The 57671-nt window shown below is 43.9% G+C and carries 46 protein-coding genes and 1 tRNA gene (1 of these 47 only partly in view); 23 read left to right on the forward strand and 24 right to left on the reverse strand.

Translation table 11 applies throughout. The features are described 5' to 3' along the window. Both BSHG_RS16110 and BSHG_RS16105 read left to right on the forward strand, forming a co-directional pair. A protein-coding gene (locus BSHG_RS16110; protein WP_005796762.1) for a sodium-translocating pyrophosphatase crosses the window boundary here: on the forward strand, positions 1–1202 show its 3' portion. Its footprint begins 1003 nt before the window's first position; 1202 of the gene's 2205 nt are visible here — the last part of the coding sequence; its start codon lies beyond the left edge, outside the window; its stop codon occupies positions 1200–1202. A 215-nt stretch (positions 1203–1417) separates the two neighbouring features. After that, positions 1418–2023 (forward strand): ribonuclease HII, encoded by a 606-nt coding sequence (locus BSHG_RS16105; RefSeq protein ID WP_005783970.1) that lies wholly within the window; start codon positions 1418–1420, stop codon positions 2021–2023. Positions 2024–2030: 7 nt separating this feature from the next. On the opposite strand, the gene BSHG_RS16100 is transcribed toward BSHG_RS16105, so the two are convergent. Next, complete coding sequence (locus BSHG_RS16100; RefSeq protein WP_005783972.1) at positions 2031–2957, reverse strand: magnesium transporter CorA family protein; 927 nt, start codon at positions 2955–2957, stop codon at positions 2031–2033. A gap of 285 nt (positions 2958–3242) precedes the next feature. Here BSHG_RS16100 and gpmI point away from each other — a divergent pair, with 285 nt between their 5' ends. From gpmI to BSHG_RS16075, 5 genes are all read left to right on the forward strand, one after another. Next, a complete protein-coding gene (gene gpmI, locus BSHG_RS16095; RefSeq protein WP_008658023.1) occupies positions 3243–4757 on the forward strand; it encodes a 2,3-bisphosphoglycerate-independent phosphoglycerate mutase in 1515 nt (504 codons plus the stop codon). A 148-nt stretch (positions 4758–4905) separates the two neighbouring features. Continuing rightward, positions 4906–6000, forward strand: coding sequence for a sensor histidine kinase (locus BSHG_RS16090; protein WP_008658026.1), 1095 nt, complete (start codon positions 4906–4908; stop codon positions 5998–6000). Then, positions 5997–7940, forward strand: coding sequence for a histidine kinase dimerization/phospho-acceptor domain-containing protein (locus BSHG_RS16085; RefSeq protein ID WP_008658029.1), 1944 nt, complete (start codon positions 5997–5999; stop codon positions 7938–7940). The genes BSHG_RS16090 and BSHG_RS16085 overlap by 4 nt, the downstream gene beginning before the upstream one ends. Before the next feature lie 354 nt (positions 7941–8294). Further along, positions 8295–8876, forward strand: a complete 582-nt coding sequence (locus BSHG_RS16080; protein ID WP_008658034.1) for a DUF3109 family protein — start codon at positions 8295–8297, stop codon at positions 8874–8876. After that, positions 8873–11839: an AsmA family protein gene (locus tag BSHG_RS16075; RefSeq protein ID WP_008658035.1), complete on the forward strand. Its 2967-nt coding sequence runs from the start codon at positions 8873–8875 to the stop codon at positions 11837–11839. The genes BSHG_RS16080 and BSHG_RS16075 overlap by 4 nt, the downstream gene beginning before the upstream one ends. Before the next feature lie 100 nt (positions 11840–11939). Here BSHG_RS16075 and gyrB read toward each other — a convergent pair whose 3' ends face one another. The 3 genes from gyrB to BSHG_RS16060 all read right to left on the reverse strand — a co-directional run bounded on the left by gyrB (position 11940) and on the right by BSHG_RS16060 (position 14444). Further along, positions 11940–13898, reverse strand: coding sequence for a DNA topoisomerase (ATP-hydrolyzing) subunit B (gene gyrB / locus BSHG_RS16070; protein WP_005783987.1), 1959 nt, complete (start codon positions 13896–13898; stop codon positions 11940–11942). A 180-nt stretch (positions 13899–14078) separates the two neighbouring features. After that, on the reverse strand, positions 14079–14333 hold the full coding sequence (gene rpsT / locus BSHG_RS16065) for a 30S ribosomal protein S20 (RefSeq protein ID WP_005783989.1): 255 nt from the start codon (positions 14331–14333) through the stop codon (positions 14079–14081). A 39-nt stretch (positions 14334–14372) separates the two neighbouring features. Then, a tRNA-Glu gene (locus BSHG_RS16060) sits at positions 14373–14444 on the reverse strand. Positions 14445–14742: 298 nt separating this feature from the next. On the opposite strand from BSHG_RS16060, the gene recO reads away from it, so the two are divergent. Continuing rightward, positions 14743–15471: a DNA repair protein RecO gene (gene recO, locus BSHG_RS16055; protein WP_005783992.1), complete on the forward strand. Its 729-nt coding sequence runs from the start codon at positions 14743–14745 to the stop codon at positions 15469–15471. A gap of 109 nt (positions 15472–15580) precedes the next feature. Here the strand turns inward: recO and BSHG_RS16050 are convergent, their stop codons facing one another. The 15 genes from BSHG_RS16050 to BSHG_RS15980 form a co-directional block, all read right to left on the reverse strand. Continuing rightward, positions 15581–16030 (reverse strand): GatB/YqeY domain-containing protein, encoded by a 450-nt coding sequence (locus tag BSHG_RS16050; RefSeq protein ID WP_005783995.1) that lies wholly within the window; start codon positions 16028–16030, stop codon positions 15581–15583. Positions 16031–16104: 74 nt separating this feature from the next. Then, positions 16105–17415, reverse strand: a complete 1311-nt coding sequence (gene ftsZ / locus BSHG_RS16045; protein WP_005783997.1) for a cell division protein FtsZ — start codon at positions 17413–17415, stop codon at positions 16105–16107. Positions 17416–17441: 26 nt separating this feature from the next. Continuing rightward, complete coding sequence (gene ftsA, locus BSHG_RS16040; protein ID WP_005783999.1) at positions 17442–18872, reverse strand: cell division protein FtsA; 1431 nt, start codon at positions 18870–18872, stop codon at positions 17442–17444. Positions 18873–18948: 76 nt separating this feature from the next. Beyond that, entirely contained in the window at positions 18949–19689 is a 741-nt protein-coding gene (locus BSHG_RS16035; RefSeq protein WP_005784001.1) for a cell division protein FtsQ/DivIB, read from the reverse strand. A gap of 31 nt (positions 19690–19720) precedes the next feature. Beyond that, positions 19721–21115, reverse strand: a complete 1395-nt coding sequence (gene murC, locus BSHG_RS16030; RefSeq protein WP_008658036.1) for a UDP-N-acetylmuramate--L-alanine ligase — start codon at positions 21113–21115, stop codon at positions 19721–19723. Beyond that, positions 21112–22254, reverse strand: a complete 1143-nt coding sequence (gene murG, locus BSHG_RS16025) for an undecaprenyldiphospho-muramoylpentapeptide beta-N-acetylglucosaminyltransferase (RefSeq protein ID WP_005784003.1) — start codon at positions 22252–22254, stop codon at positions 21112–21114. The genes murC and murG overlap by 4 nt, the downstream gene beginning before the upstream one ends. Position 22255: 1 nt before the next feature. Further along, positions 22256–23551, reverse strand: coding sequence for an FtsW/RodA/SpoVE family cell cycle protein (locus tag BSHG_RS16020; protein ID WP_005784004.1), 1296 nt, complete (start codon positions 23549–23551; stop codon positions 22256–22258). A gap of 58 nt (positions 23552–23609) precedes the next feature. Next, positions 23610–24944, reverse strand: coding sequence for a UDP-N-acetylmuramoyl-L-alanine--D-glutamate ligase (gene murD, locus BSHG_RS16015; protein ID WP_005784006.1), 1335 nt, complete (start codon positions 24942–24944; stop codon positions 23610–23612). 139 nt (positions 24945–25083) lie between these two features. Further along, complete coding sequence (gene mraY / locus BSHG_RS16010; protein WP_005784008.1) at positions 25084–26352, reverse strand: phospho-N-acetylmuramoyl-pentapeptide-transferase; 1269 nt, start codon at positions 26350–26352, stop codon at positions 25084–25086. A gap of 85 nt (positions 26353–26437) precedes the next feature. Next, on the reverse strand, positions 26438–27895 hold the full coding sequence (locus tag BSHG_RS16005; protein WP_005813784.1) for a UDP-N-acetylmuramoyl-L-alanyl-D-glutamate--2,6-diaminopimelate ligase: 1458 nt from the start codon (positions 27893–27895) through the stop codon (positions 26438–26440). Between the two features lie 17 nt (positions 27896–27912). Continuing rightward, positions 27913–30012 (reverse strand): penicillin-binding protein, encoded by a 2100-nt coding sequence (locus BSHG_RS16000; RefSeq protein ID WP_008658040.1) that lies wholly within the window; start codon positions 30010–30012, stop codon positions 27913–27915. Between the two features lie 27 nt (positions 30013–30039). Continuing rightward, positions 30040–30381: an FtsL-like putative cell division protein gene (locus BSHG_RS15995; RefSeq protein WP_005784014.1), complete on the reverse strand. Its 342-nt coding sequence runs from the start codon at positions 30379–30381 to the stop codon at positions 30040–30042. A gap of 28 nt (positions 30382–30409) precedes the next feature. Beyond that, the gene (rsmH, locus tag BSHG_RS15990; RefSeq protein WP_005784016.1) at positions 30410–31324 is read right to left on the reverse strand and encodes a 16S rRNA (cytosine(1402)-N(4))-methyltransferase RsmH; all 915 of its coding nucleotides are present in this window, start codon (positions 31322–31324) and stop codon (positions 30410–30412) included. Then, complete coding sequence (gene mraZ / locus BSHG_RS15985; RefSeq protein WP_005801871.1) at positions 31321–31797, reverse strand: division/cell wall cluster transcriptional repressor MraZ; 477 nt, start codon at positions 31795–31797, stop codon at positions 31321–31323. Before mraZ ends, rsmH begins: the two co-directional genes overlap by 4 nt. Before the next feature lie 106 nt (positions 31798–31903). Further along, on the reverse strand, positions 31904–32404 hold the full coding sequence (locus BSHG_RS15980) for an HU family DNA-binding protein (RefSeq protein ID WP_005796726.1): 501 nt from the start codon (positions 32402–32404) through the stop codon (positions 31904–31906). A 445-nt stretch (positions 32405–32849) separates the two neighbouring features. Here BSHG_RS15980 and BSHG_RS15975 point away from each other — a divergent pair, with 445 nt between their 5' ends. From BSHG_RS15975 to BSHG_RS15955, 5 genes are all read left to right on the forward strand, one after another. Then, positions 32850–33194 carry a hypothetical protein gene (locus BSHG_RS15975; protein ID WP_008658043.1) on the forward strand — a complete coding sequence of 115 codons (345 nt, stop codon included), beginning with the start codon at positions 32850–32852 and terminating at the stop codon, positions 33192–33194. Positions 33195–33196: 2 nt separating this feature from the next. Further along, the gene (locus BSHG_RS15970; RefSeq protein ID WP_225550342.1) at positions 33197–34237 is read left to right on the forward strand and encodes a 6-bladed beta-propeller; all 1041 of its coding nucleotides are present in this window, start codon (positions 33197–33199) and stop codon (positions 34235–34237) included. After that, on the forward strand, positions 34197–34745 hold the full coding sequence (locus BSHG_RS15965) for a hypothetical protein (protein WP_008658047.1): 549 nt from the start codon (positions 34197–34199) through the stop codon (positions 34743–34745). The genes BSHG_RS15970 and BSHG_RS15965 overlap by 41 nt, the downstream gene beginning before the upstream one ends. A gap of 221 nt (positions 34746–34966) precedes the next feature. Next, positions 34967–36139 (forward strand): 6-bladed beta-propeller, encoded by a 1173-nt coding sequence (locus BSHG_RS15960; RefSeq protein WP_225550666.1) that lies wholly within the window; start codon positions 34967–34969, stop codon positions 36137–36139. Further along, positions 36136–36762 carry a hypothetical protein gene (locus tag BSHG_RS15955; RefSeq protein WP_008658051.1) on the forward strand — a complete coding sequence of 209 codons (627 nt, stop codon included), beginning with the start codon at positions 36136–36138 and terminating at the stop codon, positions 36760–36762. The genes BSHG_RS15960 and BSHG_RS15955 overlap by 4 nt, the downstream gene beginning before the upstream one ends. A gap of 98 nt (positions 36763–36860) precedes the next feature. Here the strand turns inward: BSHG_RS15955 and BSHG_RS15950 are convergent, their stop codons facing one another. Then, complete coding sequence (locus tag BSHG_RS15950; RefSeq protein ID WP_005784022.1) at positions 36861–37367, reverse strand: RNA polymerase sigma factor; 507 nt, start codon at positions 37365–37367, stop codon at positions 36861–36863. 197 nt (positions 37368–37564) lie between these two features. Here BSHG_RS15950 and BSHG_RS21295 point away from each other — a divergent pair, with 197 nt between their 5' ends. The 5 genes from BSHG_RS21295 to BSHG_RS15930 all read left to right on the forward strand — a co-directional run bounded on the left by BSHG_RS21295 (position 37565) and on the right by BSHG_RS15930 (position 42768). Next, a complete protein-coding gene (locus BSHG_RS21295) occupies positions 37565–37906 on the forward strand; it encodes a hypothetical protein (RefSeq protein WP_005784025.1) in 342 nt (113 codons plus the stop codon). Between the two features lie 74 nt (positions 37907–37980). Beyond that, positions 37981–40140 carry a TonB-dependent receptor gene (locus tag BSHG_RS15945; RefSeq protein WP_008658053.1) on the forward strand — a complete coding sequence of 720 codons (2160 nt, stop codon included), beginning with the start codon at positions 37981–37983 and terminating at the stop codon, positions 40138–40140. Then, positions 40137–40640, forward strand: a complete 504-nt coding sequence (locus BSHG_RS15940; RefSeq protein WP_008658054.1) for a DUF4625 domain-containing protein — start codon at positions 40137–40139, stop codon at positions 40638–40640. Before BSHG_RS15945 ends, BSHG_RS15940 begins: the two co-directional genes overlap by 4 nt. A gap of 265 nt (positions 40641–40905) precedes the next feature. Further along, positions 40906–41724, forward strand: coding sequence for a 1-acyl-sn-glycerol-3-phosphate acyltransferase (locus tag BSHG_RS15935; protein WP_005784029.1), 819 nt, complete (start codon positions 40906–40908; stop codon positions 41722–41724). Between the two features lie 30 nt (positions 41725–41754). Further along, complete coding sequence (locus BSHG_RS15930; protein ID WP_005784031.1) at positions 41755–42768, forward strand: GNAT family N-acetyltransferase; 1014 nt, start codon at positions 41755–41757, stop codon at positions 42766–42768. Here BSHG_RS15930 and BSHG_RS15925 read toward each other — a convergent pair. Further along, on the reverse strand, positions 42740–44068 hold the full coding sequence (locus BSHG_RS15925) for a deoxyguanosinetriphosphate triphosphohydrolase (protein WP_008658056.1): 1329 nt from the start codon (positions 44066–44068) through the stop codon (positions 42740–42742). The genes BSHG_RS15930 and BSHG_RS15925 overlap by 29 nt on opposite strands. Before the next feature lie 101 nt (positions 44069–44169). Between BSHG_RS15925 and dut the strand changes: the two genes are divergently transcribed. From dut to BSHG_RS15900, 5 genes are all read left to right on the forward strand, one after another. Beyond that, a complete protein-coding gene (dut, locus tag BSHG_RS15920; RefSeq protein ID WP_005784036.1) occupies positions 44170–44604 on the forward strand; it encodes a dUTP diphosphatase in 435 nt (144 codons plus the stop codon). Positions 44605–44634: 30 nt separating this feature from the next. After that, positions 44635–46392 (forward strand): tetratricopeptide repeat protein, encoded by a 1758-nt coding sequence (locus BSHG_RS15915; protein WP_014298184.1) that lies wholly within the window; start codon positions 44635–44637, stop codon positions 46390–46392. After that, entirely contained in the window at positions 46389–46976 is a 588-nt protein-coding gene (locus BSHG_RS15910) for a DUF4292 domain-containing protein (protein ID WP_005784040.1), read from the forward strand. Before BSHG_RS15915 ends, BSHG_RS15910 begins: the two co-directional genes overlap by 4 nt. Continuing rightward, positions 46973–48286, forward strand: coding sequence for a murein hydrolase activator EnvC family protein (locus BSHG_RS15905; protein WP_008658058.1), 1314 nt, complete (start codon positions 46973–46975; stop codon positions 48284–48286). Before BSHG_RS15910 ends, BSHG_RS15905 begins: the two co-directional genes overlap by 4 nt. A gap of 69 nt (positions 48287–48355) precedes the next feature. Beyond that, the gene (locus BSHG_RS15900; protein ID WP_008658059.1) at positions 48356–52345 is read left to right on the forward strand and encodes a two-component regulator propeller domain-containing protein; all 3990 of its coding nucleotides are present in this window, start codon (positions 48356–48358) and stop codon (positions 52343–52345) included. Positions 52346–52525: 180 nt separating this feature from the next. Here the strand turns inward: BSHG_RS15900 and BSHG_RS15895 are convergent, their stop codons facing one another. The 3 genes from BSHG_RS15895 to BSHG_RS15885 form a co-directional block, all read right to left on the reverse strand. After that, positions 52526–53602: a family 43 glycosylhydrolase gene (locus BSHG_RS15895; protein WP_005801860.1), complete on the reverse strand. Its 1077-nt coding sequence runs from the start codon at positions 53600–53602 to the stop codon at positions 52526–52528. 81 nt (positions 53603–53683) lie between these two features. Next, a complete protein-coding gene (locus tag BSHG_RS15890; RefSeq protein WP_008658060.1) occupies positions 53684–56182 on the reverse strand; it encodes a glycoside hydrolase family 3 C-terminal domain-containing protein in 2499 nt (832 codons plus the stop codon). 142 nt (positions 56183–56324) lie between these two features. After that, positions 56325–57491 (reverse strand): glycoside hydrolase family 76 protein, encoded by a 1167-nt coding sequence (locus BSHG_RS15885; RefSeq protein ID WP_008658061.1) that lies wholly within the window; start codon positions 57489–57491, stop codon positions 56325–56327. Between the last annotated feature and the right edge of the window lie 180 nt (positions 57492–57671).

Here is a 57671-nt window from a genome sequence, read left to right on the forward strand (position 1 = left end):
AATTGGACAATTGGATGTGGATTTCTTGTGCGGTAGTTGTAGGATTGGTTGTGGGTATTGTTATCGGCCGTTCGACGGAATATTATACTTCCCAATCTTACCGGCCTACTCAGAAATTGAGTGAAAGTGGCAAAACGGGTCCTGCCACAGTCATCATTTCGGGTATAGGACTCGGCATGTTGTCCACAGCTATTCCTGTGGTGGCGGTGGTAATCGGTATTATTGCTTCCTATCTGTTGGCTTCCGGTTTTGATTTCAATAATGTGGGAATGGGACTTTACGGCATCGGTATTGCTGCTGTCGGTATGCTTTCTACATTGGGCATTACGCTTGCTACGGATGCTTATGGTCCGATAGCCGACAATGCCGGTGGCAATGCGGAGATGTCCTCTTTGGGTAAAGAGGTGCGTAAACGCACCGATGCGCTCGATTCGTTGGGAAATACAACGGCAGCTACCGGAAAAGGTTTTGCCATTGGCTCGGCTGCTCTTACGGGGCTGGCATTGCTGGCTTCTTATATTGAGGAGATCCGCATTGGGTTGACTCGTCTTGGTAATTTGGAACTTACTTTTCCAAATGGAGACACGATCAGTACGGCCAATGCTACCTTTGTGGATTTTATGAACTATTATGAGGTAAATTTGATGAATCCGAAGGTACTTTCCGGTATGTTTCTCGGTTCGATGATGGCATTCCTGTTCTGTGGTCTGACTATGAATGCAGTCGGACGTGCTGCCGGACATATGGTAGATGAAGTACGTCGCCAGTTCCGTGAAATGAAAGGTATCCTGACCGGGGAAACCGAACCGGACTACGAACGTTGCGTTGCTATTTCTACAAAAGGAGCACAGCGGGAAATGGTAGTGCCTTCTCTGATTGCCATCATTGCTCCAATCCTTACCGGACTGATATTTGGTGTTCCCGGTGTATTGGGACTGTTGATTGGCGGACTGAGTAGTGGTTTTGTACTTGCTATCTTCATGGCCAATGCCGGTGGAGCATGGGACAATGCGAAGAAGTATGTGGAAGAAGGCAATTTTGGAGGTAAAGGTAGCGAGGTGCACAAGGCTACTGTGGTAGGTGATACGGTAGGGGATCCATTTAAAGATACGTCCGGCCCGAGCCTGAATATCCTGATTAAACTGATGAGCATGGTTGCTATTGTTATGGCAGGATTAACTGTTGCCTGGAGCCTGTTCTGAGAAGGGACATCATTCACCACAGAGTAACATGGAGTTTCATCGAACGAGCTTAATCTATTGATAGCTGGCGATATTCATCCGTGTGGATCTGTGGCGAATATGAGTTCTGATTCAATGCAAAACGGCTGATGGCATAACGGATGCTTGCTTTCTTTTTCATCTTTTGTTCATTTCCGTTTAATTGATTACATTTGCCGTGTTAAATAAAAGAAGCGATGCTCTTACCCTGGTTAAACGAAGAACTGATAGAAGCCGGTTGTGATGAAGCCGGACGCGGTTGTCTGGCAGGTGCGGTTTATGCTGCTGCCGTTATCTTACCGAAAGATTTTGAGAATGAATTGTTGAATGACTCCAAGCAGTTGTCGGAGAAGCAGCGATATGCTTTGCGCGAAGTGATTGAGCGGGATGCGGTTGCCTGGGCCGTCGGCATTGTTTCGCCCGAAGAGATTGATAAGATAAACATCCTGAATGCGTCGTTTCTCGCCATGCACCGGGCGGTAGACCGGCTGAAAACCCGTCCTCAGCATCTGCTGATCGATGGAAACCGTTTCAAGAAGTACCCTGACATACCTCATACTACTGTTATAAAGGGAGATGGCAAATATCTTTCGATAGCTGCTGCTTCTATCCTTGCCAAAACTTATCGTGATGACTACATGAACAAACTGCATCAGGAATTCCCATGTTATGACTGGGAGCATAACAAAGGTTATCCTACGAAAAAGCACCGTGCGGCTATTGCCGGGCACGGTACTACTCCGTATCATCGCATGACTTTCAATCTGTTGGGCGACGGACAGTTGGAATTGTTCTCAAAATAAACTTTCCTTAAAACCACTTTATCTTCCTGAAGATCACAAAGGAGAGGGCAGACAAGAATACGGATACCAGGATGATCAACAGGAAGGCATGAGGCATCTCCTCAAGATGTATGTCTACGTTCATGCCATAGAAACTGGCTATTAACGTGGGGATCATCAATGTAATGGAAAGACTTGTCATACGTTTCATGATCGCATTCACATTATTGGAGATGATGGATGCAAAGGCGTCCATGGTTCCGGTGAGAATGTCACTGTAGATGTTGACCGTATTGAATGCCTGCTTCAGTTCAATGATCACGTCCTCCACTAACTCTTCATCCAGATAATCGGTATCCTGGAAGATGGTTTTCAACTTGCCGATCATCACTTCATTGCCACGAATGGAAGTATTAAAATAGACCAGTGTCTTCTGTAACTTCATCAATCGCAGCAGGTCCTCGTTTCGGATGCTTCGCTCCAGTTCCTTCTCGGCAGCGGTGATGTCTATATTTATCTGTTTCAGATACTTCAGGAACCAGACAGCCGAAGAGTAGATCAGTCGGAAAATCAAGTCGAGCTTATTGCGTACTTCGATGCCTTTCCGGCGGGTATGTTCGATGAAATCGGGAATCATATCCGTCTGATGGTAGCACACAGAAACAATGATTTCATTGTTGGTGATGATGCCGATGGGTACGGTGGTATAAGGGATACTGCTTTGAGCGTTCTGGACCGGTATACGCAGTATGGTCAGCAACCAGTTGCCTTCCGTTTCCGTACGCGGACGTTCGTCGGTATCGGCAATGTCATTTAAAAAAGATTCAGGAACTTTCAGGGTTTCGGTCAGGAATTTGAAATCACTGCTGTCCGGGCATACTACATTGACCCAGCTGTTAGGAAGCCATTGTGCTTTTTCCACAAAGCCGGCCTCACAATAAAGATATGTTCTCATCTTATTGCCTCCTTTCGTTTGTTAATGTCCGAGCAGAGGCATTACCGCAGAATGACTCTGTTCGTGTTAGTTAATACTGTTGTACGTTCGCGGGTTTGAATCGTCCATATTCTGTTTTATTTTTAAAGCAGCGCAAAAATAAGGAAATCATTTCAAATCTGCGGCATTTTTTCTTCCTTTTTGTCCGGCGGGGAGATTGCTTAACATAGATTAAACGTGTTCGTAATTAACTTTTTTGTACCTTTGCACCCGAAAAATAGAACGACAATTTAATTTTAGAATATTATGAGTAAGAAAGCCCTTTTAATGATTCTTGATGGTTGGGGATTAGGCGACCACGGGAAAGATGACGTAATCTTCAACACTGCTACTCCTTACTGGGATTATCTGATGGAGACCTATCCTCACTCTCAGTTACAGGCCAGCGGTGAAAACGTAGGTTTGCCCGACGGACAGATGGGTAACTCGGAAGTGGGTCACCTCAATATCGGCGCAGGACGCGTAGTTTATCAGGATTTGGTGAAAATCAACCTCTCTTGTCGTGACAACAGCATCCTGAAGAACCCGGAGATCGTTTCAGCTTTCTCTTACGCAAAAGAAAACGGAAAGAATGTTCATTTTATGGGACTGACTTCGGATGGTGGCGTACATAGCTCTCTGGACCATCTGTTCAAACTTTGCGATATTGCTAAAGAATATAATATTGAGAACACTTTCGTTCATTGCTTTATGGATGGACGTGACACAGACCCGAAGAGCGGTAAAGGCTTTATCGAACAACTGGAAGCGCATTGCGCCAAGTCTGCCGGTAAAGTGGCTTCCATCATTGGCCGTTATTATGCTATGGACCGTGACAAACGCTGGGAACGTGTGAAAGAAGCGTATGACCTGCTGGTAAACGGCATTGGTAAGAAAGCTACCGACATGGTGCAGGCTATGCAGGAATCTTATGATGAAGGGGTAACAGACGAGTTTATCAAACCGATTGTGAATGCCGGTGTAGACGGTACTATCAGAGAAGGTGACGTGGTGATCTTCTTCAACTACCGTAACGACCGTGCCAAAGAGCTGACTGTAGTTTTGACCCAACAGGATATGCCGGAAGCAGGCATGCACACAATACCGGGATTGCAGTACTACTGTATGACTCCGTACGATGCTTCGTTCAAGGGTGTGCATATCTTGTTCGATAAGGAAAACGTGGCTAATACGTTGGGCGAGTATCTGGCTGCTAACGGAAAGAAACAGCTTCATATTGCCGAAACAGAGAAATATGCTCACGTAACATTCTTCTTTAACGGTGGTCGTGAAACTCCGTATGATAACGAAGACCGCATCCTGGTTCCGTCTCCGAAAGTTGCAACTTACGATTTGAAACCGGAGATGAGTGCCTATGAAGTGAAAGATAAACTGGTGGCTGCCATCAACGAGAATAAATATGACTTTATCGTGGTGAACTATGCCAATGGTGATATGGTAGGTCATACCGGTATTTACGAAGCTATCGAGAAAGCGGTAGTTGCCGTAGACGCGTGTGTGAAAGATACCATTGAAGCAGCCAAAGCTCAAGGTTACGAAGCTATCATCATTGCCGATCATGGTAACGCTGACCATGCTTTGAATGAAGACGGTACCCCGAATACGGCTCACTCTTTGAATCCTGTACCTTGTGTATACGTGACAGAGAATAAAGAAGCGAAAGTGGCAGACGGACGTTTGGCAGATGTGGCGCCTACCATCCTGCATATTTTGGATATGGTTCAACCGGCTGAGATGACAGGTTGCAATTTGATTAAATAATTAATAGCTTTTTACTACAATAGCTATCAGCATAAAATGAAGTGTTTTCGGGAGGCTTATACCTCTTGAAGACACTTCTTTTTTATCTAAATGCTTGTTGCTTCATATTTAATGAGTTATCTTTGCTAACCTTACACAAAATATAAAGATGAAACAGCTTATATTGTCAGGGATGTTCGTTGTATGTGGATTGTCCGTATCCCTTGCTTCTGAAAAGTGGGCTGTGGATAGCATAAACTGGCATCGTGCAGAGCAGAAAATGCAAGAGAAGGATTTTCAGGATGCAGCACTGACATATAAGGAATTGATTACGAAAGGAGATTCTTTGTTTGTGGATTATGCCGGCCGGCATGTTGAGGATATGCGTGAACAATATTCCATCGACGAGTTGGATTTACAAAACGGAATGCAGCAGAAGAAAATATGGAAATTGGTGTTTATCACCATTCTATGTCTGGTCGTTTTGTTATTCGTAGGACTTCTCTATTTGAGGAGAGCGGAGAGAAAACTTCTATTTTCCAGAGAAGAGTTGCAAAAGGCAAAAAGGCTGGCCGAAGAGTCTGTCCGTAATAAGAGCGTATTTCTTTCCAATATGAGCCATGAGATAAAAACTCCCTTAAATGCGTTGGCAGGTTTCTCTGAAATTTTGATTACTCCGGGAATTGACGATGAAGTTCGTGCGCAGTGTAATGATGTGATTAGGTTAAACTCCGATTTATTGTTGCATTTGGTAAATGACGTAGTCGATGTTTCGTGTCTGGATGTGGCAAATATGAGATTCTCCGTGGCTCCGCATGAGGTGGTGGCTTTATGCCGGAATGTGGTGGAGATGCTGAGAAATATCAAACAGACTTCTGCGGAGATGATTTTTGAGACAGAATTGTCTGCTTTGGAAATGGAAACTGATCCGTGCAGGCTCCAGCAAGTATTGATCAACCTACTGGTCAATGCCACAAAATTTACGAAGGAGGGATATATCACATTGACACTGCGGATAAATGAAGTCGGGGTACCTGAGTTTATGCTAACGGATACCGGGTGTGGAATTCCCCTTGAAAATCAAGAGGCTGTATTCGGTCGGTTCGAAAAACTCAATGAAGGCATCCAGGGTACAGGGCTGGGGCTGTCTATCTGTAAGCTGATCATTAATCGTATGGGAGGAGACATCCGGGTTGACTCCACTTATAGCAAAGGGGCCCGTTTTATTTTTACTCACCCTTTGAAACAGGAGGAAAACCGATGAAGAGACTGGTTGTTCTATTGTTTGGTTTGGTCGGTGCCGCCTTGTTTATGTCGGCTGCCAATTCGGGTTATCGTGTACTGCGTGACAGTATCTTTCATGTCTATCGGTCGATGCCTGCCGACACCACTCGGACCGTTTTTGCGAAAGAGGCTGCAATGGGACACGTTAAAGAAAGCTGGGCGTTGGAGTTACTGGATTCGGCATTGGTGTTTGCCCGGGAGATAAAAGATGTGGAGGGTGAGTTGGAACTCCAATACGGGATTTTTCGTTACTATACGTTCAGGATGGACGGTGAGAATATGGAAAAGACGTGTGCCACCCTGAGGGAAGCGTGTTATCGTTATAAGAAATATGACAACTATTTTCTGGCTTTGCATTATGTGCTCCAGTTGAAGGGATCGGAGGGGGACACGGAGTATGCCATTCTTGAATCGAGAAAGATGCGTGAAGAAGCTGTGCGTTTGCATGCCGACCGTGGAGTGTTTTTGTCATATATCACGGAGGGAAAGTCGTATGTTTTCGCGCGAAATACGGAAAAAGCAATCGAACAGTATCTGAAGGCACTTGAGATTGAAGGAACGACTTTCGGGGACAAACTCATGGTACATGGATATCTGGCGAGTTCCTATTACCTGAAAGATAAATATAAGGAGGCTCTTGGAGAATTGAAAGCACAACGGCAATTGATTGACGGAGTAATTAAGAAAAAGCCGTCTATGCTTGGAGTGTACAGATCTACTCTGTTGACCATCGAGTTGATGTATTGCAAGATTTATCTGGGCATGGTCGACGCAGATCCTTTGTGGATACATCTCAATGAAGCTGCCAAATTTTATGATGATGACTGTTTTTCGGCTACAGCAGTCAATTATCACTTTTCTTGGGCGGGATATTATTATTTAAGACAGGACTGGGAACGATGTTTTCCTGAATTTGAACGTACATTGGCTGCTTTTAAGGGTACTCAGCCTATGTATGAGATCGAGATTCGGAGAATAATGGGAGATGCCTATGTGGATGCCGGCCGATATGAAGAGGCTGCCCGGACTTATAAAACAGCGGCTGTGATGTGCGATTCTGTAAATAAAGCTACTTTGCGGATGAATGAAGAGACGGTGGAGGCCAACTATCGTATCCGGAAAGCTTTGCTTGACAAAGAATTGGGAGAGAAGCGCTTTTTGCAAGTGGCGGTAGTAGGATTGTCTCTGTTTGTTGTTTTGTTGGTGTGGGGAGTGATACGCTTGATCCGGATTCGGGGAGAGTTGGTGAAATCTCAGAAGGAAATGGCGGAATCGTATGCCGTGGTCGTAGCAACCGATAAGATGAAAGAGGTTTTTTTGCGGAACATTACAGATGAAATACGGATTCCTCTGGATACTGTGGTGGAATTGTCTGACCGCCTGTGCCGGGAGACGAATTTGAAACAGGAAAAACAGCAGGAGTATTCTGCAACAATCAAGAAGTGTGCTTCAAAACTGATTGGCCTGATATTCAATGTGCTGGACCTTGCCCGATTAGAATCGGGAATGATGAAGTTTGTGGTAGAGGAGTATGATGTGGTTCAGTTATGTACCGATGCCAGGCTGATGGTGGAGATGCAAACCGAAAATAGAACGAAAGTTGATTTCCACACGGAACCGGATATGCTACTGATCGATGTGGATACCAACCGGTTTATGAAAATGCTTGCTTCTGTGCTAAAATATCCCGAAGAAAGTGAGGGGCTTTTCAGGGTGAAATTCATCTTGTCCTGCCCAAGCGAGGATTATTTGCAAATTAAAGTTGTAAACAGCCCCATTTTTATGACTGCCGAAAGTGAAAAGGAGTTTGATGTTTTGCATACCATCAATCGGCTGTACTTAGAAACTTTCCAAGGTAGCTATCAGTTACTCGAAGAGAGTGGTGAGCGGATGATTATCATTACATATCCTGTGTCATGATTGCAGATGATTCGTATCCGGCATGAGAAAGCGTAATTGTTTTTGTCTTTTAGGATACGTTTTATCTTCTTGTTATGCAAATTCCCGGCGAAAACGATCTGTCGAACCATATATTTCTGTAACTTTGTCTTTAATAAACGTAGTGATAATAGATGATCTGTTATGCAATTAGCCACTATAAGATTATAAATTTTATCGCTAATTATTTGTTTGTCAATATTCTAATTTACATGATAATCTATCAAACTCAGGTGGCTTTACTATCAGATCTGAATATCTCTTTAAGAGTATGAAAAACTTGAGAGATTCCTTCTATTTACACTTAGGTAACTTGTATAATATAAACCGATAATTATGATTCAAATAGACAACGTTGTTGTGAGCCTGGATGTGCTTCGCGAGAAGTTTGTGTGCAACTTGGAGGCCTGTAAAGGTGAGTGTTGCATTGAAGGTGATGCTGGGGCTCCGGTAGAACTGGAAGAGGTGGAGAAATTGGAAGAGGTGCTTCCGGTTGTTTGGGATGAACTGTCGCCCGAAGCTCGTGCGGTAATAGATAAGCAAGGCGTGGTATATACCGATCGGGATGGTGATCTGGTGACCTCCATTGTGAATGGCAAAGACTGTGTATTTACTTGTTACGATGAAAAGGGGTATTGTTATTGCGCCATCGAGAAAGCATATCGGGGAGGAAAAACAGACTTTTATAAACCGGTGTCTTGCCATCTGTATCCTATACGGGTAGGCAATTACGGACCTTATCAGGCAGTGAATTACCATCGTTGGGATGTATGTAAGGCTGCTGTATTGTTGGGTAAAAAGGAGAATGTCCCGGTCTATCGCTTCCTGAAGGAGCCGTTGATTCGTAAATTCGGTAAGGAGTGGTATGATGAACTGGAGATTGCGGTAAAAGAATTGCAGGATAGAGGGATGATATGAACAGACAGGTAAAGAAAACACTTAAGATCAGCGGCATCACGTTGGGAACAGTTCTTTTGGTGCTGCTTGTTGCCATTGCTTTTGTGATTAATTTCATCGTAACTCCGAAGAAGCTGACTCCGGTGGTGCTGGATGCTGCCAATCAGACTCTGAATGCACACCTGGATATGGAGAGCGTAGAGTTGACTTTCTTTTCAACTTTCCCACAGTTCGGATTGAAGGTGAAGAACGGTAGTTTGGTGTCTAAAGCCTTGAATGATAGTAGCTGGTGCAAAACCGATTCGTTACTGTCTTTCAAGGAATGTGTGCTGACCGTCAACCCGATAGCATATTTGACGGAAAATCGCATTGTTGTTCACAATCTTTCGTTGGAAGAGGTAGCTGTATATGCCTACCGGAATAAAACCGGGAAAGCCAATTGGGAGGTAACCCGTGCGTCGGTCGATACGATACCGGCCGATACTGCATCGACCGATTTTAATAGTGAGATTGATATCCGGAATATAGAACTCAAACATGCCAATCTTGTTTTCGATGATCGGAATACGGATATTTACTCACGCATCGATGATGCCAATCTGAAGTTGAGGCTTTCGCTGACAAAGGGTATTTCTACTTTAGGGTTGAAATTTGACAACAAGAATATTCTTTTCTGGCAGCAGGGAGAACTGTTGGTCAATAAGATAGCTACTTCTTTACGGACAGATATTATGGTGGACAGGCAGACCGCCGTCTGGAAACTGAAGGATACGGAACTCGATGTGAATGGTATCCGGCTGGATGTAAACGGAGCTTTCCGGCGGGATACCGTGGCGAAGACAATCGGTATGGATCTGGAATATGGTTTGCATGCCCCTTCGATGGAGACGGTGTTGCGGATGATTCCGAAATCGTATGTGAAGGACAGTAAAGTCTCGGCTAAAGGTGAAGTTACCGTTAGCGGTAGGGTGAGGGGTGTGTATGGTGACAAAAAGTTGCCTGCCGTTTCACTCAAGATCGGTATCAAAGAGGCTTCGGCACAATATAAGGGTTTACCATACGGTATTGATGAGGTAACGGCAGATTTTGATGCGTATGTCGACTTGATGCGTCATCAGCCTTCGTATCTAAACCTGAAAATATTCCATTTTAAAGGGGCACATACTGAAGTTTTGGCCGATGCGAAGGTAGACGATTTGCTGGATGATCCGTTGATTACTTTCCATACCAAGTCGACTGTCGACCTGGATGCACTGGCTAAAACCTTTCCATTGCAGGAAAGCGTGACAATCACGGGAAAACTGGATGCGGATATGGGGATGAAGTGCCGCCTTTCTGCTTTGAAGAAGCAGGATATCGGGCGCATGAAGTTGGGAGGCAAACTTGAATTGAAAGATTTTGAATTGAAGGATACTGCCAAGGATTTCGATTTTCTAGGTAATGCTACTTTCCGTTTCCGTGATAACGAAACCTTGCAGGCGCAGATGGATGTCCGTAAACTGGTGTTGAGAAGCCGTTTTCTCTCTTCTGACATCGAACGGTTGGTTGCCAATGTTTCTTCGACTAATCCGCAGGATACCAACCGCATTGTCTCTTTGCAGTGCGATATGGAGGTCAGTAAGCTCCGTGCTTCGATGGGCGATTCTATAAAGTTATACAGTGCCCGTGCAAAAGCACAAGCTGCACTGGGGCCTCAGGAGGTGGATGTAACGAAGCCGGCGATTGATTTTTCACTTCGTGCCGATTCGCTTTTCTTCAGTGCGGCAGGAACTCGCATGGCTATGAATGTGGCGGGCATCAAGATGAAGGCTGATAAGCTGAATGACTCCCTGTGGATGCCTAAAGGGATTGTTGGGTTCAATCGCTTACGCTTCCGTACGCCGGAATTCGGCTTGCCTATTCGCATGTCAAAAACAGCGGTGACAGTGGATGGCCCGAAGATTACTTTAAAGAATGCTTCTGTCCGTATCGGACGCTCCAATATGACGGCTACAGGCGATATGATGGGTGTTTACAGGGCAATGACGAAAGGAGAGAAGTTGACGGCACATTTGTCTCTTACGTCTGATCTGATCGATTGTAATCAGTTGATTAATTCTCTTTCTTTCCCCGAGGATACTACGGAAGTGCTTACCGACAGCGTACCTTCGGAGATGAAATTGTTTGTAATTCCCCGAAATATAGATTTTGAATTACAAACAGATCTGAAGAAGGTCATTTTTGAGAAAATGCTGTTTGAGAATGTACATGGAGCGGTAGATATTAAGAATCAGGCCATACATCTGGAAGATCTTTCAATGCGTGCCCTCGATGCCGATATGAAGGCTGTGATGGTCTATAAGGCCGGTAGTCCCCGCGGCGGATATGCCGGTTTTGATTTTAAGATCCGAAACATCAATATTGCGAAGCTGGTCGACTTTGTTCCTGCACTCGATACGATAGTGCCTATGCTTCGTTCTTTCAAGGGCCGGGTTATGTTTGATGTTGCTGCCGATGCCCGTTTGGATTCGGCAATGAATATCCGTATCCCCACTTTGCGTTCGGCCATTCACATCAAAGGAGACAGTCTGGTTCTGATGGATGGTGAAACCTTTGCTGAGATCTCAAAGATGTTGATGTTTAAGAATAAAAAAGAGAATGTATTCGATAGTATCTCTGTCAATGTGACGGTACACGACGGTAATGTGACCGTCTATCCTTTCCTGGTAGAGATAGACCGTTATAAAGCTGCTGTTGGAGGTGAGCAAGGATTAGATATGAACTTTAACTATCACATCTCCATCTTGAAGTCTCCGTTGCCGTTTAAAGCGGGAGTGAATATTTCGGGCAATCTGGACAAAATGAAGTTCCGTATAGGTAAGGCCAAATATAAGGATGCGGTTACCCCTGCTGCGGTACATCGGGTGGATAGTACCCGCATGAATATGGGCAATGAGATTGTTAATCGTTTCCGACGAGTAGTATTGGGACGACAACCTCGATAAGCCTGGGAGGAATTCAAAGAAAAGCGCCGGTCCGAAGGATTTTCCTTCAGCGCCGGCGCTTCTTCGTTGTAAGATGTGAGGTTGGTGTTTATATTACGAATTATGCATCGATATTTGCATACGTTGCATTCTCTTCAATGAACTCGCGGCGTGGACCTACGTCTTCACCCATCAACATGGAGAAGATATAGTCGGCTTCTGCTGCGTTGTCGATATTAACCTGTTTCAGCATACGGTTTTCCGGATCCATAGTCGTTTCCCACAACTGCTGGGCATTCATCTCACCCAAACCTTTGTAGCGCTGTGTATGGATTGCATTTTCCGAACCGCCACCATAAGTGTCGATAAACTTCTGGCGTTGCGCATCTGTCCAGCAATACTCTTCTATTTTTCCCTTTTTGCAAAGGTAGAGCGGGGGAGTGGCAATGTACAGATAGCCATTCTGGATGATCTGTGGCATATAGCGGAAGAAGAAAGTCATGATCAGTGTGTCGATGTGTGATCCATCGACGTCGGCATCGGTCATGATAATGATTTTATGATAGCGCAACTTATCGATATTGGCAGCTTTGCTGTCTTCTTCCGTTCCGATAGTGACACCCAGTGCCGTGTATATATTGCGTATTTCTTCGCTTTCAAGCGCTTTGTGATACATGGCTTTCTCTACGTTCAGAATCTTACCGCGTAGTGGAAGAATAGCCTGAAATGCACGGTTACGGCCTTGCTTAGCTGTACCGCCGGCAGAGTCTCCCTCGACGAGGAACAACTCACACTTCTGTGGATCTTTGTCCGAGCAGTCGGCCAGTTTACCCGGAAGACCGCCACCTGACATAGGAGATTTACGCTGTACCATCTCACGCGCTTTGCGGGCGGCGTGGCGTGCAGTAGCAGCCAAAATCACTTTGTCTACAATTGCTTTAGCCTCTTTCGGGTGTTCTTCCAGATAATAGTTTAGTACTTCGCCTACCGCCTGATCGACAGCACCCATTACTTCGTTGTTTCCCAACTTAGTTTTAGTCTGTCCTTCAAATTGGGGTTCAGCTACTTTTACAGAGATCACAGCTGTCAGACCTTCACGGAAGTCATCGCCGGAGATTTCTACTTTAACTTTCTCCAGCATTTTGCTGTCTTCTGCATATTTCTTCAGTGTACGGGTCAGGGCGCGGCGGAAACCTGCCAGATGCGTACCACCTTCTATAGTATTAATGTTATTGACGTACGAATGGATATTTTCTGAAAATCCGGTATTGTACATGATAGCCACCTCGATGGGGATGTTTTGTTTCTCTGTGTTTAGATAAATCACATCGTTAATCAAGTGTTCGCGTGACGATTCGATGAAGCGTACAAATTCTCTTAAACCCTCTTCCGAATAGAAAGTTTCGTGTTTGAAACTGCCGTCCTCATTCACTACGCGACGATCTGTCAGCGAGATGCGCAGACCGGCATTCAGATAAGCCAATTCGCGTAAACGTGAAGCCAGAATCTTATAATCATAAATGGTTTCGGTAAAGATACTGTCATCGGGCCAGAATTGCTGTTTGGTTCCTGTGTGGTCCGCTATTCCTACTTCTTTAACGGGATAAAGCGGTTTACCGATTTCATATTCCTGCTGATAGATTTTACCGTTGCGGAATACCTGGGTAGTCATGTGTGTAGACAATGCATTCACACAGGACATACCTACACCGTGAAGACCTCCGGATACTTTGTACGAACCTTTATCGAACTTACCTCCGGCATGCAGTACGGTCATGGCAACTTCGAGGGCAGATTTCTGCTCTTTTTCGTGGAAATCTACCGGAATACCACGTCCATTATCCTGTACGGTGATAGAGTTGTCTTCGTTGATAGTTACTTCGATATGGTCGCAATAACCGGCCAATGCTTCGTCGATAGAGTTGTCGACAATTTCATATACCAAGTGATGAAGTCCCTTTACGCTGATGTCACCAATGTACATCGCAGGGCGTTTTCTAACTGCTTCAAGTCCTTCCAATACTTGGATACTATCTGCTGAATAAGACCCGTTATTGGTGGGATTCTGTTCTTCGCTCATAATTTGATTCCTAATTATAATAACAGAGCAAATATAGTGAAAATATCTGAGTTAGAGAAGAATGAAGAGTGAAAAAAGAAGAATTAAAAATAAACCCGACCGGGTAATTGAAAGCATAAAAAGCCGAACTGAAAAGTCCGGCTTCTAATATTATATAGAGTCTGTTATATATCTTATTTCTTAAGCAAGCTTGTTGATGTAAATGGCCAACTTAGATTTCAGATTGTTAGCTTTATTCTTATGAATAACGTTTGTCTTAGCTAACTTGTCTACCATCTTAACGATGCCCGGATACATAGCAGTTGCTTCTGCTTTGTCAGTAGTTGAACGAAGTTTTCTAACAGCATTTCTCATGGTTTTACCATAATATCTGTTACGAAGTCTTCTTGTTTCTTCTTGTCTGATTCTCTTGATTGATGATTTATGATTTGCCATCTCGACTAATCTGTTTTAATTCGTTTATTTTTTTAATTGTAGCCCGTGGGGGAATCGAACCCCCCTTTCAAGAATGAAAATCTTGCGTCCTAACCGATAGACGAACGGGCCATCATGTTTTGAGCATTTCTGCTCTTTTTGTTTCACTTTGCTTTCGTTCTGTATCGTTGTTTCCCGATTGCGAGTGCAAAGGTAGGGCTTTTTTTGAAACTACCAAACTATTCGCGGAAAAATTTTCTGATTATTTTTGATGGTTTTTCGTTTTTATTTAGGTTATGTGTTGATAATCAATTTATTATTTACTATTTTATTTTCTGGCGAAAGAATGATTTTTTTTTGAGATAGTAGTATTCGATTGTCTATTTCCTCTTTTTTTGTAGCTTTGTTACCGGAAAGAAAAGTTAGAGCTATGTTGCAAAAAACGGTTGGAATCGTTCTTCATGTATTAAAGTATAACGATACATCGAATATCGTAGAGATGTATACTGAGTTGTCAGGGCGTGCGTCCTTTTTGGTCACCGTGCCTCGTTCTAAGAAGGCTACTGTCAAATCGGTGTTGTTTCAACCATTGGCTTTAATCGAATTTGAGGCGGATTACAGACCGAATACTTCACTTTTTAGAATTAAGGAGGCCAAATCTTTCAGTCCCTTTACTTCTATTCCCTATGATCCTTTTAAATCGGCTATCGCTCTTTTTCTCGCTGAATTTCTTTATCGTGCCATTCGTGAGGAGGCTGAGAACCGTCCGTTGTTTGCCTATTTACAACATTCTATATTATGGTTGGATACCTGTAAGATTAGTTTTGCTAATTTCCATCTGGTATTTCTGATGCGTCTTTCACGCTTTTTGGGGCTGTACCCCAACCTGGACGATTATCATGCGGGTGACTATTTTGATATGTTGAATGCCACTTTTACGTCCGTTCGTCCTCAACTGCATTCTTCTTATATACAGCCCGATGAAGCCGGACGGTTGTTGCAGTTGATGCGTATGAATTATGAAACCATGCATCTTTTTGGAATGAACCGTACGGAAAGAGCCCGTTGTCTGGCTATTATTAATGAATATTATCGGCTGCATCTTCCCGATTTTCCTATACTGAAGTCACTGGATGTATTGAAGGAACTGTTTGATTAGTGCTTCATGCATATTGGAGGGATATATATTATAGACAAGCCATAAACAAAATACCCCGGATGCGAGTCTGACTTGCATCCGGGGGTAGAAAGTATTTCTGTTTTGAGACTTATCCCAATAACTCTTTTACTTTAGCTGAGATCGCGCGTCCTTCGGCCAATCCTGCCAGTTTTTTAGAAGCGACTCCCATTACTTTTCCCATGTCTTTGCCGCTGGTAGCACCTACTTCAGCAATAATTTCTTTCAGTGCGGCTTCCAATTCTTCGGCACTCATCTGCTTAGGCAGATAAGTTTCCATAACTTGCACCTGAGCCAATTCTGCATCAGCTAAGTCCTGACGACCTTGTCCTATATATATTTCTGCGGCATCCTTACCTTGTTTTACCAGTTTTTGCACGATTTTCAGTGCATCTGCATCTGTAAGGGTGTCATTAGCTCCCGGAGCTGTTTTAGCTTCCAAAAAGAACTTTTTTACATTTCTGAGAGTTTCGAGAGCTACTTTATCTTTCGCTTTCATTGCGTTTTTAATGTCTTCGCTGACTCTTTCGAATAAATCCATGATGTTATTATGATTTAACGATTTACGGTTTACAATTGGTAAATCCGGGTTAATGATTCGATATTTTACTTTAATTAAAATGTGATAACTCCACTGTCATCTATAGCCTCTTCTGTTGCTATCTCTTCTTCCAGTGCGGCTTTTGCTTTGATTTTACCCAAAGTTGTTTTGTCGCGTAAGTAAGTAGGAGAGTCCTCTACCATGGCGATGATGTCATCGTTATCCAGGTCTTCTGCATTGAAGAGATAGATATGCCGGCGTTTACGCAGATTGCGTGTTCCGATTCCACTGGCACTTTCACCGTATGCTTTGCGGATGCGCTCTTTGTTCTTCTCCTTCTCTTCTTCCAGTTGCAACTGTCGCTCTTCTTCTTCCTGACTGCGTTTTTCGTGCAGGTCGTCCATGCCCGGTACGTCTTCTACACCGAAACCGGTAGCCAATACGGTGATCTTTACTTTCGTATCCAGTGAGTTGTCCATAGCTACACCCCAGATCACTTCCACACCTTCGCGGAATTTGCTCATGAACTCGTGTACTTCGTTCATTTCTTCCATCATCAATTCGGAAGCAGGACAGAAGGAGACGTTCAGCATTACCTTCTTGGCGTTGAAAATATCATTATTATTGAGCAGAGGTGAATGCAGTGCATCGTCTATTGCTTTGGTCACACGGTTTTCTCCTTCGCCGAATCCGGTACTCATGATGGCTACACCGCCGTCCTTGAGAATCGTTTTCACATCTGCAAAGTCCAGGTTGACCGTACCTCGCATGGTGATAATTTCGGCTATGCTCTTGGCTGCGATTGATAGCGTATCATCTGCCTTGCCGAATGCATTCATAAAAGTCAGGTCGGAGTAGATTTCACGCAGGCGTTCGTTGTTGATTACCAGCAAAGCATCTACATGTTGTGCGATGCGTTCTACACCGTCCAGAGCCTGAATAATTTTCTTTTCGCCTTCAAAAATGAAAGGGATGGTAACGATTCCGACAGTCAGGATGTCCATCTCTTTAGCGATACGGGCGATGACGGGAGCGGCTCCGGTTCCGGTTCCTCCACCCATTCCGGCAGTGATAAACACCATTTTGGTACCATCGTTCAGCAGAGTTTTGATGTCTTCGATGCTCTCTTCGGCAGCATCACGTGCACGCTCCGGACGGTTTCCGGCACCGAGTCCTTGTGTGATGGAACGTCCCAGTTGCAGTTTGACCGGTACGGGAGACTCAGCCAATGCTTGGTTGTCGGTATTGCAGAGAACGAATGTTACGTCGTGTATGCCTTCCCGGTACATGTGGTTGACGGCGTTACCTCCACCACCTCCTACACCAATCACTTTGATGATTTTCGGTGAATCTGTAGGGAAATCGAATTGTACTATCTCGTCCATATTATATTGTATTATGAATTATCACTTTATTTCATATCTTCGTCAGAGAAAATTTCATTAGAAAGTTTGTCGAAAGTCGATTTAAACCAGTTAGGTTTATTTCTTCTCTCTTCTTCCCTTCTTTTCTTCTCTTCCAGCTTGCGTTGCTTTTCTTCTTCTTTCCGCTTTTTCTCTTCTTCTTCTTTCTTCTTCTTGGCAGCGCGGGCAGCGGCTTCCTGTTCCTTCAGACTTTCGTCTTCTTCAAACATGTTCACCGGTTCGGGCTGGGGCTGAGGTTGTATATGCGGCTGTGGAGCGGGTGTTTCCAATAAACAACAGTTTTCGTTGCCTGCAATAAGCAGTCCGAATAAGGTGTTTTGTGTACCGTCTTTCTTCACAACGTCTTCGTCTGCATGGATGGTATTGCGTACGAAACGTGCGTTTCTCACCTTCTCTATTTTACTCCGTTTGCGTAGAACCTCGTCCAGGTCTTTCAGGTTGGCGGCCCCTCCGGTGATGATGAGTCCGGCCAGAAGTTTGTCGTCATATCCCGAAAGTTGAATCTGATTCCATACGTTCGCGATAATCTCTTCGGTACGTGCCTCGATGATATTATTCAGTTTACCTAACTCTATCGTTCTATTTCCGTCTTCCAATTGGCAAGTAGCAGGTTCTTCGCCTTCTTCCTCTTCGTAGAAAGCATTGCCATATCTGATTTTCAGGCGTTCGGCCTCTTCTTCTTCCATCTGAAGAGAGACGAGGTCATGGGTAATACTGTTTCCTCCTAGCGGCAGCACAGTGAGGAAGCGGAGGATATTATTCTTATAAATGGAAATGGTAGATGTGTCGGCACCAAAGTCGATCAGTGCGCAGCCGGAGCGTCTTTCACTTTCCGTCAGTACTGCATCGGCAGTAACCAGAGGTGAGATCAATAGGTCTGCTATTTCTATTTTAGCCTGTTCGAAGCAGCGTTCCAGATTTTTCTTGAGCGAAGCACGTGCTACAATATTCAGAAAACGCCCTTCAATGTGGCTTCCGGCTACACCGACAGGGTCGGCTTGAAGATTGTTTCCTATTTTGTATTCTTGTGGAGCAACGTCCAGTATATCCATATCGATCAGTGGTATCTCGAGGTTCTCATCACAGATTGAGTCGACCAGTTCCTGAGAAATAATAGTTTCTTCTTCAAGATCGCGACTTACCACATTGCGCACCGTACGGAGCGATTGTCCGCCGATACCCACATAGATCTTGGCAATTGAGTTATTGAGAGCCCCCTCCAGTTTATTGATGATTGAAGTCAGGCTTTGTGCCGTTTTATCCAGATTATAGATCACTCCTTTCCGGATGAAAGAAGACGAATCCTCCCTGGCATAAGCTAATACCTGTATACTTCCATCACTATTCTTCTTTCCGGCTATACCGGCTATCTTCGATGAACCCAGTTCAATAGCGGCGATAAAATCTGTTGTTGCCATATAAAATCCTATTTTATTCCCTTTCGTATTATAGACTTATCTCTTTAACACAAAGGTACGTTTAGCTGTTTACAAATTATTGTTTCTTTTTTGTGCAGATAATCTGATTTCCAAATTCCAGGCTGATACGCGAATACTTATTCCATCCTACCTGGTTGAGCCCTTTTTCGTAAAAGGTCTTCAAGCGTTTCAGTTTATCCTCAAAATGTTCCAGTTTACCCAAATAGATAATATGATTGCCTACCCGGGGAACCAATTCGATTTCTTTTCCGGGCAGCACGTTAATCTGTACAATCTGGGCTTCCCAGAACGGATTGTTTTGCAAAAATACACCAAACTTATATAAATCCTTCATTGCAAACGACTTTTCTACATTTCCGGTGACAATTGCCCGGTGTGCTACGCATTTTGCATCGGGCGGCATCATTTTTCCTTTGTTATCCAAATAGTAGTTTTCACCGTTGCTGCTCATGATGTGGAGAATCGGTACGCGTTGGGTTACTTCCACACAAATTTTGCCGTTTGGCGTTTTATAGCATTGAGCTTCATTGATGAGTGGATGTTTATCCAACTCTTTTTCTAATGTTTTGGTGTGTACCCGGTCCATTTTCTTTCCAACGGGATAAATGCCTTTCTTCTGCAGGATGGCAGCCACCTCGTTCTTGGTAACGAAACCGGCATTGAGTGTATCCTTGATCACTAATTCCATGTCACGGCATACCTGATGGGCAGGTTTGTCGTTGAACACTGTCACAGCTGCTACAAGGTAGGCTATGAGAAGTAACATGACGATGGTCAGAAGAATTCTTTTTATCATAAGGAAATTTATTGTTTTGACGATTTACAAATTAATTGTCCGAAGGAACCATTCTTCGGGACAATAAGTCACAAATATCCGGAACATAGTTGTCTATGTCTCCTGCTCCCAATGTAATTAATACTTCGATATGTTTTGCTTTCAGTACATCGAGTATTTCTTCTTTCTTGCACATGCTTTTTTCAATACCTGGACGTAGGTTGTCATATATCAGCCGGCTGCTTACTCCCGGAATAGGTTGCTCGCGCGCCGGATAGATATCTACCAGTATCACTTCATCGAGTAAAGACAGACTGTCGGCAAAATCTTTGTAGAAGTCGCGGGTACGGGTATAGAGGTGTGGCTGAAAAACTGCAGTGATCTTTTTGTCCCGGTACAACTCACGCATGGACATCACGCTTTGTTTAATCTCGGATGGATGATGTGCGTAGTCACTCAGGAATACAATCCGGTTATTCTTGATTTTAAAGTCGAACCGGCGGTCCACACCCCGGAAACTGGCCATTCCCTGTTTGATCTCTTCAGGTGTGACTCCGTTAAGGTGGGCAAGCGCCATCGCAGCGACACCATTCTCTATATTTATACTTACCGGTACTCCTAGCTGAATGTTGTCGATACGAATGTCAGGCCCTACGAAGTCAATGAAGATTTCTCCGTTTCCGATGCGAATGTTCTCAGCATGAAAGTCTCCCTCGTCACGTGAGTAAGTATACATCTTCACTCCCTCTTTCACTTTCGGCTGTAGGGAAATGCCTTTGCGGATAATCAGTGCTCCTCCGGGCTGAATCAGTGTGGTGTAGTGTTCAAAGCTTTCCAGATAAGCCTGTTCGGTGCCATAAATATCCAGATGATCCGGATCGGTTGCGGTAATGACAGACATATAAGGAGACAACCAATGGAATGAACGGTCAAATTCGTCTGCTTCAATCACCGTATAAGGGCTGGTTGAAGAGAGTAGTAGATTCGTTCCGTAATTTTTGGAAATACCTCCCAGAAAAGCAGTACAACCTACATGTGATTGATGAAACAAGTGGGCTGTCATCGTTGAGGTAGTGGTTTTACCATGTGTGCCGGCTACACAAAGTCCTTTGCTGGAACGGGTAATGGTGCCCAGTACTTGTGCACGTTTCTGTATTTCGAATCCATTATCACGGAAGTAAGTTAATTCGGCATGTTCCTGAGGTACGGCAGGGGTCAGGACTACCAATGTGGTAGCTTTGTCTTTGCAAGCCTCCGGTATGAGATCGATATTCTCTTCGTAATGGATCTGTGCTCCTTCTTCTATAAGATGTTGAGTCAGTTCACTGGGAGTACGGTCATAGCCTGCCACTACTTTTCCTTTAGAAAGAAAATAGCGGACGAGGGCACTCATTCCGATACCGCCTGCCCCGACAAAATATACAGATTGAATCGTTTCTATATTCATGATTGTTGCGCTAATTTTATAACTTCTTTTGCAATAACGACAGCAGAATCCGGTAAAGCCAGGTGTGCAATGTTTTCACTGAGTTCGCTCAGCTTCTCGGCATTGGCGATCGTTTCCAGTGCTACCGGTAATAGTTTGTTTTCTGCTTCCGCATCCTTTACGTAGATGGCTGCTTGTTTATTCACCAAAGCCAAAGCATTTTTGGTCTGATGGTCTTCTGCCACATTAGGAGACGGAACCAGGATAACGGGCTTATTTAGCAGGCAGAACTCGGAAATAGACCCTGCACCGGCACGTGAAATAACCAGGTCGGCAGCAGCATAAGCGGCAGCCATATCTTTGATGAAGTCCGTTACAAACAGATTGGGTATCTCTCCCGCTGCTTTTACAGCTTCTGTCACTTGTTGATGATAAATCTTTCCCGTTTGCCAGATGAACTGCACGTCTGTAGTCCGGCGAATCAGTTGCAGTCCCGCAATCAATGTGTTATTGATGGTGCGTGCCCCCAGGCTTCCACCCAAAATCAGAATGGTCTTCTTTTCCGGATTCAGCCCGAAAGAACGAATAGCCTGTTCACGTTCCGGTTTTTCCGCTAGCAGATTCTGACGTACCGGGTTACCTGTCATAATGATTTTATTGGCAGGAAAGAATTTCTCCATTCCGTCATACGCCACACAAATTCTTCGTGCTTTCTGTGCCAATAGTTTATTGGTGACTCCGGCGTATGAATTCTGCTCTTGTATTAAAGTAGGTACTCCCATCATTCCCGCCATTTTTAAAGTAGGACCGCTTGCATATCCGCCTACTCCTACTGCTACCTGAGGGCGGAATTGCCGGATAATGTTTCGTGCTTTCCATTGGCTGCGTACCAATTTTAATAATACGGCGACATTTTTCCACAGATGTTTACGATCGAATCCTGCTACAGGCAATCCGATAATCTGATAGCCTGCATCCGGTACTCGTTGCATTTCCATTCTGCCTTCGGCTCCTACAAACAGAATTTGTGCATCGGGACGTAACTCTTTTATGGCGTTTGCAATGGATACGGCCGGAAAGATATGCCCTCCGGTACCACCACCGCTGATGATGACTCTTAAGGCATCACCCTGTCCTTCTTTATTATTTTCTTTATTCATATTACTCTTCAAATTTAGCATCACTGTTTAAAACCTCTGCTGTAGGTTCGGCCGCAGTCTGTGCCTCACTTGCAATCGCCTCATTTCCTTCACTCTGGGTGAGCAGAGGAGCAGGATTTTCTTTTTTCTCTTCCAGATAAGCGGTATAGCGGCTGACACTCAGTATCATGCCAATGTAGGCACAGTTGATCAGTGTACTTGTACCTCCTTTACTGATTAGCGGTAAAGGTTGTCCTGTTACAGGAAATAGTCCGACGGCTACCATCATGTTCAATATGGCTTGTGATACCAACATCAAGGCAATACCCATGACGAGGAATGCCGGGAATGTACGTTCGCACTTTTGGGCGATTCGGCCTGTCCGGACCAATAGCCAGATGTAGAGTATGACTACAAAGGCGCCTCCTACCAGCCCCAACTCTTCAATGATAATGGCAAAGATGAAATCGGAGAATGCCTGGCTCAGGAAGTCACGCTGAATGGAATTTCCCGGTGCCTTACCTATCACGTTACTGGTAGCGATGGCAATGCGTGCATGAGCTATCTGGGCATCTTTGTCAATATCGAATTTGGCTGCCGGAACTTCTTCTTTCTCCGTAAAGTTGGTAATACGACTTTTCCAAGTGTCAAACCGGTGGAGGAACGGGATATCGGTATCCTTCGGTATAGCCAGCAGAAATACTGCTCCCAGACAGCCAACCAATGCCAGACCGCCCAATAACATGGCTAACTTCTTGAATGCAACACGTCCGATGAACATCATCAATACTACTACTCCGAACAACAGCATAGCTGTCGAAAGGTTTTCAGGAGCGATAAGCATACATACCAGTCCGGTCAGTATCATGATATACTTAAAAGCTTTCGGATTGGCCCCTTCATCATCCTGCTTTTTGGATAGAATGAAAGAAACCGCGATGATTACTGCCATCTTGGCCAGTTCTGAAGGCTGGAACTGTAACCCCATAAAACTCATCCAGCGGGCGGCTCCGTTCACACGGTCACCTGTGATGACTCCCATCAAAGTTACGAAAGCCAGCAATACTACCGAAATAGGGTAGAGGAAAACCGGAAACACCTGAAACCACTTATAAGGGATGTTGTGCATCAGGACCACTACGACCGCACCTACCATCAGGATGATGGAATGTTGTGTGATGGGTCCCCAGTGGTCGCCACTTTTATAAGTCAGCGTACTGGCAGCACTAAACACCTCTATGATAGAGATGAGGCAGAGGCAAAGGAAAATAATCCAGATTACCTTATCACCTTTGAATATGTTCTTTAATAGATCCACTGCTTTAAGTTTTTAGCTCTTCGGAGCCTGAACCTTTTATGGCTCAGGACTCTGATTTTTATAATTCTCTTACATACTTCTTAAACTGTTCGCCACGGTCTTCATAGCTCTTGAAAAGGTCAAAGGAGGCGCAACATGGACTCAACAATACTGTTTCTCCCTTTTTCGCCAGCTTGTAAGCTGCTTCTACGGCATCCTTCATGCCGGTCTGTACTTCGGCTACAGGGAGTCCGAGACGGTCGAAAAACTCATGAAGCTTTTCGTTGTGCAATCCCAGGTAGACCAGTGCCGAGCATTTCTCCCGTACCAGTTCTTCTATTTCCGTATAATCGTTTCCCTTGTCTTTTCCTCCGAGAATCAATACCGTTTTAGTAGTCATACTCTGCAAGGCATACCAGCAAGAGTTTACATTCGTTGCTTTGGAGTCATTGATAAAATCAATGCCACGTACGCGTGCCACCTTCTCCAGGCGGTGTTCTACCCCCTGAAAGTCACTGAGCGCTTTCCTTATATCTTCTTTGGTGATACCGGCAAGGTTGGCGGAGATACCGGCGGCTAAAGAGTTATAAAGATTGTGTTGGCCGGTCAGGGCCAACTGTTCCTGTTCCATATTGAAAGCGATCGGTTCGGTAATTACTACTTCATGGTCTTCCACATAGGCGATAGATCCTTCTTCTTTGATTGCCGAGAATGGATACAGGTGGGCACGAATGCCATGTTTGTCCAGTTCACGTTTGATGATAGGGTCATCGTTCCAGAAGATAAACGCGTCTTCCGAAGTCTGATTCTGCGTAATACGAAACTTTGCGTTAATATAGTTCTGCATACAATGGTCGTACCGGTCCAGATGGTCCGGTGTAATGTTCATCAATACAGCGATATCGGCACGGAAGTTATACATGTTATCCAACTGGAATGAACTCAATTCGATTACATAATAATCATGTTTCTCTTCGGCCACTTGCAATGCCAGGCTTTTACCGATGTTTCCGGCAAGTCCCACATTTAGTCCTGCGCTTTTAAAAATGTGATAGATAAGCGAGGTTGTGGTCGTCTTTCCGTTCGAGCCGGTGATACAGATCATTTTGGCATCGGTGTATCTGCCGGCAAATTCTATTTCCGAGATGATAGGTGTGCCCTGTTCTCTCAATTTCAGAATCAGTGGGGCGTCATTAGGAATTCCGGGGCTTTTCACAACTTCGTCAGCACTCAAAATCTGTTCTTCTGTGTGTCGGCCTTCTTCCCAGGCAATGCCATGGCCGTCAAGGAGAGTTTTATACTTATCCTTGATAGCAGACATATCCGATACGAAAGTATCGAATCCTTTTACTTTGGCCAGAACGGCTGCTCCCGCACCGCTTTCACCGGCTCCTAATACTACAATTCTTTTCATGATTTTTAGGTTTCGATTTATCAACCGGAATTTGTCGATCCGTCGATAGATCTTTTTCTTTATGCTACAAGTTTTAGGTTCATACTTTGTGATTAGCGGCAGGCACTTGTAGCTCATAGCCTGTTGCTCGTCACTTCTGTTATCTAATCTTCAGTGTTATAATCGTAATAGCTGCCAGCACGATGGTTACAATCCAGAAGCGGACTGTGATTTTTGATTCGTGGAACAACTGATCGGGCTTCGTAAACTTTACGCTGCATCCCGGCTCTACCAGACTCATCGAAGTACGGAAATGGTCGTGTATCGGGGCCCGCTTAAAGAGGCGTTGTTTTACACCCTTTCTTTTTCCGGCTTTATAATAGAAGCGCTGCAGAAGTACTGAAAGGTTTTCAACCAGAAATATACCGCAGAGAATCGGGATTAGCAATTCTTTGTGAATAATAATGGCAAATACCGCAATGATACCTCCAATGGTCAGACTGCCCGTATCCCCCATGAATACCTGGGCCGGATAGGCATTGTACCATAAGAAACCGATCAATGCTCCGATAAAAGCGCATATAAAGATTACCAGTTCCTCACTTCCGGGAATATACATGATATTCAGGTAACCCGCAAACTCGATGTGGCTCGATACATAAGCCAATATGCCCAGCGTTAGTCCGATGATGGCGGAATTGCCTGCTGCCATACCATCCATACCATCATTCAGGTTGGCTCCGTTTGACACGGCTGTCACGACAAAGATGGTGATAATGACAAACAAAATCCATCCGGCTGTTTGAGCGTGTTCTCCCATAAAGCCTACAAGGTCGGCATAGTCCAGGTTGTTGCTTTTGAAAAAAGGAATCGTGGTCTGGGTAGATTTCAGATCGTGAGTGCCATGTATTACTTCGATTTCGTTTTCCGATTTCTGAACTTCTATGTTTTCACGAATCACTACGTCCGGACTCAGATATAGAGTCAGTCCGACAATTAAGCCGAGACCCACCTGACCGATAATTTTGAATTTACCGTGGAGCCCTTCTTTATCCTTTTTGAATATCTTTATATAATCGTCTGCAAATCCTAAAGATCCCAGCCAGACGGTGGTGATCAGCATCAGTATCATATAGATATTATGCAGTTTCCCCAATAACAGACAGGGGATCAGGATTGCTACGATAATGATGACACCCCCCATGCTGGGCACTCCTACTTTATTGACGCCGAACGGATCGATTTTGGCATCACGCTGCGTCTCGGTGATCTGTTTCCGTTTCAGCAGATTGATGAACTTATCTCCCCAGATACTGGAAATAAGCAGTGCCAGGATGATAGCCATCAATGCACGGAACGAGGTGTACCCAAACATTCCGGCACCCGGAAAGTTGAGTTTGTGTAGCCATTCAAACAGATAGTATAACATAACTTTATTTACGGTTAGACGATTTACGCTTTTCGATTGAATAACATCCGGTGCTTATAAGCGGAGGTGTTTCAATCCGATCTGCTTAAACAGTCAATGAAAAAATCTCTTTTAAAACTTCTTTATCATCAAAGTGATGCTTCACTCCTTTGATGTCCTGATAATTCTCGTGTCCTTTTCCGGCAACCAGAATCACATCTCCTTTTTCTGCAAGCATACAAGCCGTGCGGATAGCTTCTTTACGGTCTGCGATGCTTAGCGTTTTTTTCTTATCCTCGGTATCCAGTCCTGCCAGCATGTCGTTGATGATATCCTGCGGCTCTTCGAAACGGGGATTATCCGAAGTTATGATGACCCGGTCGCTTGCCCGGGCTGCTTCTTTTGCCATGATAGGGCGTTTCCCTTTATCGCGGTTACCGCCTGCACCTACTACGGTAATTACCTTGCCTTTTCCTTCGAGCACTCCATGTATGGCGTTCAAGACGTTGACCAGGGCATCCGGTGTGTGTGCATAGTCTACAATGGCTGTATATCCTTGTGGAGAACGGATGGCATCGAAGCGTCCGGCAACCGGATGCAGCGTACTGAGAGCAACCAGCACGTCCTCTTCTTTCTTGCCCAGCAATACGGCAGCACCAAATACAGCCAGTAAGTTCGATGCATTAAATTTTCCGATAAACTGAACTGCGAGTTCATGGTTGTTAAAGTCGAGAAGCATCCCCTCGAAATGAGATTCCAATACTCTTCCTTTGAAGTCGCTCAGACTGCGGAGAGAGTAAGTATATACTTTCGACTTGGTGTTCTGTGTCATCACCAGTCCGTTTTTATCGTCCAGGTTGGTCAGACTGAACGAGTTCTTAGGCATATCGTCGAAGAACTTCTTCTTTGCTTTCAGGTAGTTCTCTACTGTTTTATGATAGTCCAGATGATCGCGTGTCAGGTTGGTGAAGATGCCGCCGGCAAATTTCAGTCCGCTGATTCTTTTTTGTGCGATGGAGTGTGAACTGACCTCCATGAAAACATATTTGCAACCTTCGTCCGCCATGCGTCCCAATAAACGATTCAATGTGATCGGGTCGGGAGTGGTATGTTCGGTAGGAATGGCTTCATCATCTATATAATTGCATACCGTGGAGATTAATCCCACTTTATAGCCGAAGTATCGGAACGTATTATATAATAAGGTGGCAATCGTTGTCTTTCCGTTTGTTCCGGTAACGCCTACCAGTTCCAATTTTGAGCTCGGATTTCCGTAGAAAGTCGTAGCTGCTTTTCCTACGGCATCTTCGCTGTCGGCAACCTGAATGTAGGTAACTCCTTCTGCAAGTTCTGCAGGTAACTCTTCACAAAGAATGGCCGTGGCACCTTTTTCAACCGCTGCCGGAATGTAGGCATGTCCGTCGGTCTGTGTGCCGTGCATGGCCATAAACAGATGGCCGGACTCTACCTGTCTGGAGTCGATGTCAACCCCGGTTATCTCGATATCCTGATTTCCGGTAATTTTCACCGGTTGGATAGATGTTAGAATCTCTTTTAGTTTCATACCTTAATCTATAATAATCAATTCAGATGGATACTGATGGTTTGTCCCTTCTTGATGGTAGTTCCCTGGGGCAACGACTGGCTCTTTACTTTGCCGACTCCCGACAGGGTTACTTTCAATCCTTTACTTTCCAGCAGGTATACAGCGTCTTTGGCACCCATACCTATTACGCTGGGCACAAAGTTGCGTAATTGTTCTTTTCCCTGCAGGATTACTGCTTTGGGGGCTGCCTGTGCATGTCCCCACACCTCTTTGTTCTTTTTAGCCTTAAATTCAGCCTGTGTCTGGATATTTAGGCCTTCCAATACTTGCCTTGCTTCTATCATTTCGCCTGCTTTTACATCGGGAATCACTACTGTATTGGTATCGATTGCATTCCTGATGTCCAAGCGTAAATCTTTGGCATACACTCTTTCGGCTATTTTGCTGAATACGCTACCTGCCATTAAACCTCCCGAAGCGGGAAGTCCCGGTTTCTGTATAGAAACGATGCAGCTGTATTTCGGAGCTTCCGAAGGGAAATATCCGCAGAAGTTGACCAGATAGTTCACCCGTCCCGATTTATATCCGGCGGCACCTTGTGAGATCTGTGCCGTACCAGTTTTACCCGAAACGGCAAATTGCTTGGAACCTGCCGGAGCAGCCAGACCTTCGTGTACCACCTTATAGAGAATTTCCTGAATCTGCTTCAAGGTCCGCTCCGAACAGATTTTCGGATTGATGATTTCCGTAGGATACTCTTTCACTATTTCTCCGTTCTTAATGGCTGCTTTCACAAACTTCGGCCGTACCATAACTCCGTTGTTGGCAATGGCGTTATAGAATGTCAGTATATTCATGGGAGGTACCTGAGTTTCATAGCCGATACTCATCCATGGCAGAGTGGTCTTTGCAAAATAGCGCTCTTTAGGACCTTTTATGTTGGGTTTGCCTTCTCCTGCTATTTGCAGTTGGAGGGGCTGGTCGATACTCATTCGTTTCAGTCCGTCGACAAACTTTTGCGGATTACTTCCATAATATTTTTCGATAATGCTCGAAGTTCCTATATTGGAAGATACTTCCAGAATTTGCGTAACCGTCAGGTAGCCATATCCTCCTTTATACCAGTTCCAGTCTTTCATGGGCCGACCGTGCATCATCTTGATACCGTTTCCCGTATCTATACCGTCTTCCGGAGTGATCTTGCCATCTTCAAGGGCCACCATGATAGAAGCTGTTTTAAATGTTGATCCCGGCTCGAGCATATCGCTGATAGCGTTATTCCTCATTTCGTAATAATTGCCATCTCCGGCTTTCGTCATGTTGACAATGGCTTTTACTTCGCCGGTTGCCACTTCCATCAATACGGCCACACCTACGCTGGCATTCAGCTCTTTTAGTTTATCGGTCAATGCCTTCTCGCAGATATCCTGCATGCCTACGTCGATGGTAGAAAGCAGGTCACAACCGTCTACCGGAGGAATATCCACAATGTTCAGGTATTTATTCATCACCTTTTGCCGGTGAGTAATTCCGTCATGTCCTTTGAGGATAGAATCAAAAGCCAACTCGATACCATTTTTAGCTCCCTGGGCCGTATCGGCATATAAGTCACCCAACGTACGGGCGGCAAGTGAACCAAAAGGTTTCTTTCTTTGGTTATAAGCCAATTCATGGAATCCGCCTTTGTATTTGTTGAGGTTAAACACCGGAAGGCGTTTAGCTTCTTTATATTGAATATATGAAATACGCTTCGGATAAATCAGATAGTTACGGCTTCCCTGTTTGCGCCCTTTCTTAAGGTGAGTCTTAAATTCCGAAGCGCTTTTATCAGGGAATATTTTATGAAGTCCTTCGCATATCTCGTCCAGATGATTCATCAGCATGGTGTCTTTTTTTACTCCACCGGCTTTGAAGTCCATATATATACGGTATTCCGGCAGCGAACTGGCCATCAGTTTGCCGTCGGACGAAATGATGTTTCCGCGGTTGGGTTTCACCGTTACATTCTCCTTGACGAAACGGTCGGCCACATCCTGCCAGTATTGTCGTTCGGCAAACATCGTGATGCCTGCTTTGACAACAATGGCTACTCCTATCAGTCCCATCAACAGGATGACGAAGAAGTAGCGGGTCATTATATTTTTCTTGTTTACAGCCATCTTCTATTTCGTACTGATTAAATAAGGTGGATGGGTTGATGTCTGCAAGTCACTTTCTTTGGTCGATATATAATCCTCTATCCGCGACTGACGGCTTTTTTCCATCAATTCCGAACTTCGTGTCAGTGCATCATATTTTATGTCGATCAGTTCTTTTTTCAACTTATCTATTTCGATTTGCTGTTGCTGGCTTGCGTAGCGATTATGAATGTAGAAAATGATGAGCACCATAATCAGTACCAGCAATTTAGTCTGGCGGCGAAAAAAGTCGGTAGCCAGAATATCACCTCCCAGAATACTTTTCAGGGAGTTGCTTTTCTTCTTTTTTGCTTCTTTATCTTCCATTTCACTTCTCTTGTTTCACTCTGTTCCCTTACTTCTTCTCGGCTATTCTCAACTTGGCACTGCGCGACCGGGGATTGCGTGTTATCTCATCCTCGTCGGGTACGATCACTTTATTGTTTACCAGGCGGAAAGGTGTCTGTAAATTGCCGAAAAAGTCCTGTGTGGCCTTGCCTTCTACATTGCCGGTTTTCATGATGTTTTTCACCATGCGGTCTTCCAGTGAGTGGTAAGTGATTACCACCAGTCGTCCTCCGGGCTTTAATGCTTCTGTCGCGGCCATCAGCATCTCTTTCAGGGCTTCCATCTCCTGGTTCACTTCAATGCGGAGTGCCTGAAAAACTTTAGCTAACTCTTTTTTCTCTCTTTCGCGGCCGAAGAGAGGCTTTATGATTTCAAGAAACTCACCGATCGTTTCTATTTTCTGTCCGGTACGTGCCTTCACAATGACGGATGCCAGTTTGCGGCTGTTCTTCAGTTCGCCATACAAGTAGAAAATGTCGGCAAGGCGTTCCTCCTCATATGTATTTACCACATCGGCAGCCGTAATGCCTGCACGTTTGTTCATGCGCATGTCCAGTTTCCCGTCAAAGCGGAAAGAGAATCCCCGTTCGCTGTCGTCAAAGTGGTGGGAAGAGACGCCGAGATCAGCCAATATAGCGTCTACCTCTCCGATATCGTGATAACGTAGAAAATTGTGCAGGTAACGAAAGTTGCTTCGTACAAAAGTAAAATGCGGATCATTTACAATGTTGCGCTCGGCATCTTCGTCCTGGTCGAATCCTAGCAGGCGTCCTCCGTCTCCGAGCCGTGAAAGTATCTCGCGGGAATGTCCGCCACCACCAAAGGTGACATCTACGTAAGTCCCGTCGGGAGATATGTTCATGGCATCTACACTTTCTTTTAGCAGTACCGGTACGTGATATGTTGTTTCTTCTTCTTTCATTTTAGCTCGTTGTTCGTTGTTCTCCGTTCTTCTTTCATAATCTCTTCCAGGGCTGCTCCGAATGCTTTGGGTTCCATAAAGAGTTTTTCCGCACGTTCTTTCGCCCAGATTTCTATCTTATTGTCTACCCCGATAAAGCGTACGTCGCTTTGTATACCGGTGATTTGCAGATAGCGTTTCGGTATCAGTATACGTCCGTTGCCGTCCATCGTGATGATTTCGACGTCACTGACGAACTGGCGGAAGATAAGTTGGTGGTTGGCGTTCCATTTATTCAGTCGCTGCCGAAGTTCGTCCAGTTCTTCATTCCAGACCTCTTCCGGATAGAGCACCAGGCAGTCTTGAAATACGTCTTTGCGCATGATGAGCTTGTCTTCAGAGCCGGACTGTAGTTGCCGTCTGAATTGGGCGGGGATAAAAACTCTTCCTTTCGCGTCCGCCTTTGCTTCAATATTGCCTAAAAAACGTATCATTTCACCTTATTATAATAAGCGACCGTAAAAGTAGGTATTTCCCCACAATTCCCCACAATTTTCCACCAAAAACTTTTTGAGAAGTTTTCAACCGATTGTTAATTGCTTATTCGTCTGATAATGAAGAATCTTCAGAGATGCTTTGCTGGTGGGGGATAACATCGGTTGTCTCCTTGTCGGAACCGTTTTGTGACTTTGCAGACTTGCGTCCGTATTTAAGTTGCAGGCTGACAAAATCGGTTTTCCGCACATTGTTCAGGAAAGCGGGTGCGGCCTTAAAGCAAATACGGGATACCCATACTTTGTTGGCGGTGCATTCTTCCGGTTTGTCCACTGCTTCACTGGTGATACTGGGGTAGAAATTGCCCAATCCATCGATGGAAACAGTACGCCCTTCCTTCAGGTGAGCGGCAATAATATCCGATAATTGAGTAAGTGCAGAGAGTACGTCTCCGTTTTGAAGAGAGCTTCTTTCTGCGAGTTGATTAGCAATTTGTACACTGTTTACGGGTTTTTTCTGTAAAGCGCGTGTAGTGGCATAATATCGTTCTTTGGCGATACCTTTGCTCTTGTCTACTTTCTTGGTAACTGCGTAATTGATGGACATTAGTATTTTAGGTTTTTAATATGAATACATTTCCTTTTTGCCTCTTATTATATAGGTATATAACATCTATAAGTTATGTCTGAAAACATCCGGATGTTTTAATAGATAACATCCGGATGTTCTGATATAAAACATCCGGGTGTTTTGATATATAACATCCGGATGTTTTAATACCTTAATTTTAGACAAAGGTATGTGAAATAATGGAGATATACAAGGAAAATAAGCTGGAAAGCTGTTATTACAGTCTGTGATTTTATTTAAATAAGTGGTTGCTTGGTGATAAAATACTTTAATTGATTGTTTTATTTAGCATGAAACCATTATTTAAGGTATCTATAATAAAATAAATGCAGGAAGTAATGCTATTTATTAAAAAATATGTTATATTTACGATTTAGAATATGATTTGAGTTTGTAGTATAAATCTATAAGTCTTTTTATTATGAAACGGAAAATCTTTAGTTTGATTGTGGTGCTCGTTGTTACGATTTCTTTTATCAATGTTTGGATTTCAGTTGGTTCAACTAATGCAAAAGTGAAGTTGCGTTTGGCTGCGATAGACGCAATGGCAATGATTGAAGCAGAAACACCTGGAGATACTGAACTTTCGCTTTCAGGATCATGTAAGATTACTTTTACTTGTTATGATAGCTGGACGGGAGCGGCGGATGGTAGTATTACTTGCTGGGGAGCTGAATATTGCAAACGAGGAATTAAAAAGGAAGGTATAGTTATTATTACAGAGACTCGGTGGGTGGAATGTGATGGTAAAAGAACAGAATGTTGATTATGAGCGCTTCTTTTAATTTATTAGACAGGAAGAGACTGAAAGGCTTGTTGTTATTTTGTCCGGTTTGGGTGTTATTGTTCTGGGGATGTGGACGTACGGTCGAATCTCCTGAAAAAGTGTTGAAATGTGAACTCGTTTCTTACATAAAGAGTTATCCTGATTCTTCATTTTTCTCTCAGGTGGGTACAATGCAATATCAGGATGGTAAGATTTATTTGTTGGATGAGGCTCGGAGAGATGTGGCTGTTATGGATTTGGAGTTTTCTGATTTTAGTTTGATCGGTAAACCTGGAGATGGACCTGGAGAGTTGGTTCGCCCTGTAGGATTTTATGTTGAGAAGGATACAGTCTATATATTGGATGGAGGAACCGTGAACGTAAAAAGATATTTTGATTCGGAATTTATATCTTCTTTTTCAGTTCCTGCTGCGAACGATTATCGTTTCTTTATGAATAAAGATACTATTTTCTTATCAGCAGTTACTGACTCCACTTTTTATACGAAGAGTGCTGAAAGTTGGCAAAGAGGGGATTTGTTTACACTTGTTTTGGCAGGGAACGTCCATGATTTTGGTAATGCTAGGAGGAATATGGTGCTTAATCAGAGGCATTTAGTAAAAGACAGTACTTCTCTATATGGTATTACAAGCAGTTCTTCTTTATTAGGAAAATATGATTTGTCATCTAATAAACAAGTAGCTACTTTTGATTTATCTTCTGTTTCCTTGATAAAAGATAACCTGACTTACGAAGGAAGTCAACCATATGATCCTAAGAGTTATTATACTTTTATTTCGGATGCTTATGCGATGAATGGCTATTTGTATTTGCTTTGTTCAGAACTGAAGGATCGGGATAAGGGAGGCTTTCGGGTAAATAAGATATTGTGTCTGAAAACAGAGCCTGAATTACAATTGGACGTTATTTATGCGCTTCCAGGTGAGATCTATACTTCTTTTTGTGTTACTCCTGATTATATTTTTGCAACAAACTATAGCAATGAACGTATTGAGAAATTGGCTTTACCTGTTTCCGATTAGTCTTTTAATGATACTTCTGTTTAGCTGTAATCAGATAAAAGAGTATGATGCCAAAGAGCGAACGAGCAGAAACACAAGAGTTCAACATTTGATTGAAAAAGATATTACGTGGCTGGTAGGAAAGAAATTAAATAGTGTCGATTCTATTTTGCCTAATGAATTATTGCATGAAAAAGTTTTGTTCTTGTTTAATTATCATGACTGCGGTACTTGTATTAAGACGGGATTTGCTGTTGTCAATAGTATAGACAGGCAGAAGGGTAAGGAATATGTAAAGGTGATTGGTTCGATGATTTCAGATTTAACATCTGTGCAGCGTTTCAATGAGTATCATGGATATATTTATGTAGACACAAAGGATTTAATAAGAAGAGAACTCAAATATGCTCCCACTCCAATGCTATTGCGTGTAGATACTGATAATCGGATTCTTGAAGCATTGATTCCAACTACCGAAATGGATAATCAGACTATCAAAATGTTTATTGCATCCTGTCTGAAAAGATAGAAGAGTGTCTCGAAATAATGTGGGTTATTAATTGTTTGTAAAGATGACTTGGATATAGAATACATAGAGGATAAATGTCATCTACGACGAGGCTTATTTGAATGGAGAGATCATTGATGATCTTTTAAAAATGACTGTACTCCTTGTAAGGCAATCATATGACAAAGGCTATTGACTTTAGGTATGAGTGTAAGATAATTGTAATAAATGAAAAACAAATTATGAAAATAGTGAATATCTTTGTAGCCTTATTCTGTCTCACGGCATGTTCGTTGTCTAATGGTTTGAAGGACAGGCTGATTTTGAAACCTCAATCCATATTGATTGATCCGGACAAAGTGAAAGACTTTATTGATTTGACCCCTTTGTTGAGAGATTCGGTTGAGATTATTCCTTTGGAGACTAAAGATGAGTGTTTGTTATCCGAAATTGAACGGATTGAATTCTATAAAGATCGTATATTTGTACTTGATAGAACTCGCAAAGGAGTTTACATGTTTGATCAATCCGGGCGATTTATCGGTAAGATTGGTTGTCAAGGAAGTGGTCCGGGAGAATTTACCTCTGTTGGATTCTTTTGTGTTACAGGAGATTCTGTTTTAATTTCAGATCAGCATCAATCTAAATGGATAGTTTATAATCTTCAAGATAAGAGAACCACGGAATTTTCTTGTGGTGAGTTTACTTATTTGAATGGGTTCTTGATGGGGAGGAATTTATATTTAGTCTCCAATTATAACAAGTCCCAATCAGATCGTTTTAATCTTTATAAGTTTGATTTATCTACTCGTAAGATAGAAGAGGTTTTAATTCCATTTGAAGAAAAGATGGATAAGTATAGTACTACCGCATTTACTATTTATGATAGTCAATATCAAGATACAGCTTTTCTGATTTATCCCTTTAACGATACTATTTATGAGGTAAGTTCTAAAGGAACTCAACCTTTTTATACGATTGATTTTACTCAACGTAATCTTCCTGATGATATAGAGCCGATAAATAATAGCTTTCGTCTGGCTGTTGCAAAAGGAAATTTTGTGAAAGGGTTGAGTTATATGCAGATGTCTGGGAATTACATATTAGGACGTTATGCAGATAAGGGATACTTTCGCTATCTCTCTGTTGACCGGAGTACGCTTAAGTCTACAGTAGGCAACAGTTTTGTTGTGAGGGATTTAGGATATCTTCCTGTTACTTCTTTCTATACCATCGGTGATGCTTTGGTCTCTGTGTACTCTGCAAGCGCACTGATGCAGATGCTTGATGTTATATTGTCTCCGGATTCTCCTATAAAAGAAAAATATAGAACTAAATTTGAGTCTTTGAAACAGATAACTAATTGCGAAGGTAATCCTGTATTATTGAAATTTCAATTTGAGAGTGCTGAATGAAAAAAAAGTACCTTGTAATTGTTTTATTGTTCTTGGTGGCTAATACTTGCTATATTTATCATCAGCATGTAGGCTTAAAGAAAGTGCATTCGTTTCTTTCTGAACTGAGACAAGATACAGGAGAACGGTTGGGCATATTAGAAATGCAAAAAGAGGATAGAATGTATGAAATACAGTTCAATGGTCAATTAATTGATAAAGAACTGACTGTTATTGATACTGATGGCAAACAGAAAAAAATAGGTGATTTAATAATAGACAATCCCAAATTAGTATTTAGGTTTTCCGAACTTAATTGTGATAAATGTATTGATGCTCAAATACGTAATTTGAATGAGTATGTTGATTCAATAGAACTTCAAAATATTATTTTATTAACAGATTTCCAAAGTCTTGAATATATGCGTAGCTTTCAGAAATCAAATAAAGTGAAATTTGCTATTTATAACATGGAGGCGGAGATCGATTCTGTTTTGGTGAATATTGATTTACCTTATTTTTTTGTTTTGACTCCTCAAGAAGAACGGATTCAATGTATGTATATTCCTCATAAAGAAATACCTTTTTTGACAGAGGTATACTTATCTTCTGTCAAGAGGAAGTTTTTTACTGATTTGGAATAATAAAAAGAGCAGAAAGGGAATCACTCTCTTTCTGCTCCTTGATACACAACTAAAAATCTGCACTAAAATGATTTATAGAAATCGACAATGCATGTGGCCTATTGTCTAAAGTCTTTCAGTTCTTCCTGTAAACGCTGGCGGGTGAAAAAGATACGGCTCTTTACTGTCCCGAGCGGCAAGTCCAGTTTCTCAGCTATTTCACGGTATTTGAATCCGGAAACGTGCATAGAGAAAGGCACTTTATATTCTTTGGGTAATGAATTGACGATGCGGTGCATCTCTTTTAAGTCGTAACGACTTTCGGTACTGTCGAGTCCTGATTCTTGCGGAAGGCTCAGATGATAAAGATTATCGGTCTGATCTACAAAAGTCTGATCGCGTACTACTTTGCGATAATTATTGATGAAGATGTTGCGCATGATGGTGTACATCCATCCTTTAAAGTTAGTGTCGGGAGTATATTTATCTTCGTTATCTAACGCTTTAAGAGAGGTTTCCTGCAACAAATCGTTTGCTTCTTCACGGTCGGTTGTTAGTTTGTATGCAAAGCGAAGTAGCTCTTCCTGAACTCCAATTAAATCTTTTCTGAAGCTTAAACTTTTCATAACGTTGCTTTTTAAATTGTGAATATTCGTTGTTTTTCGATGATGCAAGTTTACGGCATTTTTTAGACAGTGACGGGGGAAAATTAAGCTTTAAACAGGGTAAAAACTGTCAAATGATAGATTTTGGGTGTATTTTGATAGTTTTTGGGTGTTTTTGGGACGCTGGGTTTTCTATCTTTGCGTCGGTTTAAATATAAATGGGTGTGAAGAGAAATACTAGACATAGGATTTGGCTTGCATGGATGTTACTGATGACATTTATGCCCTTGTCTGTCGTGAAGGTTTTTCATAATCATTCCGAAGAAACTTCGATAACCTGTACAGACGCACATTCCGGAAAGTCCCATCACACATGTGAGACTTGTCCCATCTGTCAGTTTATGCTTTCTCCATTTATTGAAACCCCTTCTACTCTTCTGACTTATACGCCCCTTTACGTAAAATGGGAGAGTGGAACTTTTCAGGATAAAAAGCTTTCTATCGCTTTCTATCCGCATTATCTTCGCGGACCTCCTCCTGTTTTTTATCATATCGTTTAAATTGCGAAGGCAGACTGGATTTAATTTACCGTTTGTCTTCTTACTCTGTTTTATTTAACTAAGACGATTTAAGTATGCGTATCGGATTTTTTTCGGGTATGCTGGGAGGGTTATGTTTAATCTCTACCTTGCATGCTCAAGAGCCCGATTCACTGAAAGCCGTGTCCTTATCTGAAGTGGTGGTGACGGAGAGTTATCAGCATCTGAAGAATAAGAACTCCACATGGCGTATGGAGGTGGTAGGGAAAGAGTTTCTGCGTGAACACTTCACAGGGAACTTGATACAAACTCTTGGAACACTTCCGGGAGTACATTCCATGGATATCGGTTCGGGCTTTTCTAAACCTATGATTCGCGGAATGGGATTCAACCGGATTTCGGTTGTAGAAAATGGGATTAAGCAGGAGGGACAACAATGGGGAGCCGATCATGGACTCGAGCTGGATGCATTTAATGCCGGTCAGGTAAGTATTCGCAAAGGTCCTGCTTCCTTATTGTATGGTAGTGATGCAATGGGAGGGGCTATTGAACTTGTTCCATTACCATTGCCTGCGGGTAACCGGTTATTCGGTGAAGCGAGCTTGTTGGGGAAATCCGTCAACGGTACATTGGGAGGTTCACTGATGCTTGGGATCAAAAAAGATGCCTGGTATACCTGGGCAAGGTATTCGGAACAACACTTTGGGGATTATCGTATTCCGACGGATACTATTGTCTACCTCACCCAACGTATGCCTGTTTATCACCGAAGGCTTAAAAATACAGCCGGTTTTGAGAGAGATGTCAGTTGGGCTGCCGGATTTAGAAAAGAACGGTATGTCTCTTCTTATTGGGTGAGTAATGTTTTTCAGAAAACAGGATTCTTTCCCGGTGTACATGGCATTCCCGATGTGTCGCGTTTGCAGGATGACGGGGACAGCCGTAACATAGAACTTCCGTACAGCCAGGTGAATCACTTGAAAGTTTCTACCCGGCAGAGCCTTTTGTACGATAAATGGGCGCTGACGTGGGATATTGGCTTTCAGAAGAATCATCGCGAGGAGTGGAGCCGGTTTCATACTCATTATGATGCTCAGCCTGTACCGGACAAAGATCCGGATAAGGAACTGGCTTTTACGTTGAACACTTATAGTTCTGCTGTTAAGCTGAAGTTGTTTGCTTCTGCCGTATGGCAACACACGGCAGGATGGGATGTACAATATCAGAGGAATACGATTGCCGGTTATTCATTTCTTTTGCCTGCTTACCGGAGATTTACCACAGGGGCTTTCTGGATGACCACTTATCGTCCGGGACCCACTCTGTCCTTCAGTGGAGGACTTCGCTATGATTACGGAAAGATAGATGCATCCGCTTATACCGATCCTTACTTGGCAATATATCTGCGGGAGCAGGGTTATGGTGATGAATTTATCCGGAAGTATGAATGGCGTAGTTACCCCGTTCGTCGCCATTTTGGCGATTATTCCGGCTCACTGGGGTTGGTATGGAGTCCTTCCGGAGGTCATCTGCTTCAGGTAAATGTCGGCCATAGCTTCCGGTTGCCGGGAGCCAATGAATTGGCATCGAACGGAGTTCATCACGGCACTTTCCGGCATGAACAGGGAGATGCAGCGCTTGCTTCCGAACGCGGTTGGCAGTTTGATGCTTCATATACCTATGAAAATGGGCCGTTGTCGGTAAGTTTGTCACCATTTGTCAGCTGGTTCAGCAATTATATTTTTCTTCGGCCTACCGGAGAGTGGTCGATACTGCCCCATGCCGGACAGATTTACCGGTACACCGGTGCGGAAGCCCTGTTTGCGGGCGGTGAAGCTGCAGTGGGCATTGACTTCCTCCGACACTTTAACTATCGTGTCAGTGGAGAATATGTCTATACTTATAATTGCGATGAACATATTCCTCTAAGTTTCTCGCCTCCTGCTTCACTCCGCAATACACTGACGTGGCAATATAAAGAGTTCAGCATCTATGGTGAGGTACAGCATATTGCCGCACAACACCGGGTGGCACGAAATGAAGATCCCACTCCCGGAGCGCAGTTGTTGAATGCCGGAGTATCTGCCAACCTCCGGATAGGGGGTATATGGGCCGAGGTGACTTTATCAGCCCGGAATTTATCCGGTGCCAAATACTTTAATCATCTTAGTTTTTACCGGAAAGTAGAAATCCCCGAACCGGGACGGAACTTTCAGATTTTAATTAAAGTACCATTTAAAAGTTTATTAAAATGAAAACAAAAAATTATTTGTCAATAATCAGTATCTTATTTTTTTCTTTTCTGTTCGTGTCATGCTCTAAAGAAGACGAAGGCGATACGATAAAACCCGTCATTGATCTGCTGGAACCTGAAGAAGGCGCTATATTAAGAATCGGAAGTTCTCATGGAGTACATTTTGAGATGAATCTTCACGATAATGAAGCGATTGCTTCCTATAAGATTAATATTCACAACAACTTTGACGGTCATTCGCATACCAGGGCATCGGAAGCGGGAGTAACCAAGCCTTTTACATTTGAAAGGACCTATACGGATAAGGCCGGACAGAAAGATGCACACGTACATAACCATGATATTAAAATACCGGCTGACGCCACTCCGGGAAACTATCACCTGATGGTTTACTGTTTAGATCAGTCGGGCAATGAAACTTATGTAGTACGTAATATTGTGTTAAGCGTGGAAGGAGGTGAAGAGGGAGAACATCACCATGATGAACATCATCATGATTAAATAGAATACCTGAGCCTGAATATGAGTGGGACCATACCGACGGATGAGGAGTTAGAAAATCCCGTCCCCAGGTATGGTCTTCTTTTGTGTGTCGTTCTTTATTGCTTGATAATTAGCCTTCTCACCTCTCTTTTTTCATCCTCTTTTTCTGATAAACGACCTCTTTTACCCTTTTTTGATGGGACAAAATCTGTATTTTCTACCGATTTATTGCGATTAATAAAAAAGAACAGTTAATTTTGCGCAATCATTTCATCTAAAAAGAATGGCTGACGACTCTTTATTTTTAATAGATATTGATAAGATACTTCAGACGAAAGCTCCGAAGCACTACAAGTACATACCAAAGTTTGTCGTCTCCTATCTGAAGAGAATTGTACATCAGGAAGAATTAAATGTTTTTCTGCGCGATTCGAAAGATAAAGTGGGAGTCGATTTTCTGGGGGCTTGTCTTGAGTTTCTGGATGCAAAGTTGGAGGTGAAAGGTCTGGAAAATATTCCGAAAGACGGTTTATATACGTTCGTGTCCAATCATCCGCTGGGAGGACAGGACGGTGTTTCTCTCGGATATATTTTGGGACGTCATTTCGATGGGAAGGTGAAGTATCTGGTGAATGATTTGCTGATGAACCTTCATGGCTTGGCACCATTGTGCATTCCTATTAATAAAACAGGCAAACAGGCAAAAGATTTTCCTAAGATGGTAGAAGCCGGATTCAAGTCGGACGATCAACTGATAATGTTTCCCGCTGGACTTTGTTCCCGGCGGCAGAACGGAGTGATTCGCGATCTTGACTGGAAGAAAACATTTATCGTAAAAAGTGTTCAGTTTCAGCGTGATGTGATTCCTGTCCATTTTGAAGGGCGTAACTCTGATTTCTTTTATAATTTGGCTAATTTATGCAAGGCACTGGGGATTAAGTTTAATATTGCTATGCTTTACCTGGCGGACGAGATGCTGAAAAATCGCCATAAAACATTCACCGTCACTTTCGGAAAACCCATTCCGTGGCAAACATTCGATAAGTCGAAAACTCCGGCAGAGTGGGCACAATATGTGAAAGATATCGTGTATAAACTGTAACAGATTAAGGAACAACTACTAACAAAGTATATGGAAGAAGTTATTGAACCGGTAAGCAAGGAGCTGATTATAGCTGAGTTGACTGAAGACAAGCGGTTGCGTATGACCAATAAGAGTAATAATCAGATATACATTATTACTTATCAGGACTCTCCTAATATTATGCGGGAGATCGGGCGTCTGCGTGAGATTGCCTTTCGGGCTGCAGGAGGCGGTACGGGGCTGTCAATGGATATCGATGAGTATGATACGATGGAGAATCCGTATAAACAATTGATTGTATGGAACCCTGAGGCAGAAGAAATTTTAGGAGGCTATCGGTATATTCTGGGGACGGATGTGCGTTTTGACGAGCATGGTGCTCCGGTTCTTGCTACTTCGCACATGTTCAATTTTTCGGATAGATTTGTGAAGGAATTCCTGCCTACCACTATTGAACTCGGGCGTTCGTTCGTTACATTGGAATATCAGTCAACCCGTGCCGGGAGCAAGGGGCTATTTGCTTTGGATAATCTGTGGGACGGATTGGGGGCATTGACGGTTGTGATGCCAAATGTAAAATATTTCTTTGGTAAAGTAACGATGTATCCCAGTTACCACCGTCAGGGAAGAGACATGATCCTTTACTTCCTGAAGAAGCATTTTGGAGATAAAGACGGACTTATCACTCCGATGAAACCGCTGGAAATGGAGACGGATGAGGCTGAACTGGCAAGGATTTTCTGCAAAGATTCATTTAAGGATGACTACCGGATACTTAACGGTGAGATCCGTAAACTCGGTTTTAATATTCCACCGTTAGTGAATGCTTATATGAGTCTCAGTCCGACCATGCGTATGTTTGGTACGGCTATCAATTACGGTTTTGGAGATGTAGAAGAGACCGGTATCCTGATTGCCGTTGACGAAATCCTTGAAGAGAAACGGATGCGTCATATCGAATCGTTCGTGAAAAACGATCCGGAAGATTGCCAGATAACTTCCGGGGTGAATAAGGTTTTCACACCGAAAGTCGTTACACCGCAGGAAGACTGTTCCCGTTGATTTTGCGATAAAGATCCAGGGCAAAGACATCGGTCATGCCCGAAATATAATCGAGCACCGCCTGTACTCTCTCGTAGAGTGCAGGCGCTTTTATATTATATTGTCCCGATACGCGGTTAATGAGCAGCTGTGAGTAAGCCTTCTTCGGCGAAGTGACGGCATCGATCATCAATTCAAGGAGTGTATTGATAACCCTGAACCCCGCCAGCTCAATGTCCAATACATCCCGTGAACGGTAAATCTTGCTGAAAGATACCTCCGAACAATGCTTGTATGCTTTTCCCGGACGTTCTGATATATGCTTGATCAGGGCACCTTCAAAGGTTCCTGAAAGTATTTCGGTTTCGTTATTTAAAAATACCTGAGTGCACTCCTTTATCAACAACCCGATAACTGATGAGCGGAGGTAAGCGATCTGTTCGTTCGTGTCTTTGACAATATCGAACGTTTTTCGGATATGTGTCTGGCGTTCATCTGCGAAGTAAGCTAACAACAGTTCTTTGGTTTCTTCTGTAGTGAGGATTTTCAATTTATGGGCATCCTCGATATCCATCATCTGGTAACAGATGTCATCGGCAGCTTCTACCAGATAGACCAACGGGTGGCGTGCGTATTTTAAAGGGCGGTCGCTGAGCTGAATAAGACCCAGTTCCGTTGCGATACGGCGAAATCCCTCTTCTTCGGTGGTGAAGAATCCGAATTTGGACTTATTTCCTGCGAGGCTTGATGAAAAAGGATATTTTACGATAGAGGCCAAGGTTGAATAAGTCAGGACAAATCCACCTTTCCGACGTCCTTCGAATTGGTGTGTCAACAATCGGAATGCATTTGCGTTCCCCTCAAAATGTGTCAAATCATTCCATTCCATCGGTGAGAGCTTCTCTTGGAGCTGAGCTCCTTTTCCTTCTGAAAAGAAGGTAGAAATGGCCTTTTCACCGGAGTGACCGAAAGGAGGGTTACCCAGGTCGTGCGCCAGACAGGCGGCAGAGACAATGGAACCGATTTCGGGTAGGAAGGAGTCTTGCAGTTCGGGCTGTCGGGCGAGGATCGCTTTCGATACATCGTTGCCTAACGAACGTCCTACACAAGATACTTCAAGGCTATGTGTCAGTCGGTTGTGAACAAAAATACTGCCCGGAAGAGGAAAAACCTGGGTTTTGTTCTGAAGCCTTCTGAAAGGGGCGGAGAAGACAAGACGGTCATAGTCCCGCTGAAACTCCGAACGGTTTTCCTGACGCTCTTCGTGAAACTCTTCCATGCCGAAACGCTTAGCTGAAATCAATCTTTTCCAGTCCATCATGATCTTTACAATTTGGTATTTGCACATTATTTAACTGCAAAAGTATGAATTTTAGGCTCAAATTGCGTATTTTCGCCCGTTAAATAGTAAACAGACTGAATATGAACATACAAGTAATCAATAAATCGAAGCACCCGCTTCCCGCATACGCGACCGAACTTTCTGCAGGAATGGATATCCGCGCTAATATTTCCGAACCTATCTCTTTGGCTCCCATGCAACGATGCCTGGTTCCTACAGGACTGTTCATAGCTCTGCCACAGGGATTTGAGGCGCAAATTCGTCCTCGGAGCGGACTGGCTTTGAAGAAAGGGATTACTGTACTGAATTCTCCCGGTACCATCGATGCAGATTACCGTGGTGAGATTTGCATCATCCTGGTAAATCTTTCGGCCGAGACGTTTGTCATAGAAGATGGGGAGCGTATTGCACAGATGGTCATTGCGCGCCACGAACAAGCTGTATGGAAAGAAGTTGAGGTACTGGACGAAACGGAACGCGGCGCGGGTGGTTTCGGACATACCGGAAGAGGATAGATGTTCGGTCGAATCAATAATTGTAGTAAAATGAAAATAAATAAATTGCTTTTCGGAATGCTGCTGCTTCTGTTGGCTTCCTGCGGTTCATCCCGCAAGGTGGAGAAACAATCGGAGCAAGTTGCCGTTCAGGAAATAAATCTCACTCCGGAGCAGCAACGTAAATATGACTATTTCTTTCTTGAAGCATCGCGCCTGAAAGTGAAAAAGGAGTATACGGCTGCTTTCGACCTGTTGCAGCATTGCCTGGCCATCAATCCGAGCGGTTCGGCAGCTCTATACGAGATTGCCCAGTATTATCTTTTCCTTAAACAAGTGCCGCAAGGACAAGAGGCATTGGAGAAAGCAGTCGCTTATGCCCCTGATAATTATTGGTATAGTCAGGCATTGGCCGGTCTGTACCAACAGCAGGATCAGAAAGAAAAAGCGATAGGAATACTCGAAAAGATGGCAACGCGTTTTCCTGCTAAACAAGATCCGTTGTTCAACCTGCTCGATTTATATAATCAGAAGGAAGACTATGGCAAAGTTATTTCTACCCTGAACCGTATAGAGGAAAAAACGGGAAAGAATGAGCAGATCACCATGGAGAAGTTTCGTATCTATCTGCAAATGAAGGACGACAAAAAGGCTTTTGAAGAAATAGAGAGCCTGGTCAATGAGTATCCGATGGACTACCGCTATCAGGTGATTCTGGGAGATGTCTATATGCAGAATGGCAAGAAGCAGGAAGCTTATGATACTTATAAGAAAGTACTTGCCGCAGAACCGGACAATCCGATGGCATTGTTTTCATTGGCTTCGTATTACGAGCAGACCGGACAGAAAGAACTGTTTGAACAACAAATGGATACTTTGCTACTGAACCGGAAAGTTCCTTCGGATACAAAGGTGAATGTGATGAGGCAGTTTATCGTCCAGAGCGAACAGGAGGGAAAAGACAGTACACAGGTTATCGGACTCTTTGACCGGATGATGCAGATGGATATGGATGATGTGCAAATTCCGATGCTTTATGCACAGTATCTGCTATCCAAAGGAATGGAGGCACAGTCTATTCCGGTATTGGAGCAAGTAGTACAGATAGATCCTACCAATAAAGCAGCACGCATGACTTTATTAGGTTCCGCCATCCGGAAGAATGATTATGAGCAGGTGATTAAGATCTGTGAGCCGGGGATTGAGGCAACTCCGGATGCCTTGGAGTTTTATTTTTATCTGGTTATTGCATATAATCAGGCCGAACATTGGGACGATGTACTGGAAGTCAGCCGGAAAGCACTAGAACATGTCACTCCGGAGAGTGACAAGCAAATGGTCTCCGATTTTTATACAATTATAGGTGATGTATATCATACCAAGAAGTTGATGAAGGAAGCATATGCAGCGTATGATTCAGCTTTGGTTTACAACCCGTCCAATATAGGTGCACTAAATAATTATGCTTATTATTTATCGGTAGAGCGCAGAGATCTCGATAAGGCAGAGGAGATGAGCTATAAAACCGTAAAAGCCGCACCGAACAATGCTACTTATCTGGATACTTATGCCTGGATTCTTTTTGAGAAGGGAAACTATGCTGAGGCCCGTATCTATATTGACGATGCCATCAAGAATACCAAACCGGAAGAAGAGAGCAGCGTGGTGTTTGAACATTGCGGGGATATCTATTTTATGACCGGTGACGTAGAAGGTGCTTTGAAATATTGGAAGAAAGCACTGGAACTGGGCACTGAATCGAAAACACTTAAACAGAAAATAGAAAAAAAGAAATACATTGCAGAATGAAAGGAAGTAAGTTGAAACAAACTGTCATTAAACAGTCGTACCTGCTGCCTTTGCTACTTATGGTAGTTCTGCTTGCAGGTTGTAAAACATCAAAGGTGGTCAAGACTACACCGGTAGAACCGGCTTATCTGTCATCTAAACTGCAACTGACAGTGCCCAACAAAAACGGCAGTATGACCGTAAGCGGCAGCATGAAGATGAAAAGCGGTGAACGAATCCAGTTATCTGTCCTGATGCCGGTATTCCGCTCGGAAGTAATGCGTATGGAAGTTACCCCGGATGAGGTGTTACTGATTGACCGTATGAATAAACGTTATGTGCGGGCAACCCGTGATGAGCTAAAGGGAATACTGCCCGAGAATGCTGATTTTGACCGGTTGGAGAAACTTTTGTTCAAAGCTTCACTTCCGGGTGAGAAAAAGGAGCTCACAGGACGTGAATTGGGAATTCCATCTCTGGAAAAGGCAAAGGTGAGACTATCTGATTTCTCGACTGCCGAATTCGAATTAATACCTACTGAGGTATCGTCCAGATACACTCAAGTAGCATTGGAGGATCTGCTAAAAATGCTGATGAAACTATGAACCGCTTTCTTTTGATTCTGATAAGCTGTCTCTGTCTGACAACTACGATTTCAGCTCAGTCCAATAAACTGATCAAAGAGCTGGAAAGTAAACGTGGTGCCCTGCAACAACAGATTGCGGAGACTGAGTCATTGCTGAAGAACACAAAGAAAGATGTGGGTAGCCAGTTGAACGGACTTGCTGCCCTTACCGGACAAATAGAGGAGAGAAAGCGCTATATCATTGCCATAAACAATGATGTGGAGGCTGTAGGCCGAGAGATTGCCGGATTAGAGCGGCAGCTCAGGGGACTCCAGCGGGATCTGAAGGATAAGAAGAAGAAGTATGAATCTTCCGTACAGTATTTGTATAAGAATAAGTCGGTTGAGGAGAGGTTGATGTTTATCTTTTCTGCCAAAAGTCTCGGGCAGACCTATCGTCGCCTTCGTTATGTGAGGGAGTATGCCACTTATCAGCGTTTGCAGGGGGAGGAGATCCTGAAGAAGCAAGAACAGGTGAATCGTAAAAAGAAAGAGCTTCAGCAGGTGAAGGTTGCTAAAGAAAATCTGTTGCGCGAACGGGAAGGTGAAAAGGCTAAACTGGAAGCACAGGAAAAAGAAAAACGTGAGATCGTTGCCGGTTTGCAAAAGAAACAGAAAGGACTGCAAAGTGAGATTAGTAAGAAACGGCGTGAGGCCAACCAACTAAATGCAAAAATTGATAAGCTGATTGCCGAAGAGATAGAACGTGCACGTAAGCGTGCTGAAGAGGAAGCTCGTCGGGAAGCGGCGGCCCGTCGGAAAGCAGCTGCCAAAGAAAGTAAATCGTCTTCGACGGGAGGCGGTACGGTTCCAGCAAAGAAGAAAGCAGAACCTTTGGAACGTTTCACCATGAGCAAGGCCGACCGTGAACTCTCGGGTAATTTTGTAAGTAACAGAGGTAAATTGCCGATGCCTATTACGGGACCCTACATTATTACCAGCCATTACGGACAATATGCTGTGGAAGGATTACGTAACGTAAAACTTGATAATAAAGGAATTGATATACAAGGGAAACCGGGTGCACAGGCCCGTGCTATTTTTGATGGAAAAGTGGCTGCCGTGTTCCAATTGAACGGACTTTTCAATGTACTGATACGCCATGGTGATTATATCTCGGTATATTGTAATCTTTCATCCGCTTCCGTGAAATCCGGTGATACGGTAACGACCCGGCAGGCTATCGGTCCGATTTTCTCGGATGGTAGTGACAATGGACGGACTGTTCTTCATTTCCAGTTGCGCAGGGAGAGGGACAAACTGAATCCGGAGCCATGGCTGAACCGATAAATGCTTTCAGACAGATTATGCACATACATAACAACAAGTCGTTTTTTTAATCTTAAATGAATACAACACATGCGAATCATCACTCTACTAATTACCTTATTTGCTTTTGGGATAACACCGTTACAGGCATTCTCCTATTTTTCTTTTAAGAAGTATCAGGTAGAAGACGGATTATCACATAACACAGTCTGGTGCGCCATGCAAGATAGCTATGGCTTTATATGGCTGGGAACGAGCGACGGTTTAAATTGCTATAACGGACGTGGTAACAAGGTTTACAGAAATGTCCTGAATGATAAGTTTTCGCTAGAGAACAACTTTGTGCAGGCACTTTTTGAGGAAGAGAACCACAATATATGGGTCGGAACCAACTGGGGACTTTATATCTACGACCGTGAACACGATCGTTTCACTTATTTTGATAAGAAGACCCGCTATGGCGTTTTTATCAGTAGTGAGATAAAGAAAATAATAAAGTCCGAAAGCGGTTTGATCTGGATTGCCACTTTGGGACAAGGATTATTTGTTTATAATCCTCAAACGGATGTGTTGACACAGAATAGTCTTCAGACCTCTTTCGTATGGGACGTTTGTGAGAATAACTCTGGACATATCTATGCCTCTTCTTTACAGGAAGGTTTGCTTTGCTTCGATGAAAACGGTAAATTCCTGCAGTCCTATCCTCTTTTGTCTGCCGGCAATAATCCCGATAATTATCGTATCAACTGTTTGCTCGATATCCGGAGTGATATCTGGTTCGGTGCGGGGAGCAACTTGTTGTACTGTCTGAACGAGCGTACCGGCAACCTGGACTGCTATAATGCATCCCATCTGAATTTCGGTGCGATCCGTTGTCTGCTGAATTACTCGGAAACAGAGCTTCTGGTGGGTACCGACAATGGGCTCTACCTTTTTGACTTACATGATAAAAACTTCTCACGAATCGATAATCCGTCAGATCCCAGAAGCTTGAGCGACCAGTCTATCAATGCAATGATGCGCGATGCAGAAGGTGGAATCTGGGTGTTGACCAATTTGGGAGGAGTGAATTATCTGGCTAAACCGACTAAAAGATTCGATTATTATCCTCCTGTTTATCGGGATGGAGGTGTGGCTGCCGGAAAAGTAGTAGGTCCTTTTTGCGAAAATGCTGCCGGGGATATCTGGGTGGGTACTCGTGATGGGTTGTGTTTCTTCGATGTCTCCACTCATCAACTGACCGCTTATCCGATAGGCGGAGGCGTGGATAAGAAGTACGACATACGTTCTTTGTTGTTGGATGGCGAGCGTTTGTGGATTGGTACTTATGCCGAAGGGTTGAAGGTACTCGACCTCCGGACCGGCCATGTGAAATCGTACAATCATCTGCAGGATACTCCGAACACAATTTGCAGTGACGATGTCCTGGCAGTATATAAAGATCGAAGCGGGGATATTTTTGTAGGAACCAGTTGGGGACTGTGTCGTTACAATCCCCGGGAAGACAATTTCTCGACAATTACCACAGTAGGGTCAATGGTCTCTGTGGTTGATATTCTGGAAGACATGTACGACAATCTTTGGATTGGTACATCCAACAGCGGTGTGTTTCGTTTTAATACCCGGAACGGGCATTGGAAACATTTCCAGCATGAAAGGAATGATTCGACTACCATCACTAATAATTCCGTAATTACATTATTTGAAGATCTGAAAGGTACCATGTGGGTTGGTACCAATGGAGGCGGACTTTGTTCGTTCGATCCGAAGACCGAAACATTTATTGATTTCGATCCGGATAATACAATATTGCCCAACCGGGTCATCTACTCCATTGAACAAGACAAGACCGGTGACTTCTGGATATCCAGTAATGCCGGGTTGATAACGATCAATCCGATCACAAAGCAGCATTTCCGCCAATTTACGGTGAATGACGGACTGCAAGGCAATCAGTTTACAGCCCAATCTTCATTGAAAACAGCAAGTGGTAAACTCTATTTCGGCGGAATCAGTGGCTTCAATTCTTTTGTCCCCGATCAATTCATGGATAATCAGTACATCCCTTCCGTATATATTACTGAAATACGTCTGCCTTATACGACGGATGAACGGCTGGTGCAGGATATTCTTCATCTGGAAGGTCCCCTCTATCGTGCGGAAACCATAACGTTACCTTACGAACATAATACTTTCTCTGTGAGCTTTGTAGCCTTGAGTTACGAAGATCCTTTGAAAAACCGTTATTCTTACCGCCTGAAAGGAGTAGATAAAGAGTGGGTTATTAACTCCGAACAGAATACGGCTTCTTATACCAATTTGCCTCCGGGCAAGTATGAGTTTGAGGTACGGGGTTCGAACAACGATCATAAATGGAATGACCAGACTACTTCCTTGCTGATTGTAGTCACGCCTCCATGGTGGCTGACTACATGGGCATATTGTGTCTATACACTTCTCCTCCTCGGTCTTGCCTATTATGCAGGCTGGCATTGGAACCGGCATGTGAAGAAGAAATACAAACGTCGTATGGAAGAGTACCAGACTACGAAAGAAAAAGAGGTCTACAAGTCGAAGATCAGTTTCTTTATTAATCTGGTGCATGAAATCCGTACTCCACTGAGTCTGATCCGGCTTCCTCTTGAGAAACTATTGGAAGATAAACGAGAAGGGCGGGATGCCAAGTACTTATCGGTAATCGACCGGAATGTCAATTACCTTTTGGGGATTACCAACCAGTTGCTCGACTTTCAAAAAATGGAAAATGGTGGGGTGCAGTTGAGTCTGAAGAAGTGTGATATCAACCAATTGGTAAGTGATGTTCACAGCCAGTTTACGAGTCCCGCCGAACTGAAAGGCATCTCAGTGATGCTCGATCTGCCGGAAGGCGAGATCTTTGCTTCGGTCGATCGTGAAAAGGTCTGCAAAATTATCGTCAACCTGATAGGTAATGCAGTAAAATATGCCCAAAGCCGTATCGATATCAAATTAGTCTCTTCCGATGAAGGCTTCCGGGTTTCGGTGAGTGATGACGGTCCGGGTATTCCGGATGTTGAAAAGCGGAAAGTATTTGAGGCGTTCTACCAGGTGAAAGACGGAAAATCGGGAGCAGTAGGTACAGGTATCGGTTTGGCTTTCTCCAAATCACTGGCTGAAGCACACCATGGTACGTTGAGCCTTGAAGATAGTGTATATGGTGGATCCTCTTTTGTCCTCACTTTGCCTTGGGGTGAAGAGGCTGTATCCGAAGAACCGGAAGTAGTGATACCGGATGGTCGGGAAGCGGCTGACGAAGAACAGGGTACCGAGTTATCGGGCAGTAAATTTACCATTCTGTTGGTGGAAGATAATGTCGACTTGCTGAATCTGACCCGGGAATCTCTGAGTACCTGGTTTAAAGTCTTGAAAGCTCAGAATGGCCGGCAGGCACTTGAGGTACTTGCCAACGAGACAGTGGATGTGATTGTCAGTGATGTGATGATGCCGGAGATGAACGGTCTGGAGTTAACGGCAAAAGTTAAGTCGGACATTGAATACTCCCATATACCTGTCATCCTGTTAACTGCAAAAACGACACTGGAAGCCAAGGTGGAAGGCTTCGAGTGTGGTGCCGACGTATATATTGAAAAACCGTTCTCTATCCGTCAGTTACGCAAGCAGATTGAGAATTTGCTGAAGCTGCGCCAAGCCTTCCATAAAATGATGTCTGAATTATCAGGTGGCAATGGGGCTGCCCCTATCAGCCCGGTAGAATATTCTGTGTCTCAGAAAGATTGTGAATTGATGGCTAAGGTTCGGGCAGCGGTCGAGGCACAGCTTTCGGACGAGAACTTCTCCGTTGATACACTGGCAGAGTCACTCAATATGAGCCGTTCCAATTTCTATCGTAAGATAAAGGCCTTGGTCGGTATGCCGCCCAATGATTACCTGAAGACTATCCGTTTGAATAAAGCTGCCGAGCTGCTGAAAAGCGGAGTGCGCATAACCGAAGTGTGTGAGAAAATCGGCTTCAGTTCTTCGTCCTATTTTGCCAAATGCTTTAAGATTCAGTTTGGAGTATTGCCGAAAGATTATCATTGATACAAGTGCGGACTCCGCATTATCCCAAGATATATGATGCACCCAGGGGATAGATGACTGTCATCGCTTAAACAATCAGTACCCTCTTTACTCTTCTTTCAGTTGATGGAAAAAGAGTAAAGAGGGTATTGACAAAGAGAGGATGTATAACTGTGTATACAATAGATCGATCGGATTGTACTATTTAATTTGCGTTCCTTCTTTGCAAGGTTTTCCCAAAACAGGCATCCCGTTTGCATCCCAGCTTATTTTTTGCAGACGGGGACTACGGGAGTCTGTTGCTCCCGGTGCATCGTTGGGGATTTTTCGGGCATGATAAAGCATGTACCATTCCTTTTCATCCGGTGTAGGGACAAAAGAGGGACTACCCGGTCCGAAAACACTGTCTTCGGGTTGCTGTTCAAAGACAGGAGTATCCTGCTTCTTCCAGGATGCCGCATTGGTCAGGTCACTGCCGGCATCAGCAGTCAGCAGTCCGATGCAATAGTAGGGAGTCCAGCTTCCACTGGCACAGTAGTATATCAGCACTTTGTCCTTGTTCTTCGATTCAAAGAATTGTGGGGACTCGTTGACGTGGATTGGGTAAGCTGTTTTACTGCCATCAGGTGAGATCCATTGACGTTCCCATTCATATTCCGGTTCCGCAATCATCACCCTGTCCGACGAGAGTGTCCACGGATTTTCCATCCTGGCAATATAGATACATTGAGTTTCTGTTTCAATCCGGCGCTTAGGCCATCCACACCAAATGAGATAACGCTGACCCTGATGCTCGAATGTACTGGCATGGATTGCCCAATTATCGTCTTTGTCAGTTTTAATTCGTCCTTTCATCACAAATTCACCTTCCAACGGGTTGGGAGAACTGTTTTCTATGACATAGATGTGGTGATTGTCCATGTTGCCGTCATCTGCTGCGAAATAAACATACCATTTCCCGTCAATCCGGTGTATCTCCGGTCCCCAGAGGTGATAAGAGTTGGAGATTTCTTTTGGAATCCATACCTCTTTCCGGACAGCATGTTCCAGGTCGGTGATGTCATTGGTTTCCCAAAGGATAATTTTATTCTCGGCTCCTTGTGTGTAATAATATTTGCCTTCGTGAAAGACAGCCCATGGTTCTGCTCCTACTGCCAATAGTGGATTGGTATAAGTAGCTTCGGAAGGAATCTCTTTAGTGGCAGAAGCTTTCTTGTTTTGACAAGCCGGACAGCAGGTCAGTACCAACAGGAGTAAGGGGATATGTTTGAGTTTCATAGGCTTTGGGTTTTAACAATATTGCAAATTAAATACGTTTTGGGACGAACGGAGACACGTCCGGCTCAAGTTTAGACTATTTTAACGTGAAATCCCGACCGACATCTTTGCTTTGATATCCCGGGAAGAAAATCCTAACAAGATGTCGTGGCTACCCCGGTCGATGACGAGTCTCCGGCTACCCGTATCATAATGTGAGAATGCTTCTGCCGGAACAGTAATTTCTATACTCTTTGTTTCGCCCGGTTCCAGATATACTTTCCGGAAGCCTTTCAGTTCTTTTTCCGGATGTTCCACTGTCGTATCTTTGTTGGATACATAAAGTTGTACGACTTCTGCGCCTGCCGTTCTTCCGGTGTTGGTGAGTTTACAGGTGACTGTTACCGAACCGTCCGTTTTCGGAGTACCGACAGTAGGTGCCGAAAGTTTAAAACGGGTATACGACAATCCGTAACCAAATGGATATTGTACTTCCCGTTTCAGTTTATCGTATCCACGATATCCGACAAATATACCTTCGGTGTACTCTACATGCTTGTCTCCGTCCGGATCGTAGTAGCTGTGAAAAGTGGGATTGTCTTCCCATCGTTTCTCAAAAGTGACAGGTAATTTCCCCGAAGGATTGAGCTCCCCGAAGAGTGTACGTGCGATTGCCGTTCCGGCTTCCTGGCCTCCGTACCATGCCCATAGTAGTCCTTTCAGGGAAGGTTCCCAGCTTTGCATCTCTACATTGCCCCCTGCATTGACGATACCTACTACGGGACGTTTAGATTGCAGCGTATTCTGCAGTAATTGTGCTTCGTCTTCGGGGAGTTCGAAGGTACGGTCTCGTCCTTCTCCTTCCGTATCTGAGTTGAATCCGATACAAGCCACTACCAGGTCGTTTCGGTTCAGTGCTTCAACGAATAAATTGTTTGAGGCATTCTTCTGTTTCCATATAAAATTGACAGCAGCACCTCCGCCTTTCTGGAAGTATTCTATCTTCAGGTCATACTTTTTACCGGCTTCCAGCATGCAACGATAAGTGGAATTGCGGAAAGCACCTTCGTGCCATTCGTCTGCGATGAGTTTTCCATCGATATATAGTCTGTATCCATCGTCTCCGCCAAGGGTGAACAGGTATTCATCTGTTTCCTGTGGACAGATGGTTCCATTCCACCGGACGGAGAATTGCTCTTTGGGCATCTCTTTTAATCCCGTACCACCCGACCAGGAATAGTTTATTTTCGTCTCAGTCTGTTCCACTTTCGGAGTGCCTTCTAAATTCATGTTATCGAAGTACTGAGCACGGAAGCCTTTTTGCTTTCTTTCAGTATCGGTAAAAATAATAGTCGGTAAATAGTCGTATACATCCAGATATTCTACCCGGATGCCTCTTTCGGCGGCTTCTTTGCGTATACCGTCCAATACGGATACATATTGGAACGGATGTACTTCACCACTGCCGCCTCCGCAAACATATCCTTGTGCGTTTTTACCTACTACAGCGATTGTTTTCACTTTGCCGGAGCGGATCGGAAGGATCTGGTTGGTATTCTTCAGCAATACCAAGCCTTCACTCGCCACGTTCAAAGCGGTTTGGGCGCATTGCGGATTGTTCAGTGGGATATGAGTATCCGGCTGCTGTGTTTCCCGGAATCCGAAAGCAAGGAGAGTTTGCAGGATGTGGCGTACCTTTTCGTCTATCATTTCGATTGTGATATCACCTGTTCGTAAGTAGTACTTCAGTTCTTCGGGTTGCATCTTGCTTCCGGCAGGCATCTCGAGATCTAGCCCCCCTTTTACGGCAGGGATGCAATGATGAGTCGATCCCCAGTCGGACATTAGGATTCCCTTGAAGCCCCATTGCTGTCTTAGTACATCTTTCAGCAGCCACGGGTGTTCGGTAGTATAAATTCCGTTCAGCAGATTGTAGCTTGACATCACTGCACCTACTTCGGCTTCTTGTACGGCTGCCCGAAAAGAAGGGAAATAAATTTCGTTTAGAGTTCGTTCATCAATATCCGAACTGATATGATCACGATCATAATCCGAGTTATTGGCGATAAAGTGTTTGATGGTAGCCATGACCCCTTGCCCTTGTACGCCTTTTATATATCCGGTTGCCATGCGTGAAGTGAGATACGGGTCTTCTCCCATATATTCGAAATTACGTCCACACATCGGAGCACGGTAAATGTTGACTGCAGGACCTAAAAGGACATGTACTCCTCGTGCGCGGCAATCTTTACCCAAGGAACTTCCGTATTCCGTAGCCAATTGTTCGTTCCAGGTGGCAGCCAGCATCAGCGCACACGGATAAGCAGTAGAGGGCCCGTGTGTTCCCAGCCCTTGTGGGCCATCGCTCATCTTCAGTCGGGGGATGCCGAAACGTTCCAGCGGACGGGTATACATCCAATTGATACCCCCTATATAAGACAGTTTTTCGTCAAGGGTCATTTGTGAGAGTATTTTTTCCGCTTGTTGTTCCACATCGGCAGTGAATCGTTTTTGGGCGGTGCTAAAAAGACATTGAAGGGTGAGTACTCCCCATAACAGGAGTCGGCGGCAAGAAGTTGCCAAGGAGGTAGTTGCTTTCATTTTAGTAAGATTATTGGTTTGTGCAGGTCTGTTGTGAATTTACCACAAAGTGCACGGAGAGCATGAGAGGAAATCTTCTTTGAGATATGCTGACTTGTTTAACAGTAAGCTACAACTCCGTGTCCTCTGTGGTAAATCTATATTAGAGTTCGCTGATTTCCGAGTACAGTTCAATCATGCAGGAATTTTCCAGCAAGCTTTTGAACTTGTCTTTCCGGTTGCCCGACCAGTCGTTGTTCAGCAGCCCGTTTTCATCGCGGGTGTACTGCCAGGCATAGTCTGCATTGTCGATCATAGCTTTTACATAAGTATCGTTTTTGTCAACTTCGTAAAGGGCTTTCAGACCACGGAAAAGGATGACGTTGAACCATGGGCTAGACGGGAAAAACTTCATTTCTCCTTTTACCGTTGGTTGCGGTTTCAGGAAATGCTCGTAAGATCCCTTGGCCGTTTGTTGTGCATCTTTCAGGTATTGTTCGTCACCGGTGGCCTGATAGAGCAATACACCTGCCTGAATCATCTGTCCGCTGTTGTACGTATATTTGGCATAACCGATCTTGCCTTGCAGGTTCTTGTTGTCCCAATAGACAAAATCCGACGGATCGCGCAAATTATCGCGTGTCCACTGGTAAGTTGCCATTGCCTGGTCGAGGTATTTTTTATCTTTGGTCAACTTGTAGAGCTTCATGCAAAGAACCGTTGCAGGTGCGTTCGAGCAAGTATTCTTTGATTCCTTTTTCTGTTCGCACCAGTAGATTCCACCTCCCAGTTCGTCCGACCACCCGGAGTAGATGTAGTCGTGCAGGGCGATGGCTTTCTTTAAGTACTCTTTGTTCTTTGTCACGGCATAATAGTCGCAAAAGTCGATCGCTACCCAATCGTTGTCATCATAGTAACGGTCGTTTTGTCCGGCGAAGGCCGGATAAGACTGATAACATTCCGGCTGGCGGGTGGTATCCCAGTACAAGTCGAGTCCGGGCTTGATCTGTTTGTCCATCAGTTTTTTGTACTTCTTGTTGCCGGATGTTTTATAAAGCGATACGCAACCTGACACCATTGCCGAATAAGGCCATAAGAAGGATACTTCTTGTTGAGTAACTTCCGAACCGGTGTTGGCTGTATATGTAATTTGTTGTTTGGGATTCCGTGGATAAGTCTCCATCAGCAATCCATACTTCTTTACCTCATAAAGAGACAGCACTTGTTCAAGGAGTGAATCGGCTCTCTGAAGGTAGATTTTACCTCCCAACTGTGCTGACAGACAAGCCGGAACGAGCAGGAAGGTGAGGGCAATGAATGATTTTCTCATACTTGTATTTAAATAATGGCAATCAGTAATTGAGTCGGGGGTACGGTCTTTACAGGCCACTATCCGGTTGTATACCCTACACCCGACAACGACTCAACTATTGATTTGCAAAATAATAAAATAGCAGATAACAGTTGAAAGCCTCCCTTTCATGAAAGTATCCCATCACAGGTAAACAGA

The organism is Bacteroides sp. 3_2_5, assembly GCF_000159855.2.
In the GTDB taxonomy this organism is placed as follows: Bacteria; Bacteroidota; Bacteroidia; order Bacteroidales; family Bacteroidaceae; genus Bacteroides; species Bacteroides fragilis.

Excerpts from the sequence above, each read along its gene's own strand:
- gpmI (WP_008658023.1), top strand. The coding sequence starts at position 3,243 with ATGAGTAAGAAAGCCCTTTTAATGATTCTTGATGGTTGGGGATTAGGC.
- BSHG_RS15980 (WP_005796726.1), bottom strand. The coding sequence starts at position 32,404 with ATGTCCATCAATTACGCAGTTACCAAGAAAGTAGACAAGAGCAAAGGT.
- BSHG_RS15890 (WP_008658060.1), bottom strand. The coding sequence starts at position 56,182 with ATGAAAGCAACTACCTCCTTGGCAACTTCTTGCCGCCGACTCCTGTTA.
- mraZ (WP_005801871.1), bottom strand. The coding sequence starts at position 31,797 with ATGATACGTTTTTTAGGCAATATTGAAGCAAAGGCGGACGCGAAAGGA.
- BSHG_RS15945 (WP_008658053.1), top strand. The coding sequence starts at position 37,981 with ATGCGTATCGGATTTTTTTCGGGTATGCTGGGAGGGTTATGTTTAATC.
- BSHG_RS15935 (WP_005784029.1), top strand. The coding sequence starts at position 40,906 with ATGGCTGACGACTCTTTATTTTTAATAGATATTGATAAGATACTTCAG.
- BSHG_RS15965 (WP_008658047.1), top strand. The coding sequence starts at position 34,197 with ATGAACGTATTGAGAAATTGGCTTTACCTGTTTCCGATTAGTCTTTTA.
- dut (WP_005784036.1), top strand. The coding sequence starts at position 44,170 with ATGAACATACAAGTAATCAATAAATCGAAGCACCCGCTTCCCGCATAC.
- murC (WP_008658036.1), bottom strand. The coding sequence starts at position 21,115 with ATGAATATAGAAACGATTCAATCTGTATATTTTGTCGGGGCAGGCGGT.
- BSHG_RS21295 (WP_005784025.1), top strand. The coding sequence starts at position 37,565 with ATGGGTGTGAAGAGAAATACTAGACATAGGATTTGGCTTGCATGGATG.
- BSHG_RS15925 (WP_008658056.1), bottom strand. The coding sequence starts at position 44,068 with ATGATGGACTGGAAAAGATTGATTTCAGCTAAGCGTTTCGGCATGGAA.
- BSHG_RS15895 (WP_005801860.1), bottom strand. The coding sequence starts at position 53,602 with ATGAAACTCAAACATATCCCCTTACTCCTGTTGGTACTGACCTGCTGT.
- ftsZ (WP_005783997.1), bottom strand. The coding sequence starts at position 17,415 with ATGGACGAGATAGTACAATTCGATTTCCCTACAGATTCACCGAAAATC.
- BSHG_RS15950 (WP_005784022.1), bottom strand. The coding sequence starts at position 37,367 with ATGAAAAGTTTAAGCTTCAGAAAAGATTTAATTGGAGTTCAGGAAGAG.
- BSHG_RS16105 (WP_005783970.1), top strand. The coding sequence starts at position 1,418 with ATGCTCTTACCCTGGTTAAACGAAGAACTGATAGAAGCCGGTTGTGAT.
- BSHG_RS16100 (WP_005783972.1), bottom strand. The coding sequence starts at position 2,957 with ATGAGAACATATCTTTATTGTGAGGCCGGCTTTGTGGAAAAAGCACAA.
- recO (WP_005783992.1), top strand. The coding sequence starts at position 14,743 with ATGTTGCAAAAAACGGTTGGAATCGTTCTTCATGTATTAAAGTATAAC.
- BSHG_RS16085 (WP_008658029.1), top strand. The coding sequence starts at position 5,997 with ATGAAGAGACTGGTTGTTCTATTGTTTGGTTTGGTCGGTGCCGCCTTG.
- BSHG_RS15940 (WP_008658054.1), top strand. The coding sequence starts at position 40,137 with ATGAAAACAAAAAATTATTTGTCAATAATCAGTATCTTATTTTTTTCT.
- ftsA (WP_005783999.1), bottom strand. The coding sequence starts at position 18,872 with ATGGCAACAACAGATTTTATCGCCGCTATTGAACTGGGTTCATCGAAG.
- BSHG_RS15970 (WP_225550342.1), top strand. The coding sequence starts at position 33,197 with ATGAGCGCTTCTTTTAATTTATTAGACAGGAAGAGACTGAAAGGCTTG.
- rsmH (WP_005784016.1), bottom strand. The coding sequence starts at position 31,324 with ATGAAAGAAGAAGAAACAACATATCACGTACCGGTACTGCTAAAAGAA.
- gyrB (WP_005783987.1), bottom strand. The coding sequence starts at position 13,898 with ATGAGCGAAGAACAGAATCCCACCAATAACGGGTCTTATTCAGCAGAT.
- BSHG_RS15915 (WP_014298184.1), top strand. The coding sequence starts at position 44,635 with ATGAAAATAAATAAATTGCTTTTCGGAATGCTGCTGCTTCTGTTGGCT.
- BSHG_RS15905 (WP_008658058.1), top strand. The coding sequence starts at position 46,973 with ATGAACCGCTTTCTTTTGATTCTGATAAGCTGTCTCTGTCTGACAACT.
- BSHG_RS16005 (WP_005813784.1), bottom strand. The coding sequence starts at position 27,895 with ATGAAACTAAAAGAGATTCTAACATCTATCCAACCGGTGAAAATTACC.
- BSHG_RS15930 (WP_005784031.1), top strand. The coding sequence starts at position 41,755 with ATGGAAGAAGTTATTGAACCGGTAAGCAAGGAGCTGATTATAGCTGAG.
- BSHG_RS15900 (WP_008658059.1), top strand. The coding sequence starts at position 48,356 with ATGCGAATCATCACTCTACTAATTACCTTATTTGCTTTTGGGATAACA.
- BSHG_RS15910 (WP_005784040.1), top strand. The coding sequence starts at position 46,389 with ATGAAAGGAAGTAAGTTGAAACAAACTGTCATTAAACAGTCGTACCTG.
- mraY (WP_005784008.1), bottom strand. The coding sequence starts at position 26,352 with ATGTTATACTATCTGTTTGAATGGCTACACAAACTCAACTTTCCGGGT.
- BSHG_RS15975 (WP_008658043.1), top strand. The coding sequence starts at position 32,850 with ATGAAACGGAAAATCTTTAGTTTGATTGTGGTGCTCGTTGTTACGATT.
- murG (WP_005784003.1), bottom strand. The coding sequence starts at position 22,254 with ATGAATAAAGAAAATAATAAAGAAGGACAGGGTGATGCCTTAAGAGTC.
- BSHG_RS15995 (WP_005784014.1), bottom strand. The coding sequence starts at position 30,381 with ATGGAAGATAAAGAAGCAAAAAAGAAGAAAAGCAACTCCCTGAAAAGT.
- BSHG_RS15960 (WP_225550666.1), top strand. The coding sequence starts at position 34,967 with ATGAAAATAGTGAATATCTTTGTAGCCTTATTCTGTCTCACGGCATGT.
- BSHG_RS16090 (WP_008658026.1), top strand. The coding sequence starts at position 4,906 with ATGAAACAGCTTATATTGTCAGGGATGTTCGTTGTATGTGGATTGTCC.
- BSHG_RS16075 (WP_008658035.1), top strand. The coding sequence starts at position 8,873 with ATGAACAGACAGGTAAAGAAAACACTTAAGATCAGCGGCATCACGTTG.
- BSHG_RS16000 (WP_008658040.1), bottom strand. The coding sequence starts at position 30,012 with ATGACCCGCTACTTCTTCGTCATCCTGTTGATGGGACTGATAGGAGTA.
- BSHG_RS15955 (WP_008658051.1), top strand. The coding sequence starts at position 36,136 with ATGAAAAAAAAGTACCTTGTAATTGTTTTATTGTTCTTGGTGGCTAAT.
- murD (WP_005784006.1), bottom strand. The coding sequence starts at position 24,944 with ATGAAAAGAATTGTAGTATTAGGAGCCGGTGAAAGCGGTGCGGGAGCA.
- BSHG_RS15885 (WP_008658061.1), bottom strand. The coding sequence starts at position 57,491 with ATGAGAAAATCATTCATTGCCCTCACCTTCCTGCTCGTTCCGGCTTGT.
- rpsT (WP_005783989.1), bottom strand. The coding sequence starts at position 14,333 with ATGGCAAATCATAAATCATCAATCAAGAGAATCAGACAAGAAGAAACA.
- BSHG_RS16035 (WP_005784001.1), bottom strand. The coding sequence starts at position 19,689 with ATGATAAAAAGAATTCTTCTGACCATCGTCATGTTACTTCTCATAGCC.
- BSHG_RS16080 (WP_008658034.1), top strand. The coding sequence starts at position 8,295 with ATGATTCAAATAGACAACGTTGTTGTGAGCCTGGATGTGCTTCGCGAG.
- BSHG_RS16050 (WP_005783995.1), bottom strand. The coding sequence starts at position 16,030 with ATGGATTTATTCGAAAGAGTCAGCGAAGACATTAAAAACGCAATGAAA.